Here is a 57,671-nt window from a genome sequence, read left to right as displayed (position 1 = left end):
TCAAAGGAGATTACAATAAAAGATTTAACACTGTCGAATAGCCGCTTTTATTTGAAAAAAAAGGCCGATTCGGTTAATAACCTCACTTTTATTTTAGACTACTTCAGTGCACCTAAGCAGCCAAAAAGAAAAAGCTCTTTTATAGTAAACCTGAACAGTCTAAAACTTAATAACATTCATTTCAGGTACAAGAATGAATTAGTGAAGCGTCATACGGCGGGTGTTAACTTTAATGATATAGACATTTTAGGGTTACATGGAGATTTTTCAACGATCGATTTCAAAAACTTTTTGTTAAAAGCCGATATAAAAGGATTGAAGTTTAAAGAAAAAAGTGGTTTTGAACTTAAACGACTTGATGCTTCTTTTAAAATGGATAGCACGTCTATGAATTTCGAAAACCTTTCCGTGCAAACAAATAGAAGCAAATTGGGAAAACAACTCCGGTTTAAATATGCTACTTTGGCAGATTTTGCCAACTTTATCGAGAAGGTAGAAATTTATGCCGAAACAGAGGATACTCGAGTAGATTCTAGAGATATTGCGTTCTTTGCACCCGGTATGAATCAAGTTGCCTTTAATGTTGGTTTAAGTGGAAAACTAAAAGGTACGGTGAGACACTTCAAAGGTGAGCGCTTATTGCTGAAAACGGGAAAAGCAACCTACTTGCGAGGCAATATAAGCGTTGCGGGGCTCCCTGATATTGAGAAAACAATATTTGATCTGGATCTGGAGCAGTTTGCCACAATTAAAACGGATTTGGAACCCTCTATTGCCGGCTTTAGCGGTCAAAAGGATTTTAAATTACCTGCAATATTAACATCCCTGGGTCATGTTAACTATACGGGTAAAGCGAGGGGATTTTATAATGATTTTCAGCTCGACGGGAGTTTAAAGACAGTACTGGGACAGGTCGATGCCAGAGTAGCCATTAACTTGAAGGATGAAAATTCATATGAAGGAAGCCTAAAGGCCGAGCGTTTTAATATTAGCGGCCTGCTTGACAACCGACAAGTCGGGTCGGTTTCTTTGCAGGCGGACATACAGGGTACCGGCTTTTCTTTGAATGAATTGAATGCTAACATAAAGAGCCAGATCGCTTCGGTTATTTACAAGGGTAAAAACTACAGAAACATTCGGTTAGATGGAACTGTCGATGCTCGGGTCTTACATGCTCAAGTCGATGTGAACGATCGGAATTTAAAACTGCAGGGAGAAGCTGCTGTCGACTTTCGTAGCTCGGAAACTTCCTATGATTTTTCGACTATCGTAGAAAAAGCTAATCTCCTGGAGATGGGGCTAATTAAGGACTCCCTCCAGCTGGAAGGCCAGGTGACAGGCAAATTCCAGGGGAATACTATTAATAACATAGTAGGTAATGCGCGTTTGCATCATATTGTTTTGCGGAAGCCATCTTCCTCGATCTCCATTGATTCTATTGTGTTTTTAGCGGAAGGAGAACGGTCGAATCGAAAGATCGCCGTGCAATCCGATATGCTTGATGCGACGATGAATGGAGAGATTGATCTAGCTTCTTTTCCATCCTACTTTAAATCGGTTGCCAAACGATATTTGCCATCGTGGGAAATTGAGCAAAAATCCAGTAAACAAGTGTTTGACTTTGCTCTTAAGTTAAAACGATCTGAACCGCTGTTGTTGCTTTTCGCACCTTTTATTACGATTCCAGACACCATGTTTGTGAATGGAAAATTCTCTACAGTGGATAGCACGGCCAATTTAAACGCCTATATTCCGATGGTAGAGGTTGGAAAAATCAAAGTCACAGATATTATTGTTGATGGAGTAGCCATGGACGAATCACTTAACTTGACAGTCACAGCCGATCAATTAAACATAACCGATAGCCTTTATGTAAAAAATATCAACATAGCTAATATCCTGAGTGATGATAGTTTGCGTTTTAATATGAAATTATCGGATGTGGATGCGAAAAATCAATTGGATTTGAACGGGTTAGTTGAATTTAATGAAAAGGAGGCAGCAATTCTAAGCTTGTTGCCTTCAAATGTGATCATAAACCGTGAAGATTGGAAACTTGAAGAAAAGGTGAATTTTGACTTTCACGGCGGTAATATACATGTTAATGACTTTGAACTCGCAAATGGCGAACAGCATGTTAAAATTGACGGGTTGATTTCTAAAGATGAAGAAGATGTGTTAAACGTGTCCTTTGATAAATTTAATTTGGTGACGCTTGCAGGAATAATGAATCCACTTGGAATCGAATTGGAGGGTAAATTAAATGGGAATTTCCAACTCTTCTCCTTATTGAAGAATCCCTATATTTCAGCCGACATCAATTCTTCGGATATTTATTATAATGGAAGGGAAATTGGTGATATGACCCTTACCGCAAAAATGGACCCGGCGAGTGATTTAGTCGGAATGAATATGGAGGTGAATCGGCAAGGAACTAAAACCTTACGGATAACGGGATCATACGATGCAAAGGCATCTGAAAACAGCTTGGATTTAATAGCCAATTTGGAGGATAGTGAAATCGTGCTTTTTGAACCATTTCTGAAGAAGCTAGTCTCTGATTTAACAGGGACAGTGTCTGCAGCCATTAGCATCAAGGGAACCCCTTGGAGCCCAATTATAAGTGGAGATTGTGAATTTAGAAATGCTAGCTTCACCGTAAACTATCTTAAAACGCGCTATACCATCAATGATCGAGTTGGTGTAAACAATAGTTCCATTGAGCTGAAAGATTTGGATATCCTCGATAAAAATAACAATAAGGCCGTAGCAAATGGCTCAGTGGATATGAGTAACCCATTAGATCCGGTTATTGATGTTCAGATTAATGCCAAAAAATTCATGGTGTTGAATACAACGGCAAAAGACAATCCGCTTTATTATGGCATCGGCATAGGTACCGGCGATTTTGTGTTTAAGGGACCGACCAGCAATATGGATATTGACATTAAAGCAGCGACAGAAGAGGGGACCAGCTTTAATATACCCCTAAACGCGTCCGGAACGGTGAGCGAGAATGATTTTATCACTTTTGTGTCCAAAGATTCTACCTTCAGCGAAACCAGGGGCTCATATTTTGATGGTTTAACGCTACACATTGATCTGGATATCAGTAGGAATGCACAAGCAACCATCATTACAGACCTTGGCAAATTGTCGGGTGTAGGAAACGGTAATATAACCATGAATATAACCAGTTTGGGCGATTTCGAGATGTTTGGCGAGTATGTGATTCTGCAAGGGAAGTTTACTTTCACTGCACAGGATTTTATTAATAAGATCTTTGAGATCAATCGCGGTGGAACTATTCGTTGGACCGGGAATCCCGCAGAAGCGCTTATCAATTTAACCGCCATGTATGAAGTAAGGACAAGTGTCAGACCGCTCTATACGGCAGCGGGAAGGCAAGGGACAGATCAACGGGTTGTAGCGCAGGCCGAAATGATTTTAGCAGGGAACCTTCTTCGTCCTGACATAAGCTTTGCTATTGATTTTCCGGTTGATTCGTATGTAAAAGATGAACTGCAGAGCTACCTTAGCGATGCGAACAACGTAAATCAACAAGCCTTGAGCTTGATTGTTAGAAGAAGCTTTGCTCCCGGAACAGGAACGGATTTGACTACAGAGTTGAATAGTACATTCCTGAGTGCGGGTACTGAACTGGCATTCAATCAGTTGAATAACATTATTTCACAATCGTTGAATTTAAATTTCGTCGATTTTAACATTCGTTCGCTGAATGAAGCCAGTGCTTCCATTCGATTATTGAACAATAGACTTATATTGACTGGAGGGATAACCGATCGCCGTAGCCAGCTAAACGACCTAAACGTATTTGGAAATCAAGTTGCTAGTGATGTTGAAGCATTATACCTGATCCGAAAAAATGGTAATTTATTGTTCAGAGCTTCAAATCGACTGAACAATCGAAATTTTTTGAATCCAACAGATGAATATGTAAGTGCTTTTGGATTGGTATATAGGCAGGATTTCGATACCTTCGGTGAGTTCTTTAAACGGATGTTCATGCTAACCCGTAAGAAGAAAGAAGAGGAAGAAGAAAATCCGAAACCAATTCAGGAAAAAGAGGAAAGTACTTCGGTCAAAGGTTCAAAAGTAAACTAGAACAAAAGATTCAGCTCATTTATTCCAGTTTACTTTGGCGATAATTCGCTCTATTAGGTGTTTTTCATAATCGTATGGCCCATTTTATCTCTTTTAGTACGGAGATAAAGCTCGTTATGCTTATTAGATTGTATTTCTAATGCAACATTTTCAACAACCTCGAGGCCGTAACCAACCAAACCAGCCCGTTTTGTGGGATTGTTTGACATAAGGCGCATTTTAGTGACCCCTAAGTTGCGAAGGATTTGTGCTCCGATGCCATAATCCCTTAAGTCTGGGCTGAAACCAAGTTTAATATTTGCATCGACTGTGTCTAGTCCATTTTCTTGGAGATTGTAAGCATGCAGCTTATTGATCAAGCCGATGCCGCGTCCCTCTTGGTTCATATATACAATAACCCCTTTGCCTTCTTGCTCAATCATTTCCATGGCTTTATGTAACTGGGGCCCGCAATCACAACGACACGATCCGAAAATATCACCTGTTAGACAAGAGCTATGTACTCTAACAAGAATGGGTTCGTCAGGTTCCCAAGAACCTTTAACAAGGGCTAAATGTTGTTCACCTGTATTTTTTTGTTTGTAGGCTACTAAGTTAAAATCCCCCCACTCAGTGGGAAGCTTAACAGATACCTCTTTGTTAATTAAAGAGTCTTTTGTTAAGCGATACTCGATCAAATCTTCTATGGAAATGATCTTTAAATCAAATTTTTTGGCAACTTCTATCAGATCCGGAAGTCTAGCCATCTCGCCATCTTCTTTTAGGATTTCAACCAAGACACCGGCAGGCTCAAGGCCAGCCAATCGGGCCAGATCAACAGCTGCTTCCGTGTGGCCTGTTCTTCGCAAAACGCCACCGTCTTTTGCTATCAATGGAAAGATGTGTCCAGGACGCCCTAATTCTTCCGGTTTAATGTCAGGATTGATTAAAGCTTGAATTGTTTTCGAACGATCAGACGCTGAAATTCCTGTTGTACATCCATATCCCTGAAGGTCGACTGATACGGTAAAATTAGTTTCGTATACCGCCGTGTTTTGCCCTACCATTGGTTTTAATTCAAGCTCTTGACACCGCTGCTCAGTTAAGGGGACGCAGACCAAGCCTCTTCCGTGTGTAATCATAAAGTTGATAACTTCGGGTGTTGCTTTACTTGCCGCGGCTATAAAATCGCCTTCATTCTCGCGGTCTTCGTCGTCTACAACAATGATGACCTTACCGGCTTTAATATCTTCAATCGCTTCTTCGATTGTGTTTAGATGAAAATCCATTCGTGTATTGTAATGTTACGTAATGCAAAGATAAGTGTGTTCATGTACACCTCTATAATTATAGCGTCATGTCTTTTAAGAATGCTGTTTTCGGCCAAATCTTTTTTTGAATAGCTCGCCCATTTTTCCGAAAAATCTGTTGATCGCTAATTTATAGCTTTCTATGTCAAAAATAGATGAGTCGGTTGCCGCTTTGTAGGTTAAAAATATGCCAAGCGGTGTTAAAGCAATAATTGCGGTCCAAGTTCCTAAAACCGGATCGATATTTCCTTCTTTGGCTGATTTTTCTGCAACGGTTGAAATAATGTGATAGATAAGAAAAAATATTATAGCCATTACTACAGGGAGGCCTAATCCGCCTTTTCTGATAATTGCTCCAAGTGGGGCGCCGATCGAAAACAAAAGTAGACAAGAAACCGCTAAGGTAAATTTTTTATGATATTCCAGGATGTATCGAACGATGGAAAGGTCAAAATCCTTGTCAGACTTTGCCTTCATATCCAGTACCTCTTTGATATACCGAATATCATTGAGGGAATTATTAACCGCTACAACACGTTTATCAACAGGAATTATCTCTTCAAACGATTTGTTATAATTTTTTAAAGCTCCAGCGGCCTCAACCGGTTTGTTTTGAGCTGCTTGATAACTATTGAATATTTTATAATTCGACTTGATCTCATTGAAAATCTTGCCTCGTATGCTGTCGAGGATCTTCGTCGTTGAATCGGTATAATAACGAAGCTGCTTTAGATTAAGCATCATCGAGTGGCTTTTGAAGAGATCTTCATCGGTCCTTTTCATCTGAAAGGTGGACATATCAAACTTTTGTTCTGTTTGATCAAAATAGTAGCGGGTAAACTGTTGTCTTGGATTATAAGAGCGATCACCTGCAGTTGTTTCTTCATACCGAACGCCATCTTTTAATTTCAGAATCATATAGTTATTATCGCGGGAATTGTACATGACACCTTCCTTCGCTAACAATACGTTCGTTCCTCGGGAAATATTACCGTGCTGGTATATAATTAAATTATATAATACGGTACCGTCCTTGCTTTTATTTTTTGCACGTATGGAATAGCCCGGTATGCTGTTGTTAAAAATTCCATCCTTAATTAGAAAGTCAGCTTTTTTATTTCTTACGTCATACAAAAGCGAACCCATTTTCAGGTTCGTTACAGGGAGGATATAATCACTAAAGAAGAAGGATCCGATGCTGATAAGACTGACCAGAATAATGAGGGGCATCATTGCTTTACGTAAGGAGATACCTGCCGCCTTTATGGCCACTAATTCGTAGCTTTCACCGAGATTTCCAAAGGTCATAATGGAGGATAAAAGCATAGCCAAGGGCATGGCCATTGAAATTTGAGCGGCTGAAGCATACCATAAAAGCTCTAATATTACATACCACTCAAAGCCTTTACCAATCAGGTCGTCAATGTACTTAAATAGAAATAACATTAACAACACAAACATTACAATGAAAAATGTAACTATAAAAGGTTTAAAAAAAGCCTTTAATACCAGTACATGAACTTTTTTCATTGAACAAAATAGTTTTTCCGGCTTTACCATCTCCAAACAACATTCCTTTCAATTAAAGCGTTTGTTGAATGAGTTAAAAGCCAATAATCTTTCTCCATCTATTCTCGCTCTCGTTAGATTGAAGCGAAACCTTTCACAAAGGTACGAAATTTATGCGCCAAGCACACTTAAAAGATATTTAATCTGATTGTTCCAGATTAGTTTTCTTTCAGCTTCATTCTCCTCGGCAGCGAAGTCGGTAATGGCGAGCGCCACATCGTTTGTTAATTCATCCTGTAAAATCTCTAATTCAAGGTAATAGGGGGAGTCATCCAACCAAGCGAATTTTACGCTTTTGTTTTCGCGAGCTGCCAACAGCTTGGCCGGGTGCGTTTCGTCATCCCATACAAAATGATATTTGTTATCTCGATATATAACGTCGTCGGCAAACCATTGCGCTAATCCATTTGGCTCACTTATAAATGAGTATAATATTTTAGGAGAAGACTTTATTTCATACTCTAACTGCATTTTCCTTTTTTCTGCCATAATGGTTTAGGATAATAATTGTGTTCCAAAATACTTTTTTAACTTTTTTTCTAAAGAAAAGGAAAATAAACTATATTTGCAAACCCAAACGAGAAAGGGTAAAAATGGCGGGGTAGCTCAGATGGTTAGAGCGCAGGATTCATAACCCTGAGGTCGGCAGTTCGATCCTGCTCCCCGCTACTGAAGGAAACACCGTAATGTGGTCGTTTCCTTTTTTTATGTCATTTACGCCTGCATACCGATAGATGGTTGCCCTTTATTTGGTAAATACAATTTGCAGGATCGTTTAAATGTAAGGGTGTTGCCAGGGGCTTCGGTACGGTCTTCTCAGCAATTTTGTCGCTTCCGGATCGTTAACACATATCCTCTTTTGTGGATCGTATGTCAATGGCCGATTCAAATGCATGGAAAGATTAGCTAATATGCAACTGGCGGTTGATATGTGCCCTTCTTCAATATCTGCAACCGGCAGATGGTCGTTTTCAATAGCCGATAGGAGATTCAGCATGTGCCGCCTGGTAGCTGGCGCTGTGTGCAATTCAATGCGAGGCTCATTTAAGTCTGCCGGAAACTCTTCCTTTTCGTAAACCACGTCTTTTACAATGCGATCGCCCGTACCGGTTGGAATAAACTCATACTTCATAACGCTTCCCTTGAGGGTGCCTTTGTCACCATAAATAACAAATGCCCAAGGATATTCGGGATCAGCTGGATTTCCCCAGGTGCGATGTTGCCATATACAGTTCAATTCATCGTATTCAAAAATAGCCGTTTGCGTATCTGCGATGTTTGACTTTCCCTCTTTTTGAACGTAAATTCCCCCTGTTGCACTGATGCGTTTCGGCCACCTAAGTTGTAATAGCCAACGAACCGTATCAAACATATGAACGCACATATCTCCTGTAATTCCATTTCCATACTCCATAAAGGTTCTCCACCAGCTTCCATGCGGCAAACCGTCATATGGACGTAAAGGAGCCGGGCCCGTCCACATTTCGTAATCGAGGAAATCGGGAACGGGCTCTAACGGTGGATTCCCGTTCTTTCGCATATGATAATAGCAACACATCTCTACGTGAGATATCTTGCCAAGCAAGCCCTTATTGATTACATTCTCTTTCGCATCAATCAAATGAGGAGTGCTTCTTCGCTGTGTGCCTATTTGTACTTTTCTGTTATATTTTCTTGCGGCACTCAGTATTGCCTCCCCTTCAAGTACATCAACGCTAACAGGCTTTTGTAAATAGAGATGCGCGCCTGACATCATCGCATCAATAGCTTGTCGGGCATGCCAGTGATCAGGTGAACCAATAAGAACTAAATCCAATTTATGATCTGCTAACATCTTCCTATAATCGCGGTACAATGCGGGAACCTTCTTAGAAGTCTGCCTTAAACTGATCAATTTACCGGCTTCTTTTAAATGATTGCTGTCCACATCGCATATTGCAACAACGTTAATGTCGCTTACTTGAATGAGTCTGAAGAGATCACTTTTTCCATACCAACCTGCTCCAATTAAACCAACCTGCATCTTATTGGCAGTACCCGCAAAAGTTAGCCCTTTAGCTTGTAATGCAGACAATGTTAAAACAGCGCCAGCGCCTTGAATGAATTCTCTACGATTCAGATTCGAATTAGCCATAATCTTCGGTTTATTGTTTCTAATGAGGAAAGGAGTGAAGTTAATGTTTTTTAACTAGTTCTCATCAAAGAATTGGTAAAATGTGTGTATCGTAATAGGACGTTTATCATCAGGAGCTTCAGACAACTGTTCCGGAAAGAAACATCAATGCGCCCGATATTTGTTTGTTTAGGCGTATTCTGATTTGAATTTTTCGTTATTGCAGACGAGAAGTACAGCATCAGTTATAAGTTGAACCTCTACCTGTTTAACCTTCCCAATATATTCGCCGTCTACCTGTAGAGACGTATTTTCTCTTATAGTTAAATTCGCATAGTTGGTAGGTATAATTTCGGTTTTAAAAGGATTAAATTGAGTCTTGAAGCTAAAGCACATTTTTAGTAGTTCCAAAACGGAAAACCACTTGACAATAACAATCTCGAATTGGTCGTCAAATAGGGAACCGGTTTTGTTTATTTTTACACCTGTTCCATAGCTCGTGCCGTTTGCTATTACCACCATTTCGGCTTTTCGCGATTTACTTTTCCCTTGAGCGTTAACGGTAACATGCATTTTTTTGTGTCTTTTGATAGCCTGCCATGCAGCCTTGGCATAGCCTATCATGCCTCGTTCATCCAAGGATTGGAATTTTTTGACAATGCGTGCATTAATGCCTATATCCGCCAAGTGAATGCTAAATTCCCCATTGACCCTTAAAGCATGAATAAGTTTTGGAGTACCGTTTACGGCTAATTCGAGTGCTGCTTTGAGGTTGTTTTTGAGGTTGATCTCTTTAGCCATGCCATTCGCGGAGCCGGTTGGTATAATGGCGAGCGGAATATCTGTTTCGAGCAGACATTCGGCTGCCAACTTAACCGTTCCATCACCACCTACTGCAAGAACCCGATGAGGGCCAAACGCAATTATATCTTGACGAATCTCTTCCACGGAAGATGTTTTTGAAAGCGTGAAGAAATGTAGTACATGCGTACCGCGGTAGAAATCCCGAATAACTTCCTCGAAGTCGTTTTGCTGATTACCGGATCCTCTATTGATAAGGACATATAGTTTTAAGGAAGCAGTTATGTTCATTCATATTTGTGTTGACAACTATAAAACCAATAACTGTTTTATATGTTTGATGGATGATGGGTACATCAGTTGAAATAAAAATATACAATGGATATGGCCATAGTAAAAACTTAGTGGTTTATGGACATGTCCTTAAGCGTAAACCAAAAAAGGCGAGTGATTTTTCAAAGGATGGTTGGAAGCATACCCTTAGTTTATTGAAGCTGTTTTTCGTACGCCCGGTAGGTAGTGTTCGTTTAAGATTGCATTTTTATGATCAGGTAATCGAAACGATAGCGGAACCGGATGGCTTTTTTAAGTTTAAATGGGCCTCAGACATCCATTTAGATCCCGGACTACATGACCTGAAAATTGGATTAGTCGGTAAGGAGGAATTGCATGGCTTTACACAGGGCAAGGTTTATGTGCCGCATTCGACACAGTACGTATTTGTTTCGGATATCGATGATACCGTACTCATATCGCATTCGGCGACTGTGTTAAGGCGTCTTCGTGAACTACTGATTAAGAATGCCCATCGAAGAAAACTCTTTTCAGATCATGTCCTTTGGTACAATTTATTGTCTCGATCAGGAACTGAAATGCGTCACTTAAATCCTTTTTTTTATGTATCAAGCAGTGAATGGAATTTATATGATTATCTCCAAAGTATTTTTGCTCACAATAAACTGCCACATGGCTCCTTTTTGCTAAGCCATTTTAAGCGTTGGTTCGATTTTTTTAAAACAGGAAAAACAGGGCATGATGATAAATACAGAAGAATCAGTAGGCTGCTTCGCGTTTTTCCTAAGCAGAAATTTGTATTAATCGGCGACAATTCACAAAGAGATCCAATCATATATGCCGCACTCGCTAAAGATCATCCTGATCGAATAGCCGCTATTTATATAAGGAACATAAAACCTAAAAAAGCCGCAATAACATTGCAGCTTTTTAAAAATCTTCAAGAAACAGAAATTCAAACCTGTCTATTTAATACCAATCGAGAGGCTATAAAACATGCTGTTTCCATCGGTTTAATATGCCAAACCGATATGGAAGAATTAACCGGTTTTTAACGCGACCTCAGATGTTGATATCATCTTGCGGAGGTTGTTTAACGCATAACGCATGCGCCCTAATGCCGTGTTTATACTAACATCCGTTACTTCTGCAATCTCTTTAAAACTCATATCTCCGTAATGGCGCATAATCAGCACCTCTTTTTGATCATCAGGCAATAATTGGATCATCTTCCTAAGATCCTTATGTGTTTGCTGTCTGATAATACGCTCTTCAGTACTTTCATCGTAGAACGGCAATACGTCGAATATATCAAATCCATCACTATTGGCGATAAGGGGCGTACGCTTCTCTTTACGATAATAGTCAATCACCAAGTTATGCGCGATTCGCATGGCCCAGGGGAGAAATTTGCCTTCATCATTATATCTCCCAGCTTGCAGCGTACTGATAACTTTGATGAAAGTATCCTGAAAAAGGTCCTCCGCTAAATAAGGATCTTTTACCAATAAGTAAATGGAAGTGTAAATTTTTGATTTATATCGATGTACTAACTCTTCAATTGCAGCCTCATTTCCGGCTAAATACAAATGAATTAGTTGTCGGTCAGTTTTCTTTTGCAGTGTCATGCTATGCTACTTCGTCTTTTTTTTGTTATAAAAAAGTATGTTAAGTAGTTTTTTCCTCTATAGCAGTCCTCCTAAATTTAAGTAAGCCATCGGTTTAACCCAATCGATACATTAATAAATTTTTTCAAAGCAAAACATTTTTTTTAGAAAAACAAAGAAAAAATATGAAAATCGTTTGTTGTTTCTTTATTCTGTATTTTTGTACGCTCGATTTACGTAGGTAACGAAGAGGCGGAAATCGTTTAAAAAAAGCAAATTACGAGGTATACATGGCACAAAAGGTTGATTCAAACGCAAAATCTCATATACTTATCAAAGGCGCACGCGTCCATAATTTAAAAAACATTGATGTAACCATACCGAAAAACAGGTTGGTAGTTATCACAGGTATGTCGGGCTCAGGAAAATCATCCCTGGCTTTTGATACACTTTATGCAGAGGGACAACGCCGGTATGTAGAAAGCTTATCTTCCTACGCTAGACAGTTTATGGGGCGTATGAATAAACCGGAGGTAGATTACATCAAAGGAATTGCCCCGGCAATTGCCATTGAGCAAAAAGTAATTACAAGTAATCCGAGGTCTACAGTGGGAACATCAACAGAAATTTATGACTATTTGAAGTTATTGTTTGCCCGTATAGGAAAGACCATCTCGCCCATATCAGGAAAAGAAGTGCGAAAAGACAGCGTTACAGATGTAGTAAATTTTGTGTCCTCACTGCCTAGTGATACACAAATAACGATTTTAAGCCCCCTTCATCCTCATAATCAGCGGAAACTAAAAGAAGAATTAGCCGTCTTGCTCCAAAAGGGTTTTGTTCGAGTGGAGTACTTAGGCCGAATTGAGAAAATCGAGTCCCTAATCGAAGATAAAAAGGTTGCTAATAGCAGTGTCAACTTAGGTGATTTACGAATCGTTATTGACCGTATTCGTGTGAATCAAGAAGACGAAACTTTAAGTAGAATTGCTGATTCAGTCCAGACGGCCTTCTTTGAGGGAAAGGGGGACTGTTATATTGATGATGGAGAAAAGGAACATTTTTTCTGTGATCGATTTGAGTTAGACGGTATGGCATTTGAAGAACCGACTCCTAACTTTTTCAGCTTTAATAATCCCTATGGAGCTTGTAGCAGGTGTGAAGGGTATGGGAAAGTGATCGGGATAGATCCCGACTTAGTAGTGCCCGATAAGAGCAAATCGGTATACGATGGAGCAATCGCTCCCTGGAGAGGAGAGAAAATGGGAGAATGGTTGAACCGATTTGTTAAAGTGGCCATAAAATTTGACTTTCCGGTGCATAGAGCCTATAAAGATTTATCGCCCGAACAAAGGCAAGTCTTGTGGAGCGGGAATCAATATTTTAGAGGTTTGGATGATTTCTTTAAAGAATTGGAAGAGCAGACCTATAAAATTCAATACCGAGTTATGTTATCACGTTATCGGGGGAAGACGGATTGTCCGGATTGTAAGGGAACCCGACTACGTAAAGATGCAGCCTATGTTAAAGTAGGAGGGAAATCAATTACCGATATGGTGCTTATGCCTCTTGATGATTTGTTAGATTTCTTCAACAATCTATCATTAGATAAGCACGAGGAGACAATTGCAAAAAGGTTATTGATAGAAGTAAAGAACCGCGTGCGTTTTTTAACGGAAGTGGGGTTAGGATATTTAACATTGAATCGCCTTTCAAACACACTTTCGGGCGGCGAATCACAGCGGATTAACTTAGCAACCTCTTTAGGAAGTTCTTTGGTGGGTTCCATATATGTCTTAGACGAACCGAGTATCGGTTTACATCCACGCGATACCCAACGTCTAATCGGGGTGCTTAAATCTTTACGTGATGTTGGCAATACTGTTTTGGTGGTAGAACATGAAGAAGAAATGATGCAGGCTGCGGATTACCTTATTGATATTGGTCCGGAAGCGGGTGTACATGGTGGGCAGCTAGTTTTTTCGGGAACATATCAAGAGATTCTTAAGGACGAGCAGAGTTTGACCGGAAAATACCTAAACGGAATCGAGGCCATTGGTATACCGAGTAGTAGAAGGAAGTGGCAGCACTTTGTAGAGATAAAAGGTGCTCGGGAGAACAATCTGAAAGGGATTGACGTGAAATTTCCGTTGTATACCTTTACGGTAGTATCCGGTGTGTCTGGTTCGGGGAAAACTTCCTTGGTGAAGCGTATATTGTATCCTGCTTTGCAGAAAGCGACCGGTAATTATTCCGGCGAGCAAACCGGTGTTTTTGATGGTTTGGATGGAGACCTTCAGCTTGTTGAACGTGTCGAGATGGTAGATCAGAATCCGATAGGGAGGTCTTCGAGATCGAATCCGGTAACCTACGTAAAGGCGTGGGACGATATACGAGCGCTGTATAGTAGTCAGCCAGCTGCAAAAGCTGCGGGGTTAAAGCCAGCGGCTTTCTCTTTTAACGTAGAAGGAGGACGATGTGATGTTTGCCAAGGAGAAGGGGAAGTGAAAATTGAAATGCAGTTTATGGCCGATATTTATCTTACCTGTGAGGCTTGTGGAGGTAAACGGTTTAAACAACAGGTGCTGGATATAACTTGGCAAGATAAGAATGTTTATGATGTACTGGAATTAACGGTAGAAGAAGCTTTGACTTTTTTCGGCAAACAAGCGAAGATACTCAATAAAATCCAACCGCTGGCGGATGTAGGGTTAGGTTATGTGAAGCTCGGCCAATCGTCGAATACCTTGTCGGGAGGGGAAGCACAACGTATTAAGTTAGCTTCGTTTCTGGTGAAGGGAAACAACAGTAAGAATACACTTTTTATTTTTGATGAACCTACTACCGGGCTTCATTTTCACGATATTCGAAAGTTATTGAAGTCATTTGATGCATTGATTGCTCAGGGTAATACCATCTTAGTCATTGAGCATAACATGGATGTCATCAAATGTGCCGACTGGGTGATAGATATCGGGCCGGAGGGTGGAGAGAAGGGTGGAGAGCTTGTATTTGAAGGAACACCGGAGGAACTTGTCAAACATTCGCAGTCTTATACCGGTCAGTTTCTCAAAGCACATATGTGATTGCATAGAGGATTGTTGACCTTTATTACTAAAGGAAAATTCGTAATTTTACAAAAAGCAAAGGAATAATATGCTGTCGAAAAAATCAAAATATGCCATTAAAGCTCTTATTGTACTGGGAAAGAACTACGGGAAAGAGCCGATGCAGATTTTAAAAATTGCTGAAGAGGAAAACATTCCGAAGAAATTTCTTGAGCAAATATTACTGGAAATGCGAAATGCGGGTATATTGTATAGCAAAAAGGGAGCGGGCGGAGGATATAGTTTAAACAAAGATCCGGAAGACATTCGCTTATCGCAAGTTATCAGACTCACCGACGGCCCTATAGCCTTGCTACCCTGCGTAAGCTTGAATTTTTATAGGCGATGTGACGAATGCAAAACCGAAGAAACTTGTGGTATCAGAGATACTTTCGTAGATGTTAGAAATGCGATGTTACAGATTTTGAATGATACCAGCATTGCCGATATTATTAAGCGTGAAGAGAATCTAGCTTTAGGTTTGTAATTAATGGACTGATAACCAATAGTTTAACGTCAAAATAAATATTTTAATAAAAAAAGACTACTAAATTGGTATATTTTATATATATTTGTCTCGTTGATTTTTAATTTTGAAAATATGAAACGCTCCATCTGTAAAAATATGAAGAATATGTGTTATTTATTAACAAGTTAGGAGAGGGCGTGTAGATTTCCAAGAGGCCTCTTCAGTAACCTGCAGAGGCTTTTTTTTTAATTTGATATAAATAGGAGGCAATATATGGAAAGGCAGCAACATCCCGAATTTGAGAAGGTATATGTCGAACCAAAAATCACCTTGGTAGGCGCAGGCCCGGGAGATCCCGATTTGATTAGCATAAAAGGTGTTAAAGCACTTAAAACAGCGGATGTCGTAATATACGATGCGTTAGTGGACGAAGCATTATTAAGCTACGCTCCCAAAGAGGCAACCCGCGTTTATGTTGGTAATCCATCAGGAGACGAAAACTTTTCGCAAACAACAGTCAATCGCTTAATGGTTGATTATGCGCTAAATTTTGGACATGTGGTCCGATTGAAAGGAGGCGACCTTTTCGTTTTCGGAAGGGGGTATGAAGAGTTGGAATATGCGGCATCGTACAGCGTGGAAACGGAAATTATACCCGGAATAAGCAGTGCCATTTCTGTGCCCGGTTTGCAGGGGATCCCCGTTACCCATAAGGGAAACAGTGATAGTTTGTGGATTTTAAGCGCCACCGATAGTAATGGTTCGTTTAATTGGGAGATTGAGGAAGCTGCGCGAAGCAGAGCGACTGTTGTCGTGTTATTGGGCTTTGCGCAATTGCCTGAAATCGTATCGATTTATAAAAAACTTGGTAAGGGGCGGTTGCCGGCGGCCGTTATACAGAACGGCTCAATGAAAAATGAAAGACTGGCCATTGGTGTCGTCAATACAATAGAGGAAGTTGCAGAAGAAGTATCCATTGATAACACAGGGCCGGTCCTATTAGTATTTGGTCAGGCAGTTGCTTTGCATAAAGATTTCTCACGGATATTAAATTTCCTGGAACAGGATTTAAATTTGTATTAAGTTTTTTATATTTCCCTATAGATTTGGTTGTTTTTTATGAGGCGTTGGTTCATATACGGATCAACGCTTTTTTGATGCGTTCCGACTTTGTTTATTACAAAACAATTAAAATAAAAGTTTCTAACTAAGTGAATTTTATGGTAGGTTTGAGTCGACAATAGAAATAGAATGGAAGAACAAAGTAAATTAATTCGTAGTCAAACTCAACGTTCACAGAATCGCGAGCATTCTGTACCTTTATATTTAACCTCAAGTTTTATTTTTGATGATGCCGAGCAAGGGCGCGCTGTATTTGCCGGCGAGGAAGAAGGTATTGTATATTCTAGGTATTCTAATCCAAATACGAACGAATTTATACAAAAAGTTTGTGAGCTGGAAGGAGCAGAGGCCGGTTTAGCCTTTTCTTCCGGAATGGCGGCGGTTTTTGCCTCTTTCGCTGCACTGCTGAAAAACGGAGACCATATTGTGGCCTGTAGATCGGTTTTCGGTTCTACTCATCAACTGTTTACGACTTTATTTCCACGATGGGGCATTACCACCTCTTATGTAGATGCGAAGAATCCAGCTGATTGGGAGAAAGCCATTCAGCCTAATACGAAGATGATTTTTTTGGAAACGCCATCAAATCCAGGCTTGGAATTGGTAGACCTAGAGTGGTTAGGAACCTTCAAAAAAAAATATCCAAATATTATATTAAATGTAGATAACTGTTTTGCGACGCCCTATCTGCAAAAGCCGATACAATATGGTTTTGATTTAGTAAGCCATTCTGCCACGAAATACATGGACGGACAAGGACGTGTTTTAGGCGGGATTGTTGTAGGTAAACAGGAGTTGATCGACGAGATGATGTTTTTTATTCGGCACACCGGGCCGTCTATGTCACCCTTCAATGCTTGGATTATATCAAAAAGTCTTGAAACCCTGGCGCTTCGTATGGACCGCCATTGTGATAATGCGTTGGCAGTAGCGGGCATGTTAGAGTCGCATAATGAGGTCGACCTTGTTCGCTATCCTTTCTTGCCCTCACATCCGCAATATGAGTTGGCCAAAAAACAAATGAAGGCTGGAGGTGGCATTGTTACCTTTGTCATTAAAGGTGGCTTTGAACGTGCTAAACGTTTTCTCGATAATTTGAAGATGATCTTGATCACTTCTAACTTGGGCGATTCACGTACGATTGCAACGCATCCGGCGTCTACGACACATTCAAAATTAACAGATGCGGAGCGTGAACAAATCGGTATCTATCCGGGAACCGTTCGTATTTCGGTCGGATTGGAAGATGTCAACGATATTTTGGTCGATTTGAAGCAGGCTTTGGACGGCAGCAAATAATTATCGGCTTTCGAAAAGGTCGGAGCTCGACCTTAAACGAGGAATGGAATACCGTTTAAAGCTTAGAGCAAAATTTTGTATGCATTGCTTGATACTGAAAGTATCATTAATTAACAGGAATAATAACGAAATAAAGCTGGCAGCTGATGGCTGAAAGCTAAGAGCTAAGAAAATGAAAGTAACACTAAACAGGCTAAACCAGGCGGTGCATTTTGAAGGTGAAAGTGCATCCACCGATGTAAAAGTCCATATTGACGGCTCTCCGGAAATTGGTGGTGAGGCATTAGGTGCACGCCCTATGGAGCTGGTGTTAATGGCTTTGGGTTCTTGTAGTGCACTCGACCTTATAAATATCCTGAAAAAACAAAAGCAGGAAATAGAGGATGTAAAAATTGAGGTTGATGGAAAACGAAAAGATGCGATCCCGGCCGTTTTTACCGATATTCATCTACTATTCAAGTTAAAAGGGCGTATTGACATCGAGAAGGCCAAGAAAGCAGCAGAGCTAGCAGTAAAGAAATATTGTTCGGTACACGATATGTTGGTAGCAGGTGGCGTACAAATTACATATGAGATTGTAACTGAGGCTGTATAGTGTTAGTTGAACCTAAACATTTTACGGTGTTTATTGTTTTCTGTGATAAAAACACATATTATGACTTCTATATGGAAAGTTGATCCGGCGCATTCAGAAGTGCAATTTAAGGTAAAGCATCTGGTTATTTCCACGGTTGCGGGTAACTTTAATAAGTTTGATGGACAAATTGAGGCAACGAGCGAGGATTTTTCTGATGCAACGATTAGATTTATAATTGATGCTGATAGCATTGATACGAATATGAAGGATCGTGATGAACATCTCAGATCAGCCGATTTTTTTGATACGGCGAATTACCCTGAGTTGACCTTTCAGTCAAGCTCGTTTGAAAAAAAAGGAGGCCACGAATACTTGTTAAGAGGCGATTTAACGATCAAAGGACATACCCAGGCTGTGCAGTTTGAAGTAGAGTTTGGCGGTACTGCTAAAGATTCGTACGGTAATCAAAAAGCGGGCTTTGAAGCAACCGCTAAGATCAGCCGACAGGTTTTTGGGCTGAAATGGAATGATTTGACGGAGGCTGGATCCGTAGTGGTTGGAGATGAAGTGAAAATCGTATTGAATCTGCAATTTATTAAACAATCATAATTTGGGTGGGACGTCCTTCTTTTTTAGGAAGCTTCCACTCCAAATTTTTTCGGCTTTTCGTCCGATAAGCCAAAAGGATAAGGCGAGCAAAGAGAAGAAAATCGCTCGATTTATATTGTCCCATAGATATTCGAAGAATCGCGTATAAAGATTAATTAGAAGGAAGATGATGCCGAATTCACGGGCGATAATATCGTTCTTTTTGAGACCATACCAAGCAAATGCTAAACAAACGACCGTTGAGAGTACTCCCCAATAAAATATATGATATTGCTTGGTAGCTGCCCATTTGTCTAAATCGCTATAGTTTCCGAAAATTGATAGCAACCATAAGGAAATAAGGAGATATAATACTCCCATGATGTAACTTAATTGTTTAAAGCCTCTAATAGCTGCCCATTTATTATGCAGAACCAAGGTGAAAACTGTTAGTAGTATTCCAAATATGGTAAAGCGCAATGGATAATTCATTCCCCAAAATTTAAATCCCCAATTGCTGTGGTAAGCAGTTTCGGTGGCAAACCATATACCTAGTGCGATCAACATAAAAGCCCAAATAGTTTTTGAAGAAAGCTGTATAGCAAGAACGGTATAAATGACTATAGACAATAAAAATAAGAATGAATACATCCCGTCACCTTTGTCGATAACCTTGCCCAGATAGCCAATGAAAGTAGCCGTAGAAAATACACCCAACACAATTAAGCTTTCATTGGTAAATAATTTCTCTGGATGTCGTTTTTTGTTGAAATAACCCAGGTAATAAAATAAAAATGAAAGCAAAGCGCAAAACACGCAAATAATGATATTGGGTGTTTCGTATAGCGTTGACAAAAGTTGAAGAATCTCCTGATCGACAAATAAGGACAGGAAGGCCAGTACAATACAAGAGAGTGCAATCCAAAATGAATATTGTGCTAGACGTCTCCAGTCGAAGCCCTTCACCTCGTACGAGTGCCTAAGTCTGTCCGCCGTTTCTTTGTCAATCAGGCTGTTCTCTTCCCAATGTGCAATGGCGTTTTCAATAGCTTCTTGTTCGTTCTTATCGATATGAAGTTTCATCCGGAAATTTAATATTGGAGAAATTAAGCAAGCAGCTCTTTTATTTTCTTCTCGTCTTCTGCCAATTGCGCCGTCATTGCCTCAATACTATCAAATTTATGATCGTGACGCACAAAGTGTAAAAATTGTATTTGAAGCGTTTTGCCATATAAATCTTCGTTAAGATCAAAAAAATTGATCTCTATACTTCGGTTGACACCTCTTACAGTGGGTCGTGTTCCGATATATCCCATACCTTTTAACGTAGGGCCTTTTTTTGCCGGTATATATTCTCCCGTAGTCATCTCCGCATGTTCAATAAGGGTTGCCTGTACTGCGTAAATACCATAAGCAGGAATTAATTTGTAGCTTTCCGGAACTTCGATATTAGCGGTGGGGTATCCAATGGTTCTGCCTAGCTGCTGTCCTTTAACCACTTTTCCTGTAATGTGGAAAGGATAACCTAAGTACTTGTTGGCAGTGGCAATTTCGCCAATAATGAGTGCTTCGCGTATTTTCGTCGATGAGACAGCCACATCATTGATGTCTTGCTCCGGTATCTCTTGTACCGAATAATGGTACTGTTCTGCATATTTTAGCAAATCGACCAGTGATCCTTTGCGGTCCTTCCCAAAATGATGATCATAACCGATAATGATCCGTTTAGTGCCGATTTTACTGACCAGAATTTCGCGAATATATTCTTCTGCCGATTGATTGGAAAAATCCCGTGTAAACGGCGTGATAATCAGGTGATCGATTCCACTTTCGGCTAGTCGATCGGCTTTTTCCTCAATGGTGTTTATAAGACGCAAGCTATCATCATCCGGATGCAAGATCATCCTTGGATGAGGAAAAAAGGTAAGAAGTACCGTTTCTCCGTTTATCTTTTGCGCATATTCTCTTAAACTGCTTATAATTTTCTGATGTCCTATATGAACGCCATCAAAGGTTCCAATCGTCACCACTGCATTGTCCAATGGTATAAAATCTTCAATGTTTCTATATATTTTCATCCGCAATAAATTGTTTTTTTATCATGAATCTGCTGTTTACCTCATAAGCATTCTACTTTAGCAGCAAATAATCATACTAATCTTTGTTCCAAAGCCATTCCTAAACCCTTATTTGCAATATATCACGCTTTGTGCTCTCCACTGTTTCTGCCTATAGAAAATCTTATGAGATAATTTTATGTACCTTTCTTCCAAGATACGTATTTATTCTAAAAGTGATAATGTATTGAGGTTAAGGTTTTTTATGAATGTTCTCCTTCGTCATTTATTAATAGACCTTGTTCTTTCAAAGACCGAATATGATCGGACAGCTCCAAAACATTCCAGGCATCTCTGACATGAAAATTACCGCTGCGAGTTCTTCTCAATTCACTCAGATAGGCACCGGCGCCCACTGCTTTTCCAAAGTCATGTGCCAACGATCGAATGTAAGTTCCTTTGCTGCAAACGACTCTGAAGTTAACTTCCGGAAGAGCAATGCGGGTTAATTCGAACTCATAGATCGTTACACGACGAGGTTTTAGTTCAACGGACTCGCCTCGTCTGGCTTTTTCGTATAATCTTTCGCCTTGCATTTTTACAGCCGAATGTACCGGCGGATATTGTTCAATAGCACCGACGAATGTTAGTGAGGCGCGAAGTAGATCTTGTTCCGTAAGATTTGTGATATCAAAAAAGCTATCCGGAATTGTTTCTAAGTCATAAGACGGTGTTGTTGCCCCGAGTGTGAAGGTTCCTATGTATTCTTTTTCCTGCGCTTGAAGCTCATCAATAGTTTTAGTGCGTTTGCCGGTACAAACAATAAGTAAACCTGTAGCCAGCGGATCGAGTGTGCCTGCATGGCCTACTTTCAATTTCAAAGGCTTTAAAGCATTACGGATCTTTCCCACTACGTCAAAACTGGTCCATTTGTAAGGCTTATCGATCAGTAAAACCTCACCGGCGGTGAAATCGAAACGAGGGAAAATCGGCTTTTCTTTTTCGTCTTCCATTAAAGCACCGATAAGCTGTGACCGCTTAAAAGCATCACGATAATAATCCCACCTACTATAATTCTATACCATCCAAAAGCTTTGAATCCGTATTTCGTAACGTAACCAATGAAGCTTTTAATGGCTATGATGGCTACGATGAAACCCACCAAGTTACCTATAAAAAGGATATTATATTGGTCTGCGGTAAACTGGTTGCCATCTTTGTAGAAGTCGAGCAGTTTTTTTGCCGTCGCGCCAAACATAGTCGGCACGGCTAAAAAGAAAGAAAATTCAGCTGCGGCTTTCCTTGAAAGTTTCTGCGCCATACCGCCAACAATGGTTGCTCCCGAGCGAGAAGTGCCTGGTATCATTGCTAGACACTGAAAAAAGCCAATTTTCAGGGCGGTAGCGTAAGAAATGTTGTCTGAGTTATCAATGCGAGGTGCATTAAACCATTTATCGACGAATAGGAGCACAATGCCGCCTAAAACTAAGGTGATTGCCACCGTCATTGGGCTCTCTAGCATATTGTCTATTTCGTCGCTAAATAATAAGCCAAAAATGGCTGCCGGAATAAAAGCAACAAATAGTTTTAAATAAAAAGACCACGAACGAAAAAATCGCTTAAAATAAAGAATCACAACCGAGAGGATGGTGCCTAGTTGAATAGCTACTGTAAACAGTTTAACGAAGGCAGATGGTTCGATGCCCATTAAGGCGGTTGCGATGATTAGGTGGCCGGTGGATGAAACAGGTAAGAATTCGGTTAGCCCTTCTACGATGGCTAAAATAATCGCTTCTATTAAAGTCATCTATTGGTGTTATTTAGTAGGGTTCTTTAATATTGCTACAATGCCAAGAGCAAAGCCTGCGACAACCACAATCGGCGCTAAAGTTATTTTAGTGAAACTGTAAATATCTGTTTTACCGGCCATCAAAATAAAGCCAATGATAACAATGGCAATACTTAATAACATTAATTGGTAGTTCAATTTACCGAAAACAAAGTTTGACTTTTGTTCGCCTTGAGCTACTTTCTTTTTTTCTTGCGGCATAATGCTAAATTTAATTAAGTGAATGTATATTACCGATAGAGATCATTTATTCGGAGACGTAAATACTTGCTTACTGCAAAATAAGTGCTGGCCCCCGAGATCAGAATGCCTAAACAGATTACACCTATGAAAATGAGGGCAAATTCAAAATAGTTACGTAAAATAACAATTTCAGGAATTTGCTCTTGCGCAAAATACAATGTCAGCAATAGTAGAATGATTGCAATCAGAGCACCCAAAAGGCCATGAAGAATACCATAGCCTAAAAATGGACGGCGAATGAAGCCCTTTGTTGCTCCCACCATTTGCATACTTTTTATCAAAAAGCGTTGTGAATAGATTGCCAGCCTTATGGTGTTATTGATTAATGCGACGGCAATAATCAATAAGATAGCTGCGAAGGCAAGTATGATAAGACCAATGACACGAATGTTTTTGTTGACCATATCGATCAGCGAGTCTTGATAAACAACCTCTTTGACCATGCTGTTGCTAGATACCTGCTTTGTAAAGGTCTCTACACCTGCTTTATTTGCATAATCCGCTTTGAGATAGACGTCAATGGACGATAACAGTGGGTTATAACCCAGAAACTTAACAAAATCTTCGCCCAAGTCATTTTGAAGATTTCTAGCTGCTAATTCTTTGCTAACATATTGTGTGCGAAGCACCGCAGGATTTCCATCCAGCTCTTTTTGTAGACTAAGAATATCGGCTTCTGTTACCCCGTCATTAACAATGATGTTAAGTACGATATTTTCCTTAACATAATTGGAAAGATTTTTAGCATGAACGAGGATCAACCCTAATAGTCCGGTCATGAGTAATACCAGAGCAATACTAATAACCGTGGATATGTAGACGGATTTTGTTTTTCTGGATGACGCACTTACTTCAAATTCTTCCATATGCTACTATTTGAAATGCGAAATTAATAATTAGATATGAGATATAGGACATGAGATGTGAGATTTTTCGTACTTTCGCAAGTCATACTGTAATGTGTTATAATGGACTATCAATTTAAGACTATAGAGAAAAAGTGGCAGCAGTTTTGGGCTTCCAATCAAACATTTAAAGTTAATAATACGTCAGATAAGCCAAAATATTATGTGTTAGACATGTTTCCTTATCCTTCAGGAGCCGGGCTTCATGTTGGTCATCCACTCGGATACATAGCCTCCGATGTTTTTTCGCGATATAAGAGATTACGTGGATATAACGTGTTACATCCCATGGGATATGATTCATTTGGGTTGCCGGCTGAACAATACGCTATTCAAACCGGTCAGCATCCCGCAATAACCACTGAAACCAACATAAAGCGTTATAGGGAGCAGTTAGATAACATTGGTTTTTCATTTGATTGGAGCAGGGAGATACGAACCAGCGATCCATCTTATTATAAATGGACACAATGGATTTTTATGCAGCTCTTCAACTCATTCTATAACACGGATAGCGATAAGGCTGAATCTGTTGACCAATTGATCTGGATTTTTGAAACCAAAGGGAGCAAGGGGATAGAAGCAGTATGTGATGAAGATGTCCTCGAATTTACAGCCGAGGAATGGCACCATTTTTCTGAAGAGCAAAAGGAGACCGAGTTGTTAAAATATCGTCTAGCTTATTTGCGCGAGAGCACCGTCAATTGGTGCCCGGCCTTAGGTACTGTCTTGGCAAACGATGAAGTGAAAGATGGGGTATCAGAGCGTGGTGGTTATCCGGTGATTCAGAAGAAGATGATGCAGTGGAGTATGCGAATTACTGCTTATGCAGAACGATTACTGCAGGGGCTGGACACCGTTGATTGGCCCGAGCCGTTAGTAGAGATGCAGCGCAATTGGATAGGAAAAAGTATAGGAGCAAGTGTAAAATTTGCCTTAGCGGATGGGAGCGATTCCATTGAAGTGTTTACCACACGAGTTGATACGATATATGGCGTAAGTTTTCTGGTATTAGCGCCCGAGCATGATTTAGTTCCGATCATTACAACGAACGTACAGCGGGCACAGGTCGAAAATTATATAGAACAGACCAAAAAGAAATCCGAGCGTGACAGAATGGCCGATACCAAAACCGTTACCGGTGCATTCACAGGTAGTTATGCGATGCATCCTTTGACAGGCAAGCAGGTGCCGATTTGGATTGCCGATTATGTGTTAGCTGGTTATGGTACCGGTGCCGTCATGGCTGTGCCTTCGGGGGATCAACGTGATTACCTGTTCGCAAAGCAATTTCATTTACCTATTATCAAAATTCTTGATATACAAGAAATAGATGAGGAGGCCGATAGTCGGAAGGAGGGTGTTTATATTAACTCCGAATTAATTAATGGTTTATCTTATCAAGAAGCGGTTTCGAAGCTAGTATCTGTACTCGAAGAACGTGGTATCGGAAAAGCCAAAGTCAATTATAGGATGCGCGATGCGATTTTTGGTAGACAACGTTACTGGGGTGAACCGGTGCCTGTTTATTTTAAAGATGGATTGCCTAAACTAATCAAAGAAAACGAGCTCCCGTTGTTATTGCCGGAAGTGGATAAATATCTGCCTACAGAAAGCGGCGAACCGCCTTTGGGACGTGCAACGAATTGGAAATATCAGGGGGGATATGAGTACGAACTTAGTACAATGCCCGGATGGGCAGGATCTAGCTGGTACTGGTATCGTTATATGGATTCGCACAATTCGGAAGCGTTTGCCTCAAAAGAGGCTATTGATTATTGGCAGGCCGTTGATCTATATATTGGCGGTTCAGAGCATGCTACCGGACATTTGCTATACAGCCGCTTCTGGAATAAGTTTTTGAAAGACATTGGAAAGGTAAAGGAAGAAGAACCCTTCCAAAAACTGATCAATCAGGGGATGATACAAGGACGCTCCAATTTTGTGTACCGTGTATTGGATGAGCATGGAGCGGGCACTAATACTTTCGTTTCTTTAGGCCTGAAAGATCAATACAAAACGACTGCACTTCACGTTGACGTTAATATCGTGAACAACGATATTCTACATCTAGAAAAGTTCAGGCTATCCAGACCCGAATATGCAGAAGCTAAGTTTATTTTAGAGGACGGCAAATATGTCTGTGGACATGAGGTAGAAAAGATGTCCAAGTCCAAGTTTAACGTCGTTAATCCGGATGATATAATAGAGCAATATGGCGCTGATACCTTACGCATGTATGAGATGTTTTTGGGCCCTTTAGAGCAAAGTAAACCTTGGAACACAAACGGTATTGAAGGCGTTCACAAATTTCTTCGTAAATTTTGGCGCTTGTTCCATGACGCATCTTCAAATTTTTCCGTATCGGATGAAATACCGACAAAGGCAGAGCTTAAGTCCTTACATAAGATTATCCGTAAGGTGGAAGATGATATCGAACGATTCTCTTTTAATACTTCGGTTTCGAGTTTCATGATTTGCGTAAATGAGTTGACTGATTTGAGGTGTAATAAGCGAGCTATTCTGCAGGATTTGGTAATTGTGTTATCACCCTACGCACCCCATATCTGCGAAGAACTATGGGTGCTTCTTGGAAATGAACCGGGCTCCTTGTCTTACACTTCTTACCCTGTTTTCAACCCGGATTATTTAATAGAGGATGAGTTTGAATACCCTATATCGTTTAACGGTAAAATGCGACTAAAACTCAATCTATCGCTGAGCCTTGAGGGGATCGAGATCGAACAAGCTGTATTAGCGAACGAAGATGTGCAGCGTTACCTTGATGGTAAAACACCTAAGAAGGTGATCGTTGTCAAGGGGAAGATCGTAAATATCGTTGTTTAAGTCGCTTTTGGTTGTCGGAAATCGGCTTTCTGCTTTATTCATTATCGCTGAAAGCCGATTTTCAAAAGCTGATCTTAATCGCCTTTTGTTTGGGAACTATAGGTGCTTTCAAATATTTTATCTGCGTTATTGGCTTCAAAACCGTCTCGACGATGCTGCCTTTTTATTTGTTCTTTTGCTAGGTGAACGTAAGCAGGCAATACCTTTCTTTCCGCAAATTCGACATAAGAACCCGATATATGTTGTTTTTCTCCATCGGCAAAAGTGGCCTCAATCATTTCGGCCACGGTAGCACTTTGAAGTAAGCCTCCATCAGGACTTACCTTAATTTTACCACCGGAGGTATTTAACTTGAAACCATGTTTTTCGAGAAAGTTATTGAAAAGCGCGATATCATTAAATCCTTCTTTCAGATTGTGAATACTGATTGTAAAGTGATTTAAATAATAGCGGTTGTAAATAACCCATGAAGCATATTCACTTTCTTCGGCCAAAATATTGTAATCTTCCAGCGATGGTATTCTCCATAAGGGGCTGTGAAGAAAACGGTCGACTTCCATCGCATTATCAAGATCCAGTTTGTCCACCGGATCGGATGTTACTTCATCGGTATAGCTTTTGATAATATCTTGGGCTTTTTGAGAAAGATCGCTCACGCGAAGCTCACTCACAAAAATTCGGGGATATCGGTCGGCAGGAGGTGCATACCAATAAGCATCTAACTTCTTTCCGGGGAAATTATAATAATCGCGCTTTTCATAACCATAATGCAGAAAGATTTTCTCAAAAGATTTTATACCTAATTGGGATACTCCCATGGTCCTAAAAGCGATATGGTCATTTTCGATCTCATCTGGATGTTGAATAATGCCATCTTGCAGCATCGCTTGGATAATGGCACCGACATCCGGAACACGTTGTTTATAACGGGTCATTAAACCGTCCAAAACGTTGTTTAATGTTTCTATGCGGCTCATAATAGTAGCTTTATCTACAGTAAAGATACAAAAAACACCGGAATTTGTTAGTTGGCGGCAAGCACCAGCTCTTTTACCATCCATACATTACAGGCATAATGCCCGGAATTGCCAAGTGCGTGAGGCAATGAAGAGAAACCCATTTTTTTGTACATGCTTATTGCTGTTTCAAATTGAGGGAAAGACTCCAAGTAGAGATGGGTATAACCTAAGTCGACAGCTTTCTCCAAGCACCGATTAATGAGTGTTTTACCCAAACCTTTACCTCTACTTTTATTAGACAGATACAGTTTGACAAGCTCTGCGTAGCCTGTTGGTAAATTGGCTGTCGGATAAATACCACAACCACCTAAAACCTCCCCATCCTCTTCTACTACATAATAAATACTTCTTGGTTGCTGGAAAAGTGTATACAGATTGTCGGTTGTCGGATCTGTATATACGGTTCCTTCTTTTGGGATATGGTGTTCTTCTAAGGAAGTTCTCAGAATCTGCGCTAAAATCTGATTATCGTTCTGACGGATTGTTCTAATTACAATACTCATAAATTATTTGCTCTTGTTTTCTTTGATTAATTCGGCTCTTTGATAGAAACCTTGTAGTTTTAGTTGGTACTCAACTTCGTCAATAGCTTTCATTAGGTTGTTAGACGTATTAGTAAGTTGTTCTAGGGCTTTAACCATTACATCCCAAATGGGCTGCATCTTTTCGACTAACGTTTCTCCTTCTCTGGTTAGGTATAAAAGCCTCTTCCTTTCATCATCTTTATCTTTCTTTGATTTTATCAGGTTTTTTTTCTCTAATTCTTTGAGAAGGCTGATAGTAGAGGGATGAGTATACCCAATTTCGTTGGCTATTTCCACTACGCTCAATATGGGCTTTTTATGGAGTGTGTAAATCACCGGAAACCATTTCGGTTCGAATTGGATACCATAGGATTCGTAAATTTTTAGTCCGTCTTTTCGCAGCTGATCACTTAAGCGTTGTAGGCGTGTTGATATCGCTAAGAGGCCCGACTCGTCAATCACATTTGTCATCGTTATTCAGAATTAGGTGAAAAAATACATCGTCTACTTCCATAATTGGAAAATGGGAAGGGAGTTGCACTTTTTCAATTTGCATGAAACCGTTCCGTTCATAAAAACGTAAGGCGGCTTTTAATGTATGAAAGGTACCTAAGTATAAATGGCTCATACCGGCCTTTTTGGCATAGCATATCAAATGTTCCAGTAATTTCTGCGCTAACCCTAATTCTCTTCCTCTATACTCCTTGCGGACAAACATTTTTCGTATCACTCCGCCCTGTTCTGCTTCCATCTTTATTAAAGCGATAGTTCCCAAGAGCGTTCCTTGGTGTTTAATTCCCCAAAAAGCGCCACCCTTTTGTTGGTAATGTTTTTCTACATTCAATAAGTCTGGCTGATCTTCAATGGTTACAGGAACTTGATGTTCTTGCTGTTGTATCGGCAAGATAAGCCCGATGATTTCCGGGACATCGGCATTGTTTAAAAGTTCAATTTCAAAAGCCATTTCTTTTTTTAGCAAAACTACGTAGTTAGCTACATATTTGCAAATGCTAAAATTTATCAGATAGAATATTTAGAAGTAATATCGGCCTAAATGTTTTAAAATCATCTTTTTCATTTCAAGAGGATCTATTTCCCCTTGTTTACTATAAAGAATTTTTCCGCCCGGAGCTACTAATAGGGTATAAGGAAGCGCGCCTTGCCACGCTTTGTCAATAGCCTCAATCAGGTCGTATTTATTTTTACTTTCGAACAAAAAATTCTGGTTCGCGGCTCCTTTGCTTTTAAGGAAATCTAAAACCGGCTGTGGTTTCTCCGGGTTGTCGGCACTAATACTGATAAATTCAAAAGGCCTATTTCGATACATTCGGTTGATTATAACGAAATCAGGAAATTCTGCAACGCACGGTCCGCACCAGGTAGCCCAGACATTGATTAAGCGAAGTTTATCAGAATTATTTTGTAGTAGGGAGTCGATTTGTGTGATTTGAATGGGGTTAATAGTAACAGGTTCTTTTGCCCATTGTTCGTCAGACTTTTTTACCGCATCTTCTTTGGTTGACCATTTTACACTACATCCAAAAGTTTTTGTCTCTTTTACAGGGATGTCTTTTTTTGCTAGAAGTGCTTCAATTGCTTGAATAGCATTGTGCTCTTTCGTTTCTTTAGGATTTTCGTTGTCATCGAATCGTCCTTTATAACGAAGCTTTCTATTGTTATCGAAAATAAAAATATGAGGTGTCGCAACTGCGCCATATCGTTTTGATGTCAACTGCGTCTCACCATCATATAAGTAAGGGAAATTAAAATTTTTATCGGAAGCCCGTAATTTCATTTCTTCAGGAGAGTCGTTATATTCTGTATAGCCAAGTTCGTCCAAACGTACAGCGTAGGGATTGTTTGGTGATATGGCAATTAGAGCTACTCCTCGCTCACCATATGTTGCCTTTAAATTAATGAGGCGATCTTCGTAGGCCTGTGCAGTTGGGCAATGATTACAAGTAAATGCCACCACTAAAATTGGAAACCTCTCAAAATCCCGGAGTGAATATTGTTTGCCATCTGTCGCGGGCAATGTAAAATCCGGGGCCTGGTCATTGATCTTAAGGCCATTTTGCTTATCTTGGGATAAGGGAGAAATAAAGCTGCTGAGTAGTATTATTATCAAAATACTAAATAGCGAGTAGGAATACTTCGACTGTTGCATTTTGCCATAATTTAGATAATCGGGACTGTTCAGCAATTAATTTGAGTTGATTGTTAATCAATTCATTTTTGCTTTCATAGTGTTTATCAAACTTAGGCAAAATGCATGAAACAGAAAAGATATTTTATTAAGATTAGGATTCTATTTCTCGTTGCGTTGTTATTCCTACACGGTTCCATGCATTCATAGCAATAATGCCCATCATAACCTCCGTTGTATATTGCTGTCCCAAAAGCTCAACGGCTTGGTTATAAACCGCATCAGATACGCCATGTGCAGCAATATTGGTCATTTCCTCTGCTAAAGCCAGTATAGCCCGTTCCTCAGGTGAATAGAAGGGAACTTCGCGCCAGGCGCTTAGCAAATAGATGCGTTGTTCGCTTTCACCTGCTTCACGCGCCTCTTTTGTGTGTTTATTAATACAATAGCTACAGCCGTTTATTTGTGATACGCGAATTTTTATAAGCTCTGCATGTGTTTTACTTAGGGAACTTTCGGATAGGTATTTTTCGAAAGCAAGCATCGTTTGGAACGCTTTAGGATCAGCTTCTTGAAGTGTTTTTCTTTTTGCCATTGTCTTATAAATAAATTTTCTTCTCAAAGATATTGTATATTTGGACTCTGTAAGTCGTCCAGTTTGCATAAAATAGGTAGTCCACATGCTTCCGTTTCCCAGCCTTCTAATCATAGATAGAACCTCTTCAACCGCGTTATATTTGCAGGTGTCTAAGCAAATTATTGCATTGATTCGCAAGGGAATATTGAAGCCGGGAATGCGACTACCTAGTACGCGCGAACTTGCCCAATCGTTGATGCTTCATCGTAAGACAGTTGTGGCTGCGTATAATGATATGCTTTTGCAAGGATGGGCAACCACAGTGCCTAAAAAAGGTGTTTTTGTATCCCCGGTTTTACCGGAATTAAATCCGAAAATTTGGGAGCAAAATTTAAAGAAAGTGCCGGACTCCAATACTACTCCTTTTTTTTATCGTAACTCGTTTAGTGTGATCACTGATCTCGGATCTGACGTTGCCGGATATGATATTGTTATTGATGACGGTTTGCCTGATTCCCGTATAGCCCCTTTAGATTTATTGGCTCGCGAATATAGAGCGCGATTAAGAAGGAATTTGCAATTGAAAGGAAGAACGGATTCATTGTCTGTCGGCTCCATCTTACTGAGGGAAGCATTAACCGATTATTTATTTGAAACACGTGGTATACGGGCGAGTGTACACAATCTTCTTACCACCCAGGGTGCGCAAATGGGAGTTTACATAGCCGCACAGTTATTACTGAGAGCGGGCGACGCAGTTATTGTTGGCGAGCCGAATTACTTTATGGCTAACAATGCCTTTTCTTATCAAAACGCACGAATTTTTCGTGTGCCTGTAGACGAGCACGGCTTGGATATGAATAAAGTAGAGGAGATTTGTCTAAGAGAGCGTATTAACATGTTATATGTTATTCCGCACCACCATCACCCAACTACCGTAACCTTAAGCCCCCAGAGGAGAATGCAGCTTATTGCGCTTGCCCAACGTTTCAATTTTATGATCGTAGAGGACGACTACGATTATGATTTTCACTATCAATCCTCGCCCTTTTTGCCTCTGGTAAGTTACTGTCCGGAGCGCGTCATTTACATTGGCTCTTTTACGAAATGCTTAGCCTCGTCTGTCCGCATAGGCTTCATGGTAGCTCCCCAAGAGATGATCAATGAGGCTGCTTATGTCCGAAGGATGATAAATTTGAGAGGCGATTTTATAATGGAAGATGCTTTAGCCTCTTTGATACGGGAAGGTGATGTTGCAAGACACATAAAAAAATCCGTGAATATCTACCGGGAACGACGCGATTACGTATGTGCATTAATGAAAGAGCGGCTATTTGCGTTTTCCTCGTTTGAAATTCCAACAGGAGGCATGGCAGTTTGGCTACGTTTTAGTGAAGCTTATCCATTGATCCATGTGGCTGCGGAGCTTGCCAAGCACCGCATACTGATAAGTGATGGCAGGAAATATAACACCGGTCCGTTTAACTATAACGCGATTCGTTTCGGATTCGCCTCTTTGAATACCCGTGAACTTTCGCGGGTAATAGAACTCCTTACCGCAGTGTTGTCGAAAGAAGTAAATGGTCGATCGAACGCTTAGTTTGCTTCCATCGTGCTTTCTTCTTTACGCTCTCCGATCTGCTGTCGCCACATTGCATAATAAAGACCTTTAAGCGATAGTAAATCAAAATGGCTTCCTGTTTCCACGATTTTACCCTTTTCCAATACATAAATTTTGTCGGCATGCATGATGGTTGACAAGCGATGGGCAATCATAATGGTCAAATGCGTTCTTTGCGCTGTAATTTCCCGGACAGTATTAGATATCGCTTCCTCTGTAATGGAGTCGAGCGCTGACGTGGCTTCGTCAAAAATAAGAAGGCGTGGTTGCCGTAATAGCGCGCGAGCGATTGATAAACGCTGCCTTTCACCACCGGATAGCTTTAGGCCTCCTTCACCGATCACGGTTTCGAGACCCTTTTCCGCTCTTGCTAAAATATTCTGTCCCGACGCTTTCTTTATTACATCCAAAATCATGTCGTCAGTTGCCGATGGATTGACGAAGAGTAAGTTTTCACGGATAGTACCTGAAAAGAGCTGCGTATCTTGTGTTACAAAACCTATTTGATGTCGTAATTCTTCAAAATCGATCTCATTATCGTTAAAGTCGTTGTAATATACGTGGCCTGAAGTCGGATGGTATAAACCTACGAGTAATTTTACCAGTGTTGTTTTCCCCGAACCGGATGGTCCTACAAAAGCAATGGTTTCACCTTGTGAAACATCGAAGGAAATTCCGTCAAGGGCAGGGCGTGTAGCCGACTGATGTTGAAAACGCACTTCGTTAAAGCGCAACTGCTGAATAGCATCGATCTTCTTTGGTGCAAGGGGCTGGTATTCTACCTTTCGATTCAATAAGCGTTGCAGGTTGTTCAAGGATGCCTCCGCCTCCCGATAGGACATGATTATATTTCCTAACTCCTGTAAAGGGCCAAAAATGAAGAATGAATAAAATTGCATCATCATCATCTGCCCGACCGTAATCTTATCGCGAAAAACGAAGAATAGCAATGCAAACATAATGCATTGTTGAAGGAAATTAACGAAGGTCCCCTGTACAAAGCTTACAGACCGAATACTCTTTACTTTTTTTAGTTCAAGTTTTAGTATTTTCATCGTTGTATCGTTCAGCCTACTTATCTCCTGTTGGGTGAGGCCTAGACTCTTGACCAGTTCTATATTTCGGAGGGATTCCGTAGTAGAGCCGGCAAGTGCAGTCGTTTCGCTTACGATATTTTTTTGAATGAACTTAACTTTTCGACTTAGAACGCTGGTTAGAATAGCAAGAACAATTGCTCCTACCAGGTAAATCAAAGGAAGAAGAGGACTTAATTTAAAAGCAACGATAACAACGAAAACAATACCCACAAGCGTCGCAAATAGCACGTTGACAAAGCTGGTAATAAATTTTTCACAATCGGCTCGCACCTTCTGCAGCACGGAAAGCGTTTCACCACTTCGTTGATCCTCAAAATCCTGAAAGGGAAGCCTGAGTGCATGTCGAAGTCCGTCGGTATAAAGCCGTGCACCAAACTTCTGTATTATAACATTAACAACATAATCTTGGAACGCCTTCGCAATACGTGAAACCATCGCTACACCAATAATCATCAATAAGCCAATGGTAATACCCTTAAAAAAAGCACTATCTGCTCCATCGGATCGGAACTGCTGTGCTTTATTTGCATAAGGGTCAATGATCAGATTCCCAAGAATATAAGGATTCAATAAGGAAAAAACCTGATTGATCGCCGCTAATATCAACGCTAAAAGTATGAGCCATTTATGTCTACTTAAGTACTTAAGGAGTAATCTCATGGTAGGAAAATATATTAGGACGTAAATATAGGCTATCTTTTATTATAAAATTGTTATGAAACAGTAAAAAGCGATCGGCGACGGTTGTATTAGCGGAATATCCTAGAAGCGAAAACTAATGGGTAAGGTTAAATGCAAAGCACACTTCATTTTGAAGAGACGACTATATTTCTGTTTTTTGCTGAAATTCCATATTTTGCAGAAGAATATCCTTTTACAACATATGAATTACCTAAGCAAGGCAGTATTTATACTGATCTTTAGTACCATGGGATTTGCTGCTTATGCGATGAATGATAGCATCTCCGTAGATAGTATAAACAAACAAAAAATTACGTCTGATGCAATCCGTTTTGTGGACGGTGTAGCATATACCGTTTCGAGCCCTATTCGATGGAAAGGATCTGATTGGTTAAAGGTAGGGGCGGTTCTTGGCGGAACCGCGTTATTAACAACCTTAGACAAACCAAACAGGAACTTTTGGCAGGATCGGAATTCTAAAGTGTGGGATGGCATTGAGCGCGCCGGTTTTCATTATGGTAAACCTTATGCGGCCTTTATCATGACCGGCGGCTTTTATTTAACGGGGTTAGTTATTAAAAATGAATGGGCTAGGGAAACGGGGCTCATGTTGGGTGCTGCATACCTGACAAGTGGCGCCTTACAGACCTTGATGAAAACCGCCGTAGGGCGAGCGAGACCGGCAACGGACGTGGGCCCCTGGGCCTTCGATCCTTTCTCTCCGGAAGCAGGTTATCATTCCTTTCCATCCGGACATATGCAGATCGCAACCGTGAGCGCGCTGGTACTGGGGCATCGAGTAAAAAGCCCGCTGTTAAAAGCGCTATTTTACAGTACTGCGGGCGTTACACTGGTAAGTCGTATGTACAGCGATTCCCATTGGCTATCCGATATGGCTTTTGGCGGTGCTATATCTTGGTTCTGTACGAAGGCAATAGTCCGCCGTATGGAGGAGAGTAAGTATAGAAACCCTTTTAAAAAGCAGAACCAGATTACTTGGACCGTTACGCCTGCACGGCGTGGAATTGGCTTAGTAGGCGTTTTTTAGCAATTAAAGTTTTACACCGATTCGTATCGCTTTTAAGCCACTTACGCCTTGTAATTCCTCTAGTTCAAGCTCTTCCATATCGTCTAATAAAATGTCTTTATTTTGGAGATAATTAATATAGCTCATATACTCTTTAATCTCTCTCGCATCGTAATATACCAAAGCAATCTTTCCAGGCTGGGTGAGCCGTTCAAAAGAATCTTTTAAGTGAACTTTATCGATTCTCTTTTTTATGATGTGGTATCGAATGTTATAGGCTCCTTCTACATCAAAACGCCTTTCGTCCACGCGGAAGCTAATATCTATATCGTTTCCATTGATAAAAATAAGCTGGGTCGTTTCAAGCGGAGTTTCCATCTGTTGAAGTAAGGTGTGCGTTATTTTTGCAATGGAAGCCATTGACGTAAGCTGCCAAAGCCTTACGTTTTTGAGATAGAGCATGTCAAATGGCCTTTCAGGAGCAATAGATTGTCCTATATAAATATCATATTCAACGCCGTCGGTTCTGAACTTCTCAAAATAGCAAGGATAAGAGCGCTGTATTTCATCATTTAATAATTCTAAATAACCGTTAATAGCGGTATTAATGGTGGCGATGGATGATTCGAGCGCGCGTCGATGCTGATGGGCTTTCCCTGTTTCCGCTAGTACTTCTTGTTCATATTTTTCGATGATCGCTGCTAAAGTTGAATTACTGTTTTTGAAGTGCATCAATAACATGTACACTTCTTTCTCCATGAAGTCTTTAACCTTCATTTGTACAACGTCGATTGGACTCGTGTCTAATTGGGTCAACCACTTATCACAATTAAATTCCATTTCATCGAGTAGTGCAATACTATAAACGTTTTTGATGTCTTGTAATACCTGTTTTAATAAACCTAATTGTATTTTATAGTCGGCAACTAAGGCTTTATTGCGCTCAATTGTAGAATTTCTAATATCAATAGCCCCATATAAGGGATAAACATTCTTGAATTGAACGTTTTCAATAATGGGTTTCGGTTTTTCCGGCGCTATCTTTTTCAAGTATTCATATGCAGCTTGATTAAATTTCCATTGGACGGCTGGTTGTAAGGATGTAAACTTTTCTTTTATTACCGCGTCGATGCGAGCGTTGAATCTATGTGCTTGATCATTCAGTAACTGCGCAAGTAAAGGGGCGGCTCGGCGCAACTTTGCCAGGACAATCTTGTCAAAGGTATGACCTTCGTTGGTATAAACTTCTAAAAGTCCCGTTACCTTATTGTTATAATATAAGGGGATACATACATAAGAAGTAACACCGAGATCGGAAAGGTCGTTCAGGAATTTGAAGTTGTTATCTCCGAAATCTATCCCGACATTATATACTATGATTTGAGGGTTGAGCAAGTAAGATTCCGTAATGTTAGCTTCCTGGCAGTTTTTTGTTTTCTTCTTCAACAGAGCAGGTAATATACTGGCATGCATATATACATGATCCAATATTGGTTTGTTGTTCAGTTTCAAGATGGGAGATAAACCAAACTTAATATGTTGATTACCGGTAAGCGTTTGCAAGGATTCTTGCAATACGTCATAAGCGTGCTCAAGTTCTTCGTCTGAGTTTCGACTTACGATATCCCGAATATTCTGGATAACGCGATCGGGTGTGATTTCCTTCACCGTAATAATCGAAAAGCCTGTAAAAGAGAACTGGTTGAGCGGAAGTAATTCACGTAAAAACCTCCATTCAAACTGCTGAACGTTATTCTGTCTAATTTTTTTATAATCCAGTTCCGGTAGCTTCATTTTGGGAGTGATGTCCACAAAGCGTTTATCAATTTGGATGGCATAGTAGCGAGGTAAGCCCGTTACTTCATCTTTCGAAGAAAATTCGATCACTTCGTCTTCCACGGCGGGAATTTCGTAAAAACGTTCTAGAAGTAGGCTATATATGGACTGCTCGAGCAGGTCCTTTTTCTTAGTCTTTTCTTCGATGTCTTTAAAAGTTTCTTCACAAAATTCCTGACGCAACAGATTGTAGAAGCCTTGTGTGCCGTAAAACACATTTTTTCCTAATGGTGTTGCCAGCGCCCAGAGCGTATCGTGTTCGTCTTCGAGTGGAGGTACCAGCAAATTATAGGTATAGAATAAGATTTGCTTGTAACTTGCTAAATTTTCTTCCGTCAACGGTCCATAAGTCTCTCTCGTTTCTAAGAATTTGTGAAGTATAAATTCTAGCATTTCATGCTTCACGTTATCCTGAGTACTTGCGAGCTTTCTTAAATGTGTTATAAAGCTATCGAGGGACAGCTGTATATCGAGCTCGCCTAATAAATCTTTTTTATTTTCCGATAAATCGATTACCTGCGCAAACATTGTTGATCTGAGGAATTAGTAGTTAAAAACGGAATCCCATGGTAAAATAAGGGTACCAACCTTCTTTTGAATGACCTGCTACCAATTGCAAAAGTGCAATTCTTGCGGGGGCATAATATACACCGGCTCCCGTACCCTGATGTATGGAACTGTTATCCAATCCGTCAACCCAAACTTTACCGATATCATAAAAGCCTAGTAGCCCAAGTTGTCCCGGTAAAATATAGCTGCCGATCTGTGCCAGCTTAATCCTGGCTTCAAAATTATTAAAAAATAAATGATCTCCGGCAAATCGATATTGGCGATATCCCCAGAGATTATTTTGTCCACCTAAAAATAGTGCCTGATAAAAGGTCGTTTTTCCCAAGGTTGTCCCGCCACCCAATCGATTAGCCAAGGTTACAGCATTTTGCCAAATGCTTTTATAGACTGCAACTTCAGCTTTTGCCTGAAAGAAAGATTTCGAGTAATCATTCAAACCCGTTAAGCCTTGTATATCTAATTTTAGGTATCCCCCTTCAGTTGTCATTATTTTGCTATTTCTATTATCCTTGAGAAAGGAAGCATTAAATCCCGCAAAAAGCTTGTCTTTGGCGATCGTTAAACTGTCATAGGTATGAAGCTGATCGGTGTTGTTTATAAATCGACCCTCATTATCATCTGAATCATAATAATACAATTGGAAGGAGGGCCCTATTGAAATCGAAGCAGTTTCAGTCGGCGTCCATCGCAATGCTCCATGCATCTCATATAGATTAAATCGAGTTCGGTAATACCTTACTGAATGACTATCTTTATCATAGATGGAATTGTTCCCTAAGCCAAAAAAGTTTTGTGTATTGTTTGGTGCATGTATATTGACGTCTGTTAAAAGATCCGCCTTACCCACTACTTCCTTCCAGGTTCCTTTATATTTTACTTTAACGGCTCCTGTAGCGAAGGCGCCCGACACAAGTAATTGTTGTTGATGGGCAAAGGGACTTTTTCTAAAGCCGCGCTGGTGGGTGTACCTAAATCCGCCTCCAATCAGGATTCCATCATCCGCATTGTAACCTGCGGTTATCAGTGGCATCCAAACATTATATAAATTTACCGGAACAAATGCCGTGTTGGCACTGTCTTTGGAAAGGTGCTTTCTCAATTTCGATACCTGTCCGGAAAAAAGGGACTGCTGACCCGGATCATAAATCTTAACCGGTCGGACAGCGGTGTTTATATGATAGACCTTTTTTCCTTGTCCACCGATAACACGAAGTTTAATGGGAGCATGCTTGTTTTCTATATAAACACTATCATCCCCATCTGCTAAATAAATTCGGATTTCTTTGGTCAAAGTCGGTAAATATTCCTTCTCCATTAGCTTGTCTTTCCGTTCCCCCTCCTTATTTATCTTTCTAACCGTCACCTTTAGGCCTTTATCGTTGTCGTCTTCCACCTCCACCCATTCGTGTTTATCACTTAGTTTTATATCTACAATATTGTTGATAAAGCGGTAATAAGTTTCCATGGCTGCAGGGATAGCATCCCTTCTATTCTTGAGCTCGGCAAAAAGGGAATCGTGACGAATGGCATAAGAAGACGCTGGTAGTCTCTTCAAACCTTCTTCCAGTACGCTATCGGTGATGTTTGCGACAAATTCATGAGCCAATTTCATCCATTCCTCAAAAGTGAACTGATTTTTTGAATGTGCATTTAAGAAGCGTGATTTAAATAAAGAATAGTTAGGTCGATTGATAGTCGCACGAAAGCCCTGTAATGTAGGTAGTGCCCAACTACGAGACATAATATTTGGGAAAAGACCCTCCACTTTTCTAAAAGCCTGATCTCTGTCCCTCGGTATCGGTAGGTAATCTTTGTCTTTACCTTTGCTATCGTCATACCATCGCCATTGATCTTCATGGCGATCCCAATCGCCTACCAAAAGATCTAACATGCGGGCTCGCAGGAAAGTCTTTGCTTTGTAGATGTCATCATTATCGTGATTGATTTTACTGAGCATTTTGAGCGTATTGTCGGAGTCACCCAAAGGTTCGCGCTCTTCTATTAAACATAGCGTGTTGGCAAAAATGTTGTTATAAGCGCCCAAGGCTGTGTCGGGTGCAATAATACCAATGATGGGATTACTATGAGCAACGCCAACGGCATCAGCTAATGGTGGTATCATCAGTGCTGAATAAGGATGCTGTGCACTGTTGGCGTCATCGAGAAAATCACGCGCAAACGTCTGTTGCAGTTCCGGAGGGAGCAAGGCATCGGTGTTCTTATTAACGCTTCGAATAACCCATTCCTTCCCCGACTTGTCCGCCAGTCGTAGTGATACTGTCTGCATACCCCCTCCTCGTTTCAAGGGCGTTAAACCGCCCTGAAAGGAGGAAATTCGGATAACGGGCACTTTTGAGTCGACGGCCCATTCTTGCCTGTAATTTTCACCAAAAAGTTTTCGGTGAAATTTTCCCACTCGATTGTACAAAGGGTTCGCCTGCGTCACGGTACTGTCTATATCGGAGTGACTTAGAAAAAGAGAATCTCCCAAGGGAATGGGATCAACAAAAGACTTTTTGTAGTTGTATGTTTCTTTAAACATGCCGCTATTCGAAGTAAAAAACCGAATCTGCTTGCTTTTATCCATCCATTCGTCGACAATAACAAATCCAGTTTCTTTATTTGTGAATAAAGCCTTTTTGCCATTTTTAATGAAACTTCCCTTTGATCCGCCGCCGCTAACAAGTTGTAACGTGTTGCCATCCGACAAAAGTTGGAGGCCATGTTCATGGCCTGCTACATACAATAGATTAGGAAATTCATCTACTGTATGTTTGATATCTTGTATCATTTGTTGATAGAGTGGGTGGGGGATATCTTCGGGATGTAAGAATACGGTTGATCTTAAAATGGGATACAACGACCCTACCAAAGGCAGGGGAAGATAGAGTTTTTTGCTCAAATTAGTCAGTGGGAAAAGATGATCTTTCCAAGAAAAATATCCCCCATGTACTCCGTAAGAAGAAAACGGATGATGCGACGCAAGTAATACCGTTTTATTTCTATTTTTATAAAGCAAACTTTCTAGACGCTCCAATACTTCTTCTTTACTGCTACAGTTGCAAGTTGTATCGCGATTTATTTTGTCGAAAGGAAACAACCACCATTCGCTATCGTATGCAATGACCGTCAGGTTCTCTGAAATACTAATTTCTACCGGGTCAGGGCAACCGTTCTCGGGGACCATCCGTAATAAAGAATCCCCAACAGTTTTAAGATAATTTGATTGGGCTTTAAGCTTTCTGAGACCTTGCTTACCTGAACGATCCCAATCGTGATTTCCAGGTAAAAAGTACACAGGTATTTGCTTCGCTCGAAAAGGACTAAATTGTGATTTTAAAATTTCTTCGCCTATTTGTTTTTCAGACGGATTCACCGGCATTCCTTTAGGATAAATATTGTCGCCAAGAAAAAAGACCGTGGTTTTACCAGTAAGCACTTGCCGGGTGGCAGCTTCAATAACGGCATGCTGAGCAGTATTCGATTCTCCGGCATCGCCTATGAATATTGTCCGACTTTTGATAAAAGGTTCCTGTGCATTGGCTGCTATAAAGACAATACAAAGAAGCGTAAAAGAAACAAGTAAAAATTTATTGTTCATATGCCTCCGTCTGTTTTTGAAAGGAAAATATGGATATCTTCTGTCTTATTTAGGCCAAAAGGTAGTCCCTGTTTTTTCTAATGCTTATAATTAAATTTAAGCAAGGTGGCTCTTCCCGAATCACCTGCTTCGTTGCTTATATAAAGATTGTTATCCTTGTCGAAAGCAATACCTTCCGGTTGATTGAATAGCTTTGGATTCAACAGATGCGCTTCTTTTACTTTCCAATCATGATCTGCAATCAATAAAAGCTTATTAATGGACGAAACAATATACCATTCATTTGTTTTTTCGTTTCGCGTCAATGCCGATGGTCTAAAAGCTTTACCTTTTAGTTTTACATATTTACTGATCTCTTCATTATCAATAGAAAAGCTTCCCTCTTTTATAATCTGACTCCCTGACTCAAGTTTAAGAATGTAACCGGTGGTCTGTGATGTTTTTTTGTCGACACTACATTGTTTACATAAAACATATAGACGATTGTTCGTGATAGAAGCAGCTAAGCTTTCATATTCGCCTTTAGGTAAAATTTTTTCGGAAACCATCGCATCGATCTCTGCTTCATATAGTTCTTGAAGCGGAAAGGAAAAAAAAGAACCGTCGCTCCGAAGGAGAACAATACGATCGTTACTGACAGCAATATCTTCATAATCTCCTTTACCGGCAAACTTAACATATTTAGTAGACTTGTCACCTGCTTTTAAATAATATACATGCCCCTGTTCATCTTGCTGCGCAAGCAGTCGGTTCGAATCCCCATTAACAAAGGTTATGCCTGATACTTCTTCTAGTTCAGGTGGAAACTCCATTTGCTGAGGCTCATTTAAGTTATAATGACTTGGTGAGGTAAATGAGGGATCTTTTTTTTGTGCACAAGCCGCACATGCAATTAGTGCTATGTATAACGTAAATAACGATTTCATTGATGTATTATTAATGGTTACATATTAATTATTGATACATAAGGTCACGAAATGATGCATGAATTAATTTATGTATCTCCTCCTGCGAGCGAGTGGTCCCTTCGGCCAACTCCACGTTTTGGGCGTTTTTATCTAACTGGACAGCCGCTATATCATCCTGTAGTTGCAGAGTCAGCATTTGCTTAATCTGCTGTTTTAGTTCTTCGTTATAAATCGGGAAACACACTTCGATACGACGGTAAATATTTCGATCCATCCAATCCGATGAGCCGAGAAATACGCGTTCATTTCCACCATTGTGGAAAACAAATATCCGTCCGTGTTCAAGATAGCGATCAACGATACGGACAATACGTATGTTTTCGCTTAATCCGGGTATTCCGGGCCGAATTCTACAAATACTTCGTACGATTAGATGAATTTTAACGCCTGCCTGACTAGCTTCGTACAACTTATGAATTAACTTTTCTTCTTCCAAGTTGTTTAGTTTAATAATAATCGCGGCTTCTTCACCGTTCAAAGCCCGATTGATTTCATTATTTATGTGATGTAAAAAGGTCGGAAGTAAGTTAAATTTGGCTACAAGTAAGTGTTGAAAAGGCAAAGCCGGATATTCCTTTCCAAAGCTTGTGCTGCTCAAATAAGTAAAGAGTAGATCTAATTCGCCGGTTATAAAAGATGAGGAAGTGAACAACGAATGATCCGTATAGGTCTTCGCGGTATTTTCGTTAAAATTACCGGTTGAGAGTAGCGCTATTGCGTTTAGAGGTGCATTAGCGCGAAGTTTGACTAACGAAATTTTGGCATGGACTTTTAGCTTCTGATCGCTATATATAATTCGGATTCCTGCATTTTCCATCCTTTTTGCCCATTTGATATTATTAGCTTCATCAAAACGAGCTTTCAATTCCACAAATACGGTTACCCTTTTGCCGTTTTTTGCTGCGCTTATCAAGGCATGTACAATTTGAGAATTGGTGGCTACCCGATAAAGTGTAATGAAAATTTCTTCTACTTCCGGGTTGAGAACTGCCTCGTTAAAAAAGCGCAAAATGGGGTCATAAGAGTGGTATGGTGTGTGAAGCAACAGGTCACGGTGTTTTATTTCCTCAAATAAGCTTGCATGTTGGTAGGTGATTTCCGCAACAGGCAATTTCGCGTATTGAAGCTGTTGGTCTCTTACCGGGAAAGCAAAAAAATCCTTTAAGTTATGGTAAACTCCCCCTTCAATATGATTGGCATGCTCGAGTTGCAAACACCTAATCAAATGATTTAGCGTTGGCTGTGGAACGCCTGGTGCATATAGGAATCGAGTGGCCATTCCATAATCTCTTAAAACCAACAATTTTTCGATTTCATTAGCTAGGTCACCATTAAATTCGTCCTGTAGGTCAAGCTCGGCATCACGTGTTACTTTGAAAGAAAAAACACACTGAGGGATTTGCGTAAAAATATATTTTAGATTGGCTCTTATAATGTCGTCAATTAATACAACGTAGTGCGTATTCTCAATCTGTGTGTGAAAAAATCTAGGTATCTCATCAGAGGGAATGCTTACAAGCGCCAGTCCTTTGTTCGCATCGCCGAAATCAGCTGCCAAATAAAGCTGGTTGTTCTTTGGAGAAAACGCTTTTTGTTCAGGGTGAATGATTTCGAGGAAAGCAGCAATGGTATCAAAAAAGAAGCGATCCGTTTTTTTCTTAATACAATCGGGGATGTCCTCATTATATACTAAGTGGATATTTTTATTTTTTAGATCGGGAATAATATGCTGCTTTAAAATACTTCCGAAATAAGCCTGTTGTGTCTCAATAATTTTTTTGGTTTTCTTTAGTATACCCTTCTTTATGAGCTTTTGCGAGGCGATGGCTCGTTTCTTTAATTCTTTCAATGCCATTAAGACGGGAATTCTTACACGATAAAATTCGTCTAGATTAGAAGAATAGATCGCTAAGAATTTTAAACGCTCCAGCAGAGGAACTTCATCTTTTGCCGCTTCCTCAAGCACTCGACCATTGAAAGAAAGCCAACTTATGTCTCGACTATTTAAAAGCTTCTCTCGTTTTTTGAGCATGGTAGTATTATTGAATGGTGACAATGACCGCAATAAATGATAGAACAGACGCAATTAAGCCATACATAAATATGTTGTACGCGATTCGCAGTAATCGATATTTCCTGCCCAGCACCACACCCTGTGAGTAAACGTCTTTAATTAAGGTCCCGTATAGAAAATCACGGTCTTCCATTACCGTACGCATACCTTCGTTGTATTCTTGCAACCCCATTCTGTAAAAATTACCGAAAAAGAGAAGGTTTACTTTCTTCTCTTTCATATCTTCGGCAGAAAAAATGCCGTTGGGTATATAAGGGCGAGTAGCTAAGATCGCAACTACCATGGTTGATAAACTAACGGCAAGCAAGACAAAAGTAGGTAAAACAAGATGCTCATTACTGTCGAGTTTTCTCAAAAGTAAGGCTATAATAACCGAAAGAATAATGGAGTTGACGGTTATAAGGATGTTACTTTTGTTATCTGCCATGTCACTTAAACGTTGATTATTGGTAGATGTGACCCTAAACATGGTCTCGATCCCTCTGTCGGGACGTTTATCTTTGTCTTTATCTTTATCTTTCTTTTGTTTTTTTTCTTCTTCCATGGACGTATGGTTGGCTTTTGATTTAAGTGACGCTAAATTTTCAAGTTTCTTATCTTTTAGAAAAAGATTCGCATATTCGGTATGGTAGTGGTGCCTTTCCATCAAGGCGATCGTTCCGTTACGCCAAGTTTCTTTGTCAATTGATTTGCCTTGGCAACCTTCTGCTTCTTTACGCATGAGTTTGTTCCTTTCATTGAAGCCATCGCTTCCCAAATGGAATAGGTCCGCGTCACAAACAATTTTTTCTAGCAAGTTTTGTGGATTTTGCGGCATGCGGGTAGCAACAATGCATTTTTTTATGGATTCAATAACAGATGCTTCTACCTGCCTTTCCTGCAAAAAATTTTCAGCAATTTCGGCGCTGCGTAATTCGTGATTTTGGGGAGGTCCTGTATAATATCCCACGTCGTGAAAATAAGCAGCTACCTGAACAATGAAATTGTCTTCCGCTGATAGCTGATAATATTCGCCGATTTTCCTACTGGCATCAACTACCTGATGTATATGTTCTATGTCGTGAAAACATAAATTGGTGTTATTTCTCGCTTTGATATAATCCTTTATCCAGCTGGCAGATTCTTGAATAATAGCCTGATAATCCATTTAATCTTCTTTGGCATTTCTAAACAAACTTAATTAAATTGATAGTATAATACAATGCATAAAACAGCCATTTTAATGTACTATTTGCGCCGGTAATTCAAACGATAGGATAAGACTGGTTAGCTAAGTCTCAGCGATTGCTCACATAGCCCCTTAAAGCACTACTAACGTCTGTTTTTTATCATGCTGTAAAGCCTGATTGCCGTTATAAGATTTTTAAGTTGCCAAGTTATAAAAGATTGTTTGCGGGCTCGCAAAAATAAAAGAGGATGACATACTGTTGTCACTGGCGCATTCTTTCTTTGTTCTATAAAACTAGGCGATTATGGTAAAAGAAAACTTGATCTTCGAACTCGAAACAGTAGGACTCACTAGTCTGATAAGAAATTATGTAGACTACGATTTGTGGACTAACATTACATTAGTTAACTGGTTAAAAACAAAGCCGAAGAAACTTCTTGAAAAAGAGGTTATTTCCAGTTTCCCAAGTGTTCTATTAACACTGAAACATATGTATAAAACACAGGGTTATTGGTTTGCTATCATTAATGAGAAATATGACTTCGATCCGGAAAAAGATCTTTTTACGATTGACGAAGTAATGAGCTGCTTGGTGGAGCAGTCGGCTCAAATCGCAGATTATGTAAGTGCCTTGACGGTTAAAGAATTACAAGAGCCGGTTTTAGTCGAAAGTCCGTGGTTTAACTGCGAATTTTCGGCTTTAGAGTACATCATGCAGTTTGTAAATCACAACACGTATCATCGGGGACAAGTGGTAAGCATTGGTCGGCAGCTCGGATTCACGGATGCTCCAATGACGGATTATAATTTTTACAACATAATGGCTAAGTGAAAATCTTCCTATTGATCGGGGCACAGGGGCTTCATTTGCTTGCCCTTCTTTGCCTTGACGAAATTTATCATGGCAACGCCGCACAAAATAATAGCAAGGCCTATAATTTGAATCAAAGTTACCTGTTCGTTGGCGAAGGTGCTGCCCAGAAAGACAGCCACCAATGGATTGACATAGGCATGGGTACTAACCTCTGTTGCCGGACGTACTTTCAATAACCAAATATAACTTGTGAAGGCCAGAATGGAACCAAAGATAATCAGGTATCCGATGGCTAGCCAAGAAGAGACAGGTGTGGCCTGCATATGAAATTGCTGTACATCGCCATGTGCAAAGGCGGCACCCCAAAATAATATGCCTGCTATTAGCATCTGCCAAGCGGCATTAGCAAAGGTAACACCGCTAGGTAATACGCTGTATTTCGAATATACCGAGCCTGATGCCCACGAAAGTGTTCCTAGTATGAGTAAGCACATACCGATTGCTTTATTGGATAAGCCGGTTTCAGTAAAGGAGGCAGCTAATTGTTCACTAAAGAGTAGAATGACGCCTACAAATCCTACTATGACACCCACAACGGTATTCCAGTTCCGGAAATTAACTTTCCACATTTTTTTATCGAGCAGCAAAATCCAGATGGCGGTAGAAGCTGCTACAATAGCAATTAGGCTGCTTGGTAAATATTGTTGAGCCTTCATGACTAAACCCATATCGATGAACAAAAGGAGTATACCCGTAACAGCTGCCGTCTTTAGCAGTTGTTTATTCCAAATGGGCTCTTTCATTTTGTTGCACCAGATCAACAACAACGTACCTGCGATCGTAAATCGTATGGCTCCGAAAAGAAAGGGAGTAAAGCCCTGAAGAGCAATGTGAATGAAAAAATAGGTGGAACCCCAGACAATGTAAATTAACAAATAAGCGATAATAATGGCCGCTGTAGATGTATTCTTAGCTTTCGTCATTTTCTGTGTCTCTTTTGATAACGATGTGCTGATTTTCTTTAACTGTTTCCAGCACGATGGTAGTTCTTGTTGATACAATATTTGGAATATTCCTCAGCGAAGTTTTCATGAATTGCATCAATTCCCCCGAGCTGGAGACTCTGATTTTTACCAAATAGCAATCTTCGCCCGTGATATGATGAACCTCTTGGATCGCTTCGATTTCGCTAAGCAGTTTGTCAGCTTCATCGCAGCCTAAACCATCTGCCACTTTAATAAAGATAAAGGCTAACAGGTTCTGATTAACGGCCTCGGGATTGACCCGTGCGGTATATTGTACTAATGCTCCCTTTTGTTCAAGTTTGCGAACACGTTCTAAGATACCAGATGGCGCCATGCCTAATTCCCGAGCTAAATCGGCATTTGTCATCCTTGAGTTTTTCTGTAAATAATCTAATATTTCCAGATCGATGCGATCTAGTTGTATATCATGCATAGTTACATTTGTTGAAAAAGCTGACAAAAATACAGAATATTATAGTTTTTATCGAATAATGTTCATTAATAAAATGTAAAATTTGAATAATATTCGATGATTCGCTTCTGTTGGAAACGATGTATGTCCGTGAGCTGGTTATAGGTCCGATGATTCTAATGAAAATCTGTACTTTTACATAAATAAATCCAACAAAAAGATGGCATTACCTTTAAGACTCATTCTAATATTCTCCTTACTACCGGTCCTTGTACATGCACAACAGCAGATAAAAAAGTATGTACTTGTCATACATGGTGGTGCGGGAACCATCGAGCCTAGCCGTATGACGCCTGAATTGGAACAAGCGTATAAGGCAAAATTGAAGGAAGCATTAACAGTCGGCTATGAAATTATTCAGAAAGATGGAAGCGCTTTAGATGCGGTCGAGAAAACCATACAAGTGTTGGAAGATTCTCCCTTATTCAATGCCGGAAAGGGCGCCGTCTTTACCCACGAAGGCAAAAATGAATTGGACGCAGCTATTATGGATGGAGAGAGCTTACGTGCAGGAGCAGTTGCAGGCGTAAAGATTGTTCGGAATCCAATAAGTGCCGCACGTGCAGTTATGGAAAAATCAGAACATGTGTTGTTGGCGAGAGATGGTGCAGAGGACTTCGCTCGACAAGTAGGCCTAACAATGGTAGATCCGTCGTATTTCTATACGAAGGAGCGATGGGATGGGCTTCAAAAGGCTCTTCAGCAAGAAGCTGTCCAAAAAAAGGCGAATGAGACCGCTGTAAAGCTGGGTGGTGGTCATCATGATGATAAGTTCGGGACAGTGGGTTGTGTTGCCCTTGATAATCAAGGCAACTTAGCGGCAGGAACCTCAACGGGTGGAATGACTAATAAAAAGTTTGGACGAATAGGTGATTCCCCCATTATAGGTGCAGGTACCTACGCTAATAACGCGTCGGTTGCCGTATCCTGCACAGGTTGGGGCGAATTTTATATTCGGAATGTAGTAGCTTATGATGTGGCAGCCCTGATGGATTATAGGGGTTTGACAGTAGAGGAAGCTGCGGAAACCGCGCTCGCAAAAGTAGCAAAAAGCGGGGGGAACGGCGGTCTGATCGCCCTGGATAAAGAGGGCAATCTTGCTATGCCCTTCAATACTTCAGGGATGTACCGTGGCGCTATTTCGGCGGAGGGAGAGCTGGAAGTAGCAATCTTTAAAGATGGAGGGCATGTACCTTTAAACTAATACGATTGTTTTAAAATGCATCGCTCTTTTTTTAGTACTTCAATAAAATCTTGATTCCTAAAATCAGCTTTGATACGCTCGCCTTCTTGCTTATAATAGCGGTTTAATTCCTTTCTGTGCATCGCCGTAATAAAGCGCTGTATCTCCGTTTCGTTTTCCAGAATCAAGCCCGGAACTTGGACCGGTTTGTGGGTTTCCTCATCTAAAGCAACCATTGAAAAATAGCTCGAGTTTGTATGCTTAACGGCATGCGTCTTCACATTTTCGGCCAACACTTTTATACCCACTACAAGTGAAGAGTTACCAACATAATTTACAGAAGCAAGTAATGAAATAATCTCACCCACTTCCACCGAAGCTCTAAAGTCAACTGTGTCGATCGACGCGGTGACGCAATAAGTTTCGGCGTGTTTTGCGGCACATACATATGCAACTTTATCCATTAACGATAAGATGACCCCGCCGTGTATTTTGCCCCCAAAGTTAGAATAGGAGGGAATCATGAGCTCGGTCATTACCGTTTGAGAATCGGCCACCGTTTTAAAGTTATTCATACATCAAGATATTTTAATTAGTTCAATGTTGGCGGCCAGTTCGATTTCTTCTGACACAACCATTCCTCCTGCTTCCATTAATGGGTTATAAGTTAGACCAAAGTGTTTCCTGTTGATAATTCCTGATACCTGAAAGCCTGCTTTTAATCGACCGTTCTCTTCTGCCGTCCCGCCAAATGAAACATGGAATTGTACTTCTTTAACCATGTCTTTTATGTCGAGCATGCCTCTTAACACAAATGTGCTTGCGTTGTCGTCATCCTTGCTTAGCTCCGTGGATCGAAAAGTAATGTACGGATGCTTATCAACGTCAAAAAACGCGGATGATTTAAGGTGTTCATCGCGGTAAGATTCATTCGTGTACACACTATCGACGTCGATAGACAAATGGATCGATGCTTGAACGAAATCATTAGGTTCCAGGGTGTCTACGGTTCCTTCAAATTTGGTGAATAAGCCAGTTACGGTAGATATAAGCATGTGTTTTGCCCGAAAGTGGATTTCTGAATGCTTTGGGTCAATTTCCCATTTAGTCATATATCAATTGAAAAGAAATTAGAATACTCGGATTGTTTCTCCTGTCAACGCACCCATTACGCTTTTATAGTAAGCATTTGCTACTCGTTCCATTTTTACGGGGATGTGGCCCGGAAAAACTTCAAAAAAAGAAGGCGAATCTTCCACAACGCCGGGACTCACAGCATTTATGCGCACATCATTTTTTAGCTCGATTGCTGCTCCTTTTACAAAAGCATTGATAGCACCATTCACTGTACTAAGTGCAGATCCTCCTGGAACGGGGTCTTCAGATAGAATACCTGATGTCAGTGTAAACGAGCCGGCCGGGTTAATGTAGTGTTGTCCAATGAGTACCAAACTGATTTGGCCTAAGAGCTTATTGTCCAAACCAAGTCGGAAATCGGCGTTGCTTAAGTCTTTCAATGACTTAAAAGCAGCTTTGCCGGTCGTGCTAATGAGCGCATCAAAGGGGCCAATAGTTTCAAAAAAAATCTTTATTGATTGCTCGGAACAAATATCTATTTGGTAATCTCCTTTCGTAGTCCCCACTTTAATGAGTTCATGTTTGCCTTCAAAAAGTGTTGCCACATGTCTGCCAATCGTCCCTGTCGCACCGATAATAATAATTTTCATCTGTATGTAATTATTTGTTACTATAGATTCCTAAAAGCACTAATGAGTTTGCAAGCGATTTATTCATCGCCTTAACCCCTCTCTATATTTTCCAATAAAAAGCGCTCCTGAACATTTCTTGATATTATTCATTCTTTATTGCAAATCTTAATTTGCTTATGAATAGCTTTGTTGAAGATAGACAATATTTGCGGGAAGTATATTCATAAGAATGTTATAAAATGACCTTTACAGATAAAATAATTGATTCAGAAGAGGCTTCTTATACAATTGAAGGTTTTGCGGATGAGCAATTGTCAGAAATCTTGATGTACAAACACTCGTCTGATCAACTCGTTCCGAATGCATCAGTTCATGTTAAACAACTATCCATCGACAGAGGCGTCTTTGATTATTCGCACCCTAACTTACATACTGCACAGATAAGGGTATGGACAGATCGGATTGAAAAGCGTCTCCATTTTCACTGCACTTGCTTAGAAACACCGCTTCGAATGTGCCAACATAGCAATCGGGTTCTTTATGAAATAATAAAAAACACAGATATCCGATTTTTTTTTGACGGAATTTCACGACATGTGAGAGTACGGCAAGTTGCGCGAGATTATGGTCTGGAAGACGAAGCAGACATCACTTCGCATTTCCATATGCATTATGTGGAGAATAAATTAATACTTACGCCAAAAATACAAGGCTTATTGAAAATAACGGATGAAAATGTACGGTATCTTAAAGGTAAGCTTTTACCGGATGTTAAACCGGCGTTCCGTGAACAAAATTTGGAGGGGAAAGTGATTCTTATTTATCCCCACAGACATTATGGCCACCTTACAATTCAGCTTGGGGAATTAGCGTTTGCCGTTAACGGGAAGGTTAAGGCCTTGGTTAATACCATTGATGCAACAACGTTATTGTGGCATGAAAAGCGGCCGGAATATATTCGCTTTTTGGCAGCGCTCAGTCGATTTCCCCAACCAACCAAGGAACCGTATAACGAAGATGATATTCGGGCCTTACACGAAATAGTGAAAAATCCCTTTGATATGCCCGTTTACTATCAAGGGAATTCAAAACAATTTCAGGCAAAGAATTTTAGTAGAGTGAACCTGCAAGTAATAGGGGCTGACCAATTTACGCTTGGAATTCGGAAAAAAGATAGCCTCTACCAAATAAGCCCGCTATTGCAGATAGCAGATCAGTGGTACAGCATGCAAGAGCTCGTCTTTGCCTTTGATTGTTTTCTGCACATAGGGAAAACTTTTTATGCATTTAAGAACCATAATGTGTGGAGAGTATGCCGATTTTTTAAGAATCTAGGGACTGATCTGATCGTGCATGCATCGAAATATCATCTCTTGCAAAGTGAATTGTTGGATAAGGTAAGCGATACCTTAAAGGTGAACTACGCATTTCTTACAGAGGGGTACGATCAGTCATCTATGGAAACGCCGGTACAGGCTACCGAGCGAATCATTTATTTGTCAGAGTCTGAAAATTACATCGTGATAGAACCTGTTATGCGCTACGGGACAGTCGAAATTCCCATTCGTTCGAAACGACCCGTTTATGGGAAAGACGATTATGGAAATTCATTTTTGATTCGTCGTAACGATGAGCAGGAGTTGCAGTTCTTATCTTTTATCCTCAAACAACACCCTTATTTTCCGGAACAGTTAGATGACGATTTACTGTATTTTTATTTACATCAAGATCGGTTTTTCGACGGAAATTGGTTTTTAGAGGCTTTTGAGCAATGGCAAATCGAAAAAATAGCGGTCATGGGTTATGATAAGCTATCGATAAGCAAGCGAAGTCCGTATAAGGCTGCAATAAATATAGAAGTTACCAGCGGTATTAATTGGTTTAATACAAGGGTGAAGATTTCTTACGGCTCAAAGGTAGCTCGACTGCGCGACCTTGAAAAAGCGGTTAGAAATAAATCAAACTACGTACTCTTAGACGATGGAACCTATGGTATATTGCCTGCCGAGTGGCTTCACAAGTTTGAACAGTTCTTTAGCTTGGGAAGACGGGAGGGAGATTTACTTAAAACGGCCAAGATAAATTTTCAGGCTTTGCAAAGTGCCTACGAAACCGACATGTTCGACTCCGGTGTAAAGCAAGAGTTGCTTCTTTTTAAACAGTGGAGCAATCAGGAAGAGGATCCGTCGCTAAAGATTCCAGAGGGATTTATCGGCAAGTTAAGGCCTTATCAATTGGATGGTGTAAAATGGCTTCATAGTTTAAGTCGGCTAGGCTTCGGCGGTTGTTTGGCGGATGATATGGGGTTAGGAAAATCCATTCAGATTATCGCTTTTTTGCTACTAAAGAAAGAGGAAGGAAAATCAGGTACGAATTTGATTGTTGTTCCGGCAACTTTATTGACTAATTGGTTGCAGGAATTCGAAAAATTTGCACCTTCATTGCGGATTTTTCTTTGGCATGGAGGACAACGGGATCAAAACCATACAATAGATTCTTGGGATGTCGTGTTAACTACTTACGGCACCATGGTAAGTGACCTGGATCGTTTTCAGGAAATAGAATTCGATCACCTATTTCTAGATGAGTCCCAACATATAAAAAATCCGCTATCTCAGCGATACCGAGCGGCCAATCGATTGAAGGCAAAGATTAAGATAGCGGTAACGGGAACACCTTTGGAAAACAATACTTTTGATTTATTTGGGCAGTTGTCGTTCGCTTGTCCAGGCCTACTAGGTAACAAAAGATATTTCCGTGATGTTTATTCTACGCCTATTGATAAATTCGGTGAAAATAGGCGTCTGGAAGAGCTTTTACATAAAATTAAACCTTTTGTTTTACGAAGGACAAAAGCAGAAGTAATGGATGATTTGCCCGAGAAAACAGAAATGGTTATGTACTGTGAAATGGGCGAAGAACAAAGAAGGATATACGACGTATATGAAAAGGAATTTCGATCTTATATATCGGCACAAACGGAGGAAGAGCTAAGTAATAAAAGTGCAGTCGTATTAAAGGGCTTGATGCGACTACGCCAGATTTGCAATTCGCCGCTTTTGTTGAAAGATAAGTATAGCAATGTACCGAACGCCGCCAAAATTGAGTGGCTGATAGAAGAGATCGGGCAGAGGAGTGTTCAGCATAAGATTTTATTGTTTTCCCAATACGTGCATATGTTGGATTTGGTAGAAGATCAGTTGCATAAACAAGGATTGCAAACCCTTAAGATGACCGGAAGTACAAAGGTAAAGGACAGAGAGGGGCTGATTGAGCAATTTAAACTGGATGGGCGTGTAAAGGTATTTTTGATGAGTTTAAAAGTCGGCGGAGTCGGATTGAATCTTACAGAGGCGGATTATGTGTATTTAATTGATCCTTGGTGGAACCCGGCGGTAGAAGACCAAGCGATCAATCGTATTTACAGAATGGGACAGAAAAAAAATGTAATAGCAGTGCGATTGATCTGTAAGGAAACAATAGAGGAAAAAGTGTTGCAATTACAGCAAAGTAAGAGTGAACTGTTCACTAAACTGGTCGATTCGATAACCCTGACTAAAACATCTTTCTCTAAAGAAGCGTTGTTGCAATTATTATCCCGTTAAAAAGTCCTAAATCTTATACAAGACTAGGACTTTTCCAGGTATAAATACCTCCTAAAAAGGAGGTAAGGAAAGGTTGATATGTATGTTTGTGCTGCGTGGATAAGCGCGCGCATATTCGTCATAATAATATTCAGGATGTCTTTCTAAGGGTATATTTGCCATTAGCTGTATGCGGGCTCTTCCAAGATCGACATTCGCTAAGAAGGCCGGAACATTTGGTGTGAAAATCCAACGATTGCTTGACCAATATACATAGCCTCCACGATAGGGGTCGTAGAACGTACAATAATCCCTGAAATAAACATGATGTCTCGCTCGATAACGATGCGCACGGGCCCACCTGGGATATCCATAGTGATCATAACGGCGGTGCTTTTCGTAATATCTTGCCTGTTTCTTATAGTGTTTATGGCGTTTTTTTTAATAATCTCTGTCGTATCGGTAGTGGTGCCGATGCCGATCATCGTCGTCATCATCATCCCAACGCTCATGCCCATGTCCTCGGCCATGCCCTCTCCCATGTTGCGCTAATGCCTCTGAGTAGCTAAAAATCGATAAGAGGACCACACATAAAGTAATAAATCTTGCTGTTTTCATGTTGTTCATTTTACATCCTATTGGAATAGATGTTGGAAAAAAGGTTTAATTTTTTTTACAAAGTATTTTTTAAGAATCTTCTATAAAACCTGTCGCTTTATTTTTTGAAAGTCGTTTTTGATGATTGAATTTTATAATATATTTGATGATCAGCATCAATTCTTGCCGCTCCTTATTAGGGTTAGTTCTACAATATGACTTGCTAAAATAGTTAGTAATAGAATCGCGATCGTTTCTTTCGCCAAACACTACGGTTTTTTTGTTTAAGACGGAGCTTTCAGGCTCAAGAAAGCATTGCGAAATTCATAATCATAAATTGATTCGTTTTTTAATTTGCTCATAATGAGTTATGTATAGCTATTTGTGCAGGCTCTACTTTAGTGTGAAAGGAAACAAGGATTCTGATATCTCTTTTTAGCTCATTTTCGATTCGTTAATTATTATGAAATTCGCAAAAAGATGACTGATTTATTTTTAATATACTTATTGTCAAACGTTTAGTATGTCTATTTGAACTCGTGATCTAGCGTTATTTTGATGTAAATCGGATTTTGATGAGTTGTTTTTTTTTGATACTATAAGCATTATAACGGCGCGAAAATGACACTTTGTCAGCGGTGTTTAGGGCGTTCTGAGGCAATGAAACCTAATTCACTGCAGGATATTATTAGCTGTTTTTGATAGGGTGTAATATTTTACCAATGTTTGAATATGATAATATGTGTAGTTGCTTATATCGTGGGGTAAAATAAATCGAGATGCAGAATCAAGGTAGTTAAATGAGAAATATAAAGAGAACGAAGAACAACCGGAATTCTTTTAAAATAAAAAACCCCACTTGAGGAGTGGGGCCGAAACCTAAGTTTCAAATCAACCTAAACCTGTCCTCTTTTTAGCATATATCGTGCCAATATTGAAGAAAGATGAGGCTTTACAGCCTATTTTTAATTCAAAAACGGCTTTGCATGTGTTTGTTTTAAGATATGTGAGTAGCCCTTAATTGGTTACGGGTAAGTCGTGCTGATTAACGCATGTAAATAAAACTATAAGTAACTAATAAGTTACCTTTTTATGGGTGATTTGTATACTTGTTGTTGTAACATTTGTCAATCGCGAACGACTAATGTTCAAAAAATAGATCAGATGAGTATAAGCAAACAGTTATTTGTATGTATTTTGATGCAGTTGAGTGCTTGCGTTGTGTTTGCGCAACAAGTGGGTGGACCGGGAAAGATAAAGGGGCAAGTAATAGATTCCTTAACGAACAAACCTATTGATTTTGCGACGATAACCCTTTTAAAAAGTACATCATCACAGTCCGTCACCGGGGCCCTTGCAAACGAAGGAGGGTCATTCAGTCTAGACAAAATACCCCTAGGGAAATATAAGTTGATTATCAGTGCGATGGGATACAGTCCAAAAACAATCAGTCCGATAGAAATTACAGAGCAGCTTACTTCCTTAAACGTGGCCAATGTGTTATTAAAACCTTCCGCAACCGAATTGCAAGCGGTTGAGATTACGGGGCAGGTGCCTGTGGTCGAAAATAAAGTGGATAGACTTGTCTATAATGCAGAACAAGATGTTACAGTAGCTGGTGGAAATGCCGCCGATGTGTTGCGGAAAGTTCCTTTGTTATCAGTAGATATGGATGGTAACGTGTCCTTACGGGGAGATCAAAACGTTCGTATCTTTATTAATGGAAAACCGTCCGGGGCCATGACGAACAATGTAGCGGACGCGCTACGTATGATTCCGGCTGATCAGATTAAGAACGTTGAAGTTATTACGAGTCCTTCAGCGAAATACGACGCCGAGGGCACTTCGGGAATCATCAATATAATTACTAAAAAGAAAGACGTTGTGGGTGTGAACGGTTCCATTTCGGGAGGTATTGGCACGCGCCAAAACAATTTCAACGGAAACGTAAATGTGCGAAAAGGCAAGCTGGGCGTTACCGCTAATTTGGGCGCTATGTGGGGTTGGCCCGTTACAACGGATGTAACCTTTGATCAACGATCTTTGACAGATCAGCCATTGATTTCGCAAAACAGCGCCAGTACCACGAAAAGAGGTGGAGGAAGAGGTAGCTTAAGTGTTGATTACGACATAGATGATAAGAATATTATTACATCCTCTTTCAATTACAATCAGTTTCGAATGGAAACAGATGGAGATATGACGTCCATTTACGGTGGGATTAACCAAATTTTAAGTAATTCGAGAAACCAGATTAAATTTCATGGCTTTGATTGGAGTGCCGATTACACCCATAAATTTGAGAAAAAGGGGCAGGAATTGACATTTGCCGGCCAATATTCTAAAAACAACAATAATACTGATTACAATACCTTATATAGACAGCAGGGTTTTAGGCCCAATGAAATGGGCTATAATAATGGTGTAAATGATGAACTCACCTTTCAGGTAGACTATACCCATCCTTTTAAGAAGGTCGTACTGGAAGTAGGTGCAAAAGCGATCCTTCGAGATATC

General features: G+C 40.2%; 45 protein-coding genes and 1 tRNA gene (2 of these 46 cut by a window edge). 16 read left to right on the top strand and 30 right to left on the bottom strand.

Annotation, left to right across the window (positions count from 1 at the left end; all coding sequences use genetic code 11):
* Positions 1-4,125 carry the 3' portion of a translocation/assembly module TamB domain-containing protein gene (locus E0E36_RS25075; protein WP_446686260.1) on the top strand. It extends 285 nt beyond the left edge of the window, so the window shows 4,125 of its 4,410 coding nt (coding positions 286-4,410); its start codon lies off the left edge, out of view; it ends in the stop codon at positions 4,123-4,125.
* A 53-nt stretch (positions 4,126-4,178) separates the two neighbouring features.
* Here the strand turns inward: E0E36_RS25075 and E0E36_RS25070 are convergent, their stop codons facing one another.
* The 3 genes from E0E36_RS25070 to E0E36_RS25060 all read right to left on the bottom strand — a co-directional run bounded on the left by E0E36_RS25070 (position 4,179) and on the right by E0E36_RS25060 (position 7,472).
* Positions 4,179-5,393, bottom strand: a complete 1,215-nt coding sequence (locus E0E36_RS25070; protein WP_013663876.1) for a bifunctional 3,4-dihydroxy-2-butanone-4-phosphate synthase/GTP cyclohydrolase II — start codon at positions 5,391-5,393, stop codon at positions 4,179-4,181.
* Positions 5,394-5,468: 75 nt separating this feature from the next.
* The gene (locus tag E0E36_RS25065) at positions 5,469-6,944 is read right to left on the bottom strand and encodes an LptF/LptG family permease (RefSeq protein ID WP_041387880.1); all 1,476 of its coding nucleotides are present in this window, start codon (positions 6,942-6,944) and stop codon (positions 5,469-5,471) included.
* Positions 6,945-7,094: 150 nt separating this feature from the next.
* Positions 7,095-7,472 carry an START-like domain-containing protein gene (locus E0E36_RS25060; protein WP_013663874.1) on the bottom strand — a complete coding sequence of 126 codons (378 nt, stop codon included), beginning with the start codon at positions 7,470-7,472 and terminating at the stop codon, positions 7,095-7,097.
* Between the two features lie 106 nt (positions 7,473-7,578).
* Here E0E36_RS25060 and E0E36_RS25055 point away from each other — a divergent pair.
* A tRNA-Met gene (locus E0E36_RS25055) sits at positions 7,579-7,652 on the top strand.
* Between the two features lie 106 nt (positions 7,653-7,758).
* On the opposite strand, the gene E0E36_RS25050 is transcribed toward E0E36_RS25055, so the two are convergent.
* Both E0E36_RS25050 and E0E36_RS25045 read right to left on the bottom strand, forming a co-directional pair.
* Positions 7,759-9,117 (bottom strand): Gfo/Idh/MocA family protein, encoded by a 1,359-nt coding sequence (locus E0E36_RS25050; protein ID WP_013663873.1) that lies wholly within the window; start codon positions 9,115-9,117, stop codon positions 7,759-7,761.
* A 168-nt stretch (positions 9,118-9,285) separates the two neighbouring features.
* Positions 9,286-10,188, bottom strand: a complete 903-nt coding sequence (locus E0E36_RS25045; RefSeq protein WP_130858233.1) for a diacylglycerol/lipid kinase family protein — start codon at positions 10,186-10,188, stop codon at positions 9,286-9,288.
* Positions 10,189-10,241: 53 nt separating this feature from the next.
* Between E0E36_RS25045 and E0E36_RS25040 the strand changes: the two genes are divergently transcribed.
* Entirely contained in the window at positions 10,242-11,246 is a 1,005-nt protein-coding gene (locus E0E36_RS25040) for an App1 family protein (RefSeq protein ID WP_242627394.1), read from the top strand.
* Here E0E36_RS25040 and E0E36_RS25035 read toward each other — a convergent pair.
* Positions 11,232-11,819, bottom strand: coding sequence for an RNA polymerase sigma factor (locus tag E0E36_RS25035; protein ID WP_013663870.1), 588 nt, complete (start codon positions 11,817-11,819; stop codon positions 11,232-11,234). The two genes, E0E36_RS25040 and E0E36_RS25035, sit on opposite strands and share 15 nt — an antisense overlap.
* Before the next feature lie 269 nt (positions 11,820-12,088).
* Between E0E36_RS25035 and uvrA the strand changes: the two genes are divergently transcribed.
* The 6 genes from uvrA (at position 12,089) to E0E36_RS25005 (ending at position 18,981) form a co-directional block, all read left to right on the top strand.
* Positions 12,089-14,884 carry an excinuclease ABC subunit UvrA gene (gene uvrA, locus E0E36_RS25030; protein WP_130858232.1) on the top strand — a complete coding sequence of 932 codons (2,796 nt, stop codon included), beginning with the start codon at positions 12,089-12,091 and terminating at the stop codon, positions 14,882-14,884.
* Between the two features lie 70 nt (positions 14,885-14,954).
* Positions 14,955-15,392, top strand: a complete 438-nt coding sequence (locus E0E36_RS25025; protein WP_013663868.1) for an RrF2 family transcriptional regulator — start codon at positions 14,955-14,957, stop codon at positions 15,390-15,392.
* 255 nt (positions 15,393-15,647) lie between these two features.
* Positions 15,648-16,457, top strand: a complete 810-nt coding sequence (gene cobA, locus E0E36_RS25020; protein ID WP_130858231.1) for a uroporphyrinogen-III C-methyltransferase — start codon at positions 15,648-15,650, stop codon at positions 16,455-16,457.
* A gap of 168 nt (positions 16,458-16,625) precedes the next feature.
* Positions 16,626-17,795, top strand: coding sequence for a trans-sulfuration enzyme family protein (locus tag E0E36_RS25015; protein WP_013663866.1), 1,170 nt, complete (start codon positions 16,626-16,628; stop codon positions 17,793-17,795).
* A 172-nt stretch (positions 17,796-17,967) separates the two neighbouring features.
* Complete coding sequence (locus E0E36_RS25010; protein ID WP_130858230.1) at positions 17,968-18,390, top strand: OsmC family protein; 423 nt, start codon at positions 17,968-17,970, stop codon at positions 18,388-18,390.
* A 60-nt stretch (positions 18,391-18,450) separates the two neighbouring features.
* Positions 18,451-18,981, top strand: coding sequence for a YceI family protein (locus E0E36_RS25005; RefSeq protein ID WP_130858229.1), 531 nt, complete (start codon positions 18,451-18,453; stop codon positions 18,979-18,981).
* Here the strand turns inward: E0E36_RS25005 and E0E36_RS25000 are convergent.
* The 6 genes from E0E36_RS25000 to E0E36_RS24975 all read right to left on the bottom strand — a co-directional run bounded on the left by E0E36_RS25000 (position 18,976) and on the right by E0E36_RS24975 (position 23,975).
* A complete protein-coding gene (locus E0E36_RS25000) occupies positions 18,976-20,043 on the bottom strand; it encodes a DUF2157 domain-containing protein (protein WP_130858228.1) in 1,068 nt (355 codons plus the stop codon). The genes E0E36_RS25005 and E0E36_RS25000 overlap by 6 nt on opposite strands.
* Before the next feature lie 23 nt (positions 20,044-20,066).
* The gene (locus tag E0E36_RS24995) at positions 20,067-21,038 is read right to left on the bottom strand and encodes a bifunctional riboflavin kinase/FAD synthetase (protein ID WP_013663862.1); all 972 of its coding nucleotides are present in this window, start codon (positions 21,036-21,038) and stop codon (positions 20,067-20,069) included.
* A 242-nt stretch (positions 21,039-21,280) separates the two neighbouring features.
* Complete coding sequence (gene truB / locus E0E36_RS24990) at positions 21,281-22,030, bottom strand: tRNA pseudouridine(55) synthase TruB (RefSeq protein ID WP_130858227.1); 750 nt, start codon at positions 22,028-22,030, stop codon at positions 21,281-21,283.
* Positions 22,030-22,824: an undecaprenyl-diphosphate phosphatase gene (locus E0E36_RS24985; RefSeq protein ID WP_013663860.1), complete on the bottom strand. Its 795-nt coding sequence runs from the start codon at positions 22,822-22,824 to the stop codon at positions 22,030-22,032. The genes truB and E0E36_RS24985 overlap by 1 nt, the downstream gene beginning before the upstream one ends.
* Before the next feature lie 9 nt (positions 22,825-22,833).
* Positions 22,834-23,067 (bottom strand): DUF3098 domain-containing protein, encoded by a 234-nt coding sequence (locus tag E0E36_RS24980; protein ID WP_013663859.1) that lies wholly within the window; start codon positions 23,065-23,067, stop codon positions 22,834-22,836.
* Positions 23,068-23,096: 29 nt separating this feature from the next.
* Positions 23,097-23,975 carry a cell division protein FtsX gene (locus E0E36_RS24975; RefSeq protein ID WP_013663858.1) on the bottom strand — a complete coding sequence of 293 codons (879 nt, stop codon included), beginning with the start codon at positions 23,973-23,975 and terminating at the stop codon, positions 23,097-23,099.
* A gap of 102 nt (positions 23,976-24,077) precedes the next feature.
* Here E0E36_RS24975 and leuS point away from each other — a divergent pair, with 102 nt between their 5' ends.
* Complete coding sequence (gene leuS, locus E0E36_RS24970) at positions 24,078-26,861, top strand: leucine--tRNA ligase (RefSeq protein WP_130858226.1); 2,784 nt, start codon at positions 24,078-24,080, stop codon at positions 26,859-26,861.
* Between the two features lie 74 nt (positions 26,862-26,935).
* On the opposite strand, the gene E0E36_RS24965 is transcribed toward leuS, so the two are convergent.
* The 6 genes from E0E36_RS24965 to E0E36_RS24940 all read right to left on the bottom strand — a co-directional run bounded on the left by E0E36_RS24965 (position 26,936) and on the right by E0E36_RS24940 (position 31,145).
* Positions 26,936-27,838, bottom strand: coding sequence for a DUF1338 domain-containing protein (locus E0E36_RS24965; RefSeq protein ID WP_013663856.1), 903 nt, complete (start codon positions 27,836-27,838; stop codon positions 26,936-26,938).
* Between the two features lie 47 nt (positions 27,839-27,885).
* Entirely contained in the window at positions 27,886-28,383 is a 498-nt protein-coding gene (locus tag E0E36_RS24960) for a GNAT family N-acetyltransferase (protein ID WP_013663855.1), read from the bottom strand.
* Positions 28,384-28,386: 3 nt separating this feature from the next.
* Entirely contained in the window at positions 28,387-28,875 is a 489-nt protein-coding gene (locus E0E36_RS24955; protein WP_130858225.1) for a MarR family winged helix-turn-helix transcriptional regulator, read from the bottom strand.
* Positions 28,859-29,368: a GNAT family N-acetyltransferase gene (locus tag E0E36_RS24950; RefSeq protein WP_130858224.1), complete on the bottom strand. Its 510-nt coding sequence runs from the start codon at positions 29,366-29,368 to the stop codon at positions 28,859-28,861. Before E0E36_RS24950 ends, E0E36_RS24955 begins: the two co-directional genes overlap by 17 nt.
* Positions 29,369-29,437: 69 nt before the next feature.
* Entirely contained in the window at positions 29,438-30,571 is a 1,134-nt protein-coding gene (locus tag E0E36_RS24945) for a redoxin family protein (protein ID WP_130858223.1), read from the bottom strand.
* Between the two features lie 133 nt (positions 30,572-30,704).
* Positions 30,705-31,145, bottom strand: a complete 441-nt coding sequence (locus E0E36_RS24940) for a carboxymuconolactone decarboxylase family protein (protein WP_013663851.1) — start codon at positions 31,143-31,145, stop codon at positions 30,705-30,707.
* An 85-nt stretch (positions 31,146-31,230) separates the two neighbouring features.
* Here E0E36_RS24940 and E0E36_RS24935 point away from each other — a divergent pair, with 85 nt between their 5' ends.
* Complete coding sequence (locus E0E36_RS24935) at positions 31,231-32,727, top strand: aminotransferase-like domain-containing protein (RefSeq protein ID WP_130858222.1); 1,497 nt, start codon at positions 31,231-31,233, stop codon at positions 32,725-32,727.
* On the opposite strand, the gene E0E36_RS24930 is transcribed toward E0E36_RS24935, so the two are convergent.
* Positions 32,724-34,505 carry an ABC transporter ATP-binding protein gene (locus E0E36_RS24930; RefSeq protein ID WP_130858221.1) on the bottom strand — a complete coding sequence of 594 codons (1,782 nt, stop codon included), beginning with the start codon at positions 34,503-34,505 and terminating at the stop codon, positions 32,724-32,726. The genes E0E36_RS24935 and E0E36_RS24930 overlap by 4 nt on opposite strands.
* A 223-nt stretch (positions 34,506-34,728) precedes the next feature.
* Here E0E36_RS24930 and E0E36_RS24925 point away from each other — a divergent pair, with 223 nt between their 5' ends.
* Positions 34,729-35,574 (top strand): phosphatase PAP2 family protein, encoded by an 846-nt coding sequence (locus tag E0E36_RS24925; protein WP_013663847.1) that lies wholly within the window; start codon positions 34,729-34,731, stop codon positions 35,572-35,574.
* 3 nt (positions 35,575-35,577) lie between these two features.
* On the opposite strand, the gene E0E36_RS24920 is transcribed toward E0E36_RS24925, so the two are convergent.
* The 5 genes from E0E36_RS24920 to E0E36_RS24900 form a co-directional block, all read right to left on the bottom strand.
* On the bottom strand, positions 35,578-37,917 hold the full coding sequence (locus tag E0E36_RS24920; protein WP_130858219.1) for a GAF domain-containing protein: 2,340 nt from the start codon (positions 37,915-37,917) through the stop codon (positions 35,578-35,580).
* 22 nt (positions 37,918-37,939) lie between these two features.
* Positions 37,940-41,560, bottom strand: coding sequence for a metallophosphoesterase (locus tag E0E36_RS24915; protein WP_130858218.1), 3,621 nt, complete (start codon positions 41,558-41,560; stop codon positions 37,940-37,942).
* A 77-nt stretch (positions 41,561-41,637) separates the two neighbouring features.
* A complete protein-coding gene (locus E0E36_RS24910) occupies positions 41,638-42,486 on the bottom strand; it encodes an SdiA-regulated domain-containing protein (protein ID WP_130858217.1) in 849 nt (282 codons plus the stop codon).
* A 28-nt stretch (positions 42,487-42,514) separates the two neighbouring features.
* Positions 42,515-44,560, bottom strand: coding sequence for a polyphosphate kinase 1 (ppk1, locus tag E0E36_RS24905; RefSeq protein ID WP_130858216.1), 2,046 nt, complete (start codon positions 44,558-44,560; stop codon positions 42,515-42,517).
* A 7-nt stretch (positions 44,561-44,567) separates the two neighbouring features.
* Positions 44,568-45,749 (bottom strand): Pycsar system effector family protein, encoded by a 1,182-nt coding sequence (locus E0E36_RS24900; RefSeq protein ID WP_130858215.1) that lies wholly within the window; start codon positions 45,747-45,749, stop codon positions 44,568-44,570.
* A gap of 325 nt (positions 45,750-46,074) precedes the next feature.
* Between E0E36_RS24900 and E0E36_RS24895 the strand changes: the two genes are divergently transcribed.
* A complete protein-coding gene (locus E0E36_RS24895) occupies positions 46,075-46,602 on the top strand; it encodes a DinB family protein (RefSeq protein WP_130858214.1) in 528 nt (175 codons plus the stop codon).
* A gap of 8 nt (positions 46,603-46,610) precedes the next feature.
* Here the strand turns inward: E0E36_RS24895 and E0E36_RS24890 are convergent, their stop codons facing one another.
* Both E0E36_RS24890 and E0E36_RS24885 read right to left on the bottom strand, forming a co-directional pair.
* Positions 46,611-47,567 (bottom strand): EamA family transporter, encoded by a 957-nt coding sequence (locus tag E0E36_RS24890; protein WP_130858213.1) that lies wholly within the window; start codon positions 47,565-47,567, stop codon positions 46,611-46,613.
* Positions 47,554-48,042 (bottom strand): Lrp/AsnC family transcriptional regulator, encoded by a 489-nt coding sequence (locus E0E36_RS24885; RefSeq protein WP_013663839.1) that lies wholly within the window; start codon positions 48,040-48,042, stop codon positions 47,554-47,556. The genes E0E36_RS24890 and E0E36_RS24885 overlap by 14 nt, the downstream gene beginning before the upstream one ends.
* A gap of 199 nt (positions 48,043-48,241) precedes the next feature.
* On the opposite strand from E0E36_RS24885, the gene E0E36_RS24880 reads away from it, so the two are divergent.
* Positions 48,242-49,285: an isoaspartyl peptidase/L-asparaginase family protein gene (locus E0E36_RS24880; protein ID WP_130858212.1), complete on the top strand. Its 1,044-nt coding sequence runs from the start codon at positions 48,242-48,244 to the stop codon at positions 49,283-49,285.
* Here E0E36_RS24880 and E0E36_RS24875 read toward each other — a convergent pair.
* From E0E36_RS24875 to E0E36_RS24865, 3 genes are read right to left on the bottom strand one after another with little or no spacing between them, the layout of a single operon-like run.
* Positions 49,282-49,839: an acyl-CoA thioesterase gene (locus tag E0E36_RS24875; RefSeq protein WP_013663837.1), complete on the bottom strand. Its 558-nt coding sequence runs from the start codon at positions 49,837-49,839 to the stop codon at positions 49,282-49,284. The genes E0E36_RS24880 and E0E36_RS24875 overlap by 4 nt on opposite strands.
* Before the next feature lie 3 nt (positions 49,840-49,842).
* Positions 49,843-50,376: a YceI family protein gene (locus E0E36_RS24870; protein ID WP_013663836.1), complete on the bottom strand. Its 534-nt coding sequence runs from the start codon at positions 50,374-50,376 to the stop codon at positions 49,843-49,845.
* Between the two features lie 18 nt (positions 50,377-50,394).
* On the bottom strand, positions 50,395-50,991 hold the full coding sequence (locus E0E36_RS24865) for a short chain dehydrogenase (RefSeq protein ID WP_013663835.1): 597 nt from the start codon (positions 50,989-50,991) through the stop codon (positions 50,395-50,397).
* A 221-nt stretch (positions 50,992-51,212) separates the two neighbouring features.
* Here E0E36_RS24865 and E0E36_RS24860 point away from each other — a divergent pair, with 221 nt between their 5' ends.
* The gene (locus E0E36_RS24860; protein ID WP_130858211.1) at positions 51,213-54,578 is read left to right on the top strand and encodes a DEAD/DEAH box helicase; all 3,366 of its coding nucleotides are present in this window, start codon (positions 51,213-51,215) and stop codon (positions 54,576-54,578) included.
* Between the two features lie 420 nt (positions 54,579-54,998).
* Here the strand turns inward: E0E36_RS24860 and E0E36_RS27860 are convergent, their stop codons facing one another.
* Positions 54,999-55,175, bottom strand: coding sequence for a hypothetical protein (locus tag E0E36_RS27860; protein WP_165447072.1), 177 nt, complete (start codon positions 55,173-55,175; stop codon positions 54,999-55,001).
* Between the two features lie 1,143 nt (positions 55,176-56,318).
* On the opposite strand from E0E36_RS27860, the gene E0E36_RS24855 reads away from it, so the two are divergent.
* Positions 56,319-57,671 carry the 5' portion of a TonB-dependent receptor domain-containing protein gene (locus E0E36_RS24855; protein WP_242627393.1) on the top strand. 1,104 nt of this gene lie beyond the right edge of the window, so 1,353 of the gene's 2,457 nt are visible here — the first part of the coding sequence; the start codon lies at positions 56,319-56,321; its stop codon lies off the right edge, out of view.

It is taken from the genome of Olivibacter jilunii (assembly GCF_900607235.1).
Lineage (GTDB): Bacteria > Bacteroidota > Bacteroidia > Sphingobacteriales > Sphingobacteriaceae > Olivibacter > Olivibacter oleidegradans.
Note: the sequence above shows the minus strand (reverse complement) of the source record. Positions and strands in the feature narration are given on the sequence as shown.

What these genes read in the sequence shown, in the direction of transcription:
- E0E36_RS25015 (WP_013663866.1), top strand. Translation starts at nt 16,626, where the DNA reads ATGGAAGAACAAAGTAAATTAATTCGTAGTCAAACTCAACGTTCACAG.
- E0E36_RS24865 (WP_013663835.1), bottom strand. Translation starts at nt 50,991, where the DNA reads ATGAAAATTATTATTATCGGTGCGACAGGGACGATTGGCAGACATGTG.
- truB (WP_130858227.1), bottom strand. Translation starts at nt 22,030, where the DNA reads ATGGAAGACGAAAAAGAAAAGCCGATTTTCCCTCGTTTCGATTTCACC.
- E0E36_RS25060 (WP_013663874.1), bottom strand. Translation starts at nt 7,472, where the DNA reads ATGGCAGAAAAAAGGAAAATGCAGTTAGAGTATGAAATAAAGTCTTCT.
- E0E36_RS24980 (WP_013663859.1), bottom strand. Translation starts at nt 23,067, where the DNA reads ATGCCGCAAGAAAAAAAGAAAGTAGCTCAAGGCGAACAAAAGTCAAAC.
- E0E36_RS24860 (WP_130858211.1), top strand. Translation starts at nt 51,213, where the DNA reads ATGACCTTTACAGATAAAATAATTGATTCAGAAGAGGCTTCTTATACA.
- E0E36_RS25025 (WP_013663868.1), top strand. Translation starts at nt 14,955, where the DNA reads ATGCTGTCGAAAAAATCAAAATATGCCATTAAAGCTCTTATTGTACTG.
- E0E36_RS25005 (WP_130858229.1), top strand. Translation starts at nt 18,451, where the DNA reads ATGACTTCTATATGGAAAGTTGATCCGGCGCATTCAGAAGTGCAATTT.
- E0E36_RS24975 (WP_013663858.1), bottom strand. Translation starts at nt 23,975, where the DNA reads ATGGAAGAATTTGAAGTAAGTGCGTCATCCAGAAAAACAAAATCCGTC.
- E0E36_RS24950 (WP_130858224.1), bottom strand. Translation starts at nt 29,368, where the DNA reads ATGGCTTTTGAAATTGAACTTTTAAACAATGCCGATGTCCCGGAAATC.
- E0E36_RS25045 (WP_130858233.1), bottom strand. Translation starts at nt 10,188, where the DNA reads ATGAACATAACTGCTTCCTTAAAACTATATGTCCTTATCAATAGAGGA.
- ppk1 (WP_130858216.1), bottom strand. Translation starts at nt 44,560, where the DNA reads ATGCTCAAAAAACGAGAGAAGCTTTTAAATAGTCGAGACATAAGTTGG.
- E0E36_RS24895 (WP_130858214.1), top strand. Translation starts at nt 46,075, where the DNA reads ATGGTAAAAGAAAACTTGATCTTCGAACTCGAAACAGTAGGACTCACT.
- cobA (WP_130858231.1), top strand. Translation starts at nt 15,648, where the DNA reads ATGGAAAGGCAGCAACATCCCGAATTTGAGAAGGTATATGTCGAACCA.
- E0E36_RS24965 (WP_013663856.1), bottom strand. Translation starts at nt 27,838, where the DNA reads ATGAGCCGCATAGAAACATTAAACAACGTTTTGGACGGTTTAATGACC.
- E0E36_RS24880 (WP_130858212.1), top strand. Translation starts at nt 48,242, where the DNA reads ATGGCATTACCTTTAAGACTCATTCTAATATTCTCCTTACTACCGGTC.
- E0E36_RS24870 (WP_013663836.1), bottom strand. Translation starts at nt 50,376, where the DNA reads ATGACTAAATGGGAAATTGACCCAAAGCATTCAGAAATCCACTTTCGG.
- E0E36_RS25050 (WP_013663873.1), bottom strand. Translation starts at nt 9,117, where the DNA reads ATGGCTAATTCGAATCTGAATCGTAGAGAATTCATTCAAGGCGCTGGC.
- E0E36_RS24915 (WP_130858218.1), bottom strand. Translation starts at nt 41,560, where the DNA reads ATGAACAATAAATTTTTACTTGTTTCTTTTACGCTTCTTTGTATTGTC.
- E0E36_RS24985 (WP_013663860.1), bottom strand. Translation starts at nt 22,824, where the DNA reads ATGACTTTAATAGAAGCGATTATTTTAGCCATCGTAGAAGGGCTAACC.
- E0E36_RS24960 (WP_013663855.1), bottom strand. Translation starts at nt 28,383, where the DNA reads ATGAGTATTGTAATTAGAACAATCCGTCAGAACGATAATCAGATTTTA.
- E0E36_RS25065 (WP_041387880.1), bottom strand. Translation starts at nt 6,944, where the DNA reads ATGAAAAAAGTTCATGTACTGGTATTAAAGGCTTTTTTTAAACCTTTT.
- E0E36_RS24875 (WP_013663837.1), bottom strand. Translation starts at nt 49,839, where the DNA reads ATGAATAACTTTAAAACGGTGGCCGATTCTCAAACGGTAATGACCGAG.
- E0E36_RS25070 (WP_013663876.1), bottom strand. Translation starts at nt 5,393, where the DNA reads ATGGATTTTCATCTAAACACAATCGAAGAAGCGATTGAAGATATTAAA.
- E0E36_RS24890 (WP_130858213.1), bottom strand. Translation starts at nt 47,567, where the DNA reads ATGACGAAAGCTAAGAATACATCTACAGCGGCCATTATTATCGCTTAT.
- E0E36_RS24940 (WP_013663851.1), bottom strand. Translation starts at nt 31,145, where the DNA reads ATGGCAAAAAGAAAAACACTTCAAGAAGCTGATCCTAAAGCGTTCCAA.
- E0E36_RS24900 (WP_130858215.1), bottom strand. Translation starts at nt 45,749, where the DNA reads ATGGATTATCAGGCTATTATTCAAGAATCTGCCAGCTGGATAAAGGAT.
- E0E36_RS25010 (WP_130858230.1), top strand. Translation starts at nt 17,968, where the DNA reads ATGAAAGTAACACTAAACAGGCTAAACCAGGCGGTGCATTTTGAAGGT.
- E0E36_RS24935 (WP_130858222.1), top strand. Translation starts at nt 31,231, where the DNA reads ATGCTTCCGTTTCCCAGCCTTCTAATCATAGATAGAACCTCTTCAACC.
- E0E36_RS24925 (WP_013663847.1), top strand. Translation starts at nt 34,729, where the DNA reads ATGAATTACCTAAGCAAGGCAGTATTTATACTGATCTTTAGTACCATG.
- E0E36_RS24885 (WP_013663839.1), bottom strand. Translation starts at nt 48,042, where the DNA reads ATGCATGATATACAACTAGATCGCATCGATCTGGAAATATTAGATTAT.
- E0E36_RS24945 (WP_130858223.1), bottom strand. Translation starts at nt 30,571, where the DNA reads ATGCAACAGTCGAAGTATTCCTACTCGCTATTTAGTATTTTGATAATA.
- E0E36_RS24910 (WP_130858217.1), bottom strand. Translation starts at nt 42,486, where the DNA reads ATGAAATCGTTATTTACGTTATACATAGCACTAATTGCATGTGCGGCT.
- E0E36_RS25040 (WP_242627394.1), top strand. Translation starts at nt 10,242, where the DNA reads ATGATGGGTACATCAGTTGAAATAAAAATATACAATGGATATGGCCAT.
- E0E36_RS24930 (WP_130858221.1), bottom strand. Translation starts at nt 34,505, where the DNA reads ATGAGATTACTCCTTAAGTACTTAAGTAGACATAAATGGCTCATACTT.
- leuS (WP_130858226.1), top strand. Translation starts at nt 24,078, where the DNA reads ATGGACTATCAATTTAAGACTATAGAGAAAAAGTGGCAGCAGTTTTGG.
- uvrA (WP_130858232.1), top strand. Translation starts at nt 12,089, where the DNA reads ATGGCACAAAAGGTTGATTCAAACGCAAAATCTCATATACTTATCAAA.
- E0E36_RS24955 (WP_130858225.1), bottom strand. Translation starts at nt 28,875, where the DNA reads ATGACAAATGTGATTGACGAGTCGGGCCTCTTAGCGATATCAACACGC.
- E0E36_RS25000 (WP_130858228.1), bottom strand. Translation starts at nt 20,043, where the DNA reads ATGAAACTTCATATCGATAAGAACGAACAAGAAGCTATTGAAAACGCC.
- E0E36_RS27860 (WP_165447072.1), bottom strand. Translation starts at nt 55,175, where the DNA reads ATGAAAACAGCAAGATTTATTACTTTATGTGTGGTCCTCTTATCGATT.
- E0E36_RS24995 (WP_013663862.1), bottom strand. Translation starts at nt 21,038, where the DNA reads ATGAAAATATATAGAAACATTGAAGATTTTATACCATTGGACAATGCA.
- E0E36_RS25035 (WP_013663870.1), bottom strand. Translation starts at nt 11,819, where the DNA reads ATGACACTGCAAAAGAAAACTGACCGACAACTAATTCATTTGTATTTA.
- E0E36_RS24920 (WP_130858219.1), bottom strand. Translation starts at nt 37,917, where the DNA reads ATGTTTGCGCAGGTAATCGATTTATCGGAAAATAAAAAAGATTTATTA.